Source organism: Ruegeria sp. CDSB022 (assembly GCF_059611145.1).
On record NZ_JBXWOZ010000011.1, the window covers coordinates 56,750 to 112,724 of the forward strand.

At 57.3% G+C, this 55,975-nt stretch carries 56 protein-coding genes and 1 pseudogene (1 of these 57 only partly in view); 26 read left to right on the forward strand and 31 right to left on the reverse strand.

What is annotated here, in order from left to right:
- On the reverse strand, window positions 1-15 hold the start of the coding sequence (locus tag AC2FIZ_RS15250) for a hypothetical protein (RefSeq protein WP_281973390.1). The gene continues 711 nt to the left of window position 1, outside the view; only the first 15 of its 726 coding nucleotides appear in the window; it begins with the start codon at window positions 13-15; its stop codon lies off the left edge, out of view.
- A gap of 177 nt (window positions 16-192) precedes the next feature.
- On the opposite strand from AC2FIZ_RS15250, the gene AC2FIZ_RS15255 reads away from it, so the two are divergent.
- The 3 genes from AC2FIZ_RS15255 to msrA all read left to right on the forward strand — a co-directional run bounded on the left by AC2FIZ_RS15255 (window position 193) and on the right by msrA (window position 2,616).
- Window positions 193-1,419 carry an argininosuccinate synthase gene (locus AC2FIZ_RS15255; protein ID WP_142637390.1) on the forward strand — a complete coding sequence of 409 codons (1,227 nt, stop codon included), beginning with the start codon at window positions 193-195 and terminating at the stop codon, window positions 1,417-1,419.
- 147 nt (window positions 1,420-1,566) lie between these two features.
- A complete protein-coding gene (locus AC2FIZ_RS15260; protein WP_142637392.1) occupies window positions 1,567-1,848 on the forward strand; it encodes an SCP2 sterol-binding domain-containing protein in 282 nt (93 codons plus the stop codon).
- Window positions 1,849-1,944: 96 nt separating this feature from the next.
- A complete protein-coding gene (gene msrA, locus AC2FIZ_RS15265) occupies window positions 1,945-2,616 on the forward strand; it encodes a peptide-methionine (S)-S-oxide reductase MsrA (protein ID WP_142637394.1) in 672 nt (223 codons plus the stop codon).
- On the opposite strand, the gene AC2FIZ_RS15270 is transcribed toward msrA, so the two are convergent.
- Window positions 2,613-3,482 carry a ribokinase gene (locus tag AC2FIZ_RS15270; protein WP_142637396.1) on the reverse strand — a complete coding sequence of 290 codons (870 nt, stop codon included), beginning with the start codon at window positions 3,480-3,482 and terminating at the stop codon, window positions 2,613-2,615. The genes msrA and AC2FIZ_RS15270 overlap by 4 nt on opposite strands.
- Before the next feature lie 3 nt (window positions 3,483-3,485).
- Entirely contained in the window at window positions 3,486-5,741 is a 2,256-nt protein-coding gene (locus AC2FIZ_RS15275; protein WP_281973389.1) for an NADP-dependent malic enzyme, read from the reverse strand.
- A 160-nt stretch (window positions 5,742-5,901) separates the two neighbouring features.
- Here AC2FIZ_RS15275 and mutS point away from each other — a divergent pair, with 160 nt between their 5' ends.
- Window positions 5,902-8,514 (forward strand): DNA mismatch repair protein MutS, encoded by a 2,613-nt coding sequence (gene mutS, locus AC2FIZ_RS15280; RefSeq protein WP_496791303.1) that lies wholly within the window; start codon window positions 5,902-5,904, stop codon window positions 8,512-8,514.
- A 32-nt stretch (window positions 8,515-8,546) separates the two neighbouring features.
- On the opposite strand, the gene AC2FIZ_RS15285 is transcribed toward mutS, so the two are convergent.
- A complete protein-coding gene (locus tag AC2FIZ_RS15285) occupies window positions 8,547-9,110 on the reverse strand; it encodes a nucleotide exchange factor GrpE (RefSeq protein WP_142637400.1) in 564 nt (187 codons plus the stop codon).
- Between the two features lie 10 nt (window positions 9,111-9,120).
- A complete protein-coding gene (gene hrcA / locus AC2FIZ_RS15290) occupies window positions 9,121-10,185 on the reverse strand; it encodes a heat-inducible transcriptional repressor HrcA (RefSeq protein ID WP_281995819.1) in 1,065 nt (354 codons plus the stop codon).
- Between the two features lie 112 nt (window positions 10,186-10,297).
- Between hrcA and rph the strand changes: the two genes are divergently transcribed.
- From rph to AC2FIZ_RS15310, 4 genes are read left to right on the forward strand one after another with little or no spacing between them, the layout of a single operon-like run.
- The gene (rph, locus tag AC2FIZ_RS15295) at window positions 10,298-11,011 is read left to right on the forward strand and encodes a ribonuclease PH (RefSeq protein ID WP_142637403.1); all 714 of its coding nucleotides are present in this window, start codon (window positions 10,298-10,300) and stop codon (window positions 11,009-11,011) included.
- Complete coding sequence (gene rdgB / locus AC2FIZ_RS15300; RefSeq protein ID WP_142637405.1) at window positions 11,008-11,622, forward strand: RdgB/HAM1 family non-canonical purine NTP pyrophosphatase; 615 nt, start codon at window positions 11,008-11,010, stop codon at window positions 11,620-11,622. Before rph ends, rdgB begins: the two co-directional genes overlap by 4 nt.
- Entirely contained in the window at window positions 11,612-12,766 is a 1,155-nt protein-coding gene (gene hemW / locus AC2FIZ_RS15305) for a radical SAM family heme chaperone HemW (protein ID WP_281973388.1), read from the forward strand. Before rdgB ends, hemW begins: the two co-directional genes overlap by 11 nt.
- Before the next feature lie 3 nt (window positions 12,767-12,769).
- Window positions 12,770-13,123, forward strand: coding sequence for a YbaN family protein (locus tag AC2FIZ_RS15310; protein WP_142637410.1), 354 nt, complete (start codon window positions 12,770-12,772; stop codon window positions 13,121-13,123).
- Here the strand turns inward: AC2FIZ_RS15310 and AC2FIZ_RS15315 are convergent.
- The 7 genes from AC2FIZ_RS15315 to AC2FIZ_RS15345 form a co-directional block, all read right to left on the reverse strand.
- Window positions 13,113-14,009, reverse strand: coding sequence for a ParB/RepB/Spo0J family partition protein (locus AC2FIZ_RS15315; protein ID WP_496791284.1), 897 nt, complete (start codon window positions 14,007-14,009; stop codon window positions 13,113-13,115). The genes AC2FIZ_RS15310 and AC2FIZ_RS15315 overlap by 11 nt on opposite strands.
- A 19-nt stretch (window positions 14,010-14,028) precedes the next feature.
- Window positions 14,029-14,832 (reverse strand): ParA family protein, encoded by an 804-nt coding sequence (locus AC2FIZ_RS15320; RefSeq protein WP_142637414.1) that lies wholly within the window; start codon window positions 14,830-14,832, stop codon window positions 14,029-14,031.
- A complete protein-coding gene (gene rsmG, locus AC2FIZ_RS15325) occupies window positions 14,825-15,439 on the reverse strand; it encodes a 16S rRNA (guanine(527)-N(7))-methyltransferase RsmG (RefSeq protein ID WP_496791285.1) in 615 nt (204 codons plus the stop codon). Before rsmG ends, AC2FIZ_RS15320 begins: the two co-directional genes overlap by 8 nt.
- Window positions 15,436-17,304, reverse strand: coding sequence for a tRNA uridine-5-carboxymethylaminomethyl(34) synthesis enzyme MnmG (mnmG, locus tag AC2FIZ_RS15330; RefSeq protein WP_496791286.1), 1,869 nt, complete (start codon window positions 17,302-17,304; stop codon window positions 15,436-15,438). Before mnmG ends, rsmG begins: the two co-directional genes overlap by 4 nt.
- Window positions 17,305-17,316: 12 nt before the next feature.
- Window positions 17,317-18,603: a tRNA uridine-5-carboxymethylaminomethyl(34) synthesis GTPase MnmE gene (gene mnmE, locus AC2FIZ_RS15335; RefSeq protein ID WP_496791288.1), complete on the reverse strand. Its 1,287-nt coding sequence runs from the start codon at window positions 18,601-18,603 to the stop codon at window positions 17,317-17,319.
- Between the two features lie 31 nt (window positions 18,604-18,634).
- Window positions 18,635-19,906: a transcription termination factor Rho gene (gene rho / locus AC2FIZ_RS15340; RefSeq protein ID WP_142637421.1), complete on the reverse strand. Its 1,272-nt coding sequence runs from the start codon at window positions 19,904-19,906 to the stop codon at window positions 18,635-18,637.
- Window positions 19,907-20,030: 124 nt separating this feature from the next.
- Window positions 20,031-20,480 (reverse strand): CopD family protein, encoded by a 450-nt coding sequence (locus AC2FIZ_RS15345; RefSeq protein ID WP_496791289.1) that lies wholly within the window; start codon window positions 20,478-20,480, stop codon window positions 20,031-20,033.
- A gap of 404 nt (window positions 20,481-20,884) precedes the next feature.
- Here AC2FIZ_RS15345 and AC2FIZ_RS15350 point away from each other — a divergent pair, with 404 nt between their 5' ends.
- The 4 genes from AC2FIZ_RS15350 to dnaQ are packed head-to-tail and all read left to right on the forward strand — an operon-like array spanning window position 20,885 to window position 23,619.
- Complete coding sequence (locus tag AC2FIZ_RS15350; protein ID WP_281995845.1) at window positions 20,885-21,484, forward strand: Maf family protein; 600 nt, start codon at window positions 20,885-20,887, stop codon at window positions 21,482-21,484.
- The gene (locus tag AC2FIZ_RS15355) at window positions 21,481-22,314 is read left to right on the forward strand and encodes a shikimate dehydrogenase (RefSeq protein ID WP_281973385.1); all 834 of its coding nucleotides are present in this window, start codon (window positions 21,481-21,483) and stop codon (window positions 22,312-22,314) included. Before AC2FIZ_RS15350 ends, AC2FIZ_RS15355 begins: the two co-directional genes overlap by 4 nt.
- A complete protein-coding gene (coaE, locus tag AC2FIZ_RS15360) occupies window positions 22,311-22,904 on the forward strand; it encodes a dephospho-CoA kinase (RefSeq protein WP_281973384.1) in 594 nt (197 codons plus the stop codon). The genes AC2FIZ_RS15355 and coaE overlap by 4 nt, the downstream gene beginning before the upstream one ends.
- The gene (gene dnaQ, locus AC2FIZ_RS15365; RefSeq protein ID WP_271950625.1) at window positions 22,897-23,619 is read left to right on the forward strand and encodes a DNA polymerase III subunit epsilon; all 723 of its coding nucleotides are present in this window, start codon (window positions 22,897-22,899) and stop codon (window positions 23,617-23,619) included. Before coaE ends, dnaQ begins: the two co-directional genes overlap by 8 nt.
- 26 nt (window positions 23,620-23,645) lie before the next feature.
- Here the strand turns inward: dnaQ and secB are convergent, their stop codons facing one another.
- Window positions 23,646-24,143, reverse strand: a complete 498-nt coding sequence (secB, locus tag AC2FIZ_RS15370; RefSeq protein WP_142637430.1) for a protein-export chaperone SecB — start codon at window positions 24,141-24,143, stop codon at window positions 23,646-23,648.
- Between the two features lie 54 nt (window positions 24,144-24,197).
- The gene (locus tag AC2FIZ_RS15375; RefSeq protein ID WP_142637432.1) at window positions 24,198-24,698 is read right to left on the reverse strand and encodes an FxsA family protein; all 501 of its coding nucleotides are present in this window, start codon (window positions 24,696-24,698) and stop codon (window positions 24,198-24,200) included.
- A 108-nt stretch (window positions 24,699-24,806) separates the two neighbouring features.
- Between AC2FIZ_RS15375 and AC2FIZ_RS15380 the strand changes: the two genes are divergently transcribed.
- The 3 genes from AC2FIZ_RS15380 to AC2FIZ_RS15390 are packed head-to-tail and all read left to right on the forward strand — an operon-like array spanning window position 24,807 to window position 27,084.
- Window positions 24,807-25,466, forward strand: a complete 660-nt coding sequence (locus AC2FIZ_RS15380) for a Tim44/TimA family putative adaptor protein (RefSeq protein ID WP_142637434.1) — start codon at window positions 24,807-24,809, stop codon at window positions 25,464-25,466.
- The gene (gene mltA / locus AC2FIZ_RS15385) at window positions 25,463-26,497 is read left to right on the forward strand and encodes a murein transglycosylase A (RefSeq protein ID WP_496791290.1); all 1,035 of its coding nucleotides are present in this window, start codon (window positions 25,463-25,465) and stop codon (window positions 26,495-26,497) included. The genes AC2FIZ_RS15380 and mltA overlap by 4 nt, the downstream gene beginning before the upstream one ends.
- A complete protein-coding gene (locus AC2FIZ_RS15390) occupies window positions 26,497-27,084 on the forward strand; it encodes a Smr/MutS family protein (protein ID WP_271950630.1) in 588 nt (195 codons plus the stop codon). Before mltA ends, AC2FIZ_RS15390 begins: the two co-directional genes overlap by 1 nt.
- Here AC2FIZ_RS15390 and AC2FIZ_RS15395 read toward each other — a convergent pair.
- The 3 genes from AC2FIZ_RS15395 to hslU all read right to left on the reverse strand — a co-directional run bounded on the left by AC2FIZ_RS15395 (window position 27,081) and on the right by hslU (window position 30,797).
- Window positions 27,081-28,298: an MFS transporter gene (locus tag AC2FIZ_RS15395; RefSeq protein ID WP_496791292.1), complete on the reverse strand. Its 1,218-nt coding sequence runs from the start codon at window positions 28,296-28,298 to the stop codon at window positions 27,081-27,083. The genes AC2FIZ_RS15390 and AC2FIZ_RS15395 overlap by 4 nt on opposite strands.
- Window positions 28,298-29,392 carry an alpha/beta hydrolase gene (locus AC2FIZ_RS15400; RefSeq protein ID WP_142637442.1) on the reverse strand — a complete coding sequence of 365 codons (1,095 nt, stop codon included), beginning with the start codon at window positions 29,390-29,392 and terminating at the stop codon, window positions 28,298-28,300. Before AC2FIZ_RS15400 ends, AC2FIZ_RS15395 begins: the two co-directional genes overlap by 1 nt.
- A gap of 97 nt (window positions 29,393-29,489) precedes the next feature.
- Window positions 29,490-30,797: an ATP-dependent protease ATPase subunit HslU gene (hslU, locus tag AC2FIZ_RS15405; protein WP_281995814.1), complete on the reverse strand. Its 1,308-nt coding sequence runs from the start codon at window positions 30,795-30,797 to the stop codon at window positions 29,490-29,492.
- A 180-nt stretch (window positions 30,798-30,977) separates the two neighbouring features.
- Here hslU and AC2FIZ_RS15410 point away from each other — a divergent pair, with 180 nt between their 5' ends.
- Window positions 30,978-32,219 carry an MFS transporter gene (locus AC2FIZ_RS15410; RefSeq protein WP_496791294.1) on the forward strand — a complete coding sequence of 414 codons (1,242 nt, stop codon included), beginning with the start codon at window positions 30,978-30,980 and terminating at the stop codon, window positions 32,217-32,219.
- A gap of 14 nt (window positions 32,220-32,233) precedes the next feature.
- Here AC2FIZ_RS15410 and hslV read toward each other — a convergent pair whose 3' ends face one another.
- On the reverse strand, window positions 32,234-32,785 hold the full coding sequence (hslV, locus tag AC2FIZ_RS15415) for an ATP-dependent protease subunit HslV (RefSeq protein ID WP_142637447.1): 552 nt from the start codon (window positions 32,783-32,785) through the stop codon (window positions 32,234-32,236).
- A 198-nt stretch (window positions 32,786-32,983) separates the two neighbouring features.
- On the opposite strand from hslV, the gene AC2FIZ_RS15420 reads away from it, so the two are divergent.
- Window positions 32,984-33,178, forward strand: a complete 195-nt coding sequence (locus AC2FIZ_RS15420; protein WP_142637449.1) for a DUF1127 domain-containing protein — start codon at window positions 32,984-32,986, stop codon at window positions 33,176-33,178.
- A 166-nt stretch (window positions 33,179-33,344) separates the two neighbouring features.
- Here AC2FIZ_RS15420 and trxA read toward each other — a convergent pair whose 3' ends face one another.
- The 8 genes from trxA to regB form a co-directional block, all read right to left on the reverse strand.
- Complete coding sequence (gene trxA / locus AC2FIZ_RS15425) at window positions 33,345-33,665, reverse strand: thioredoxin (RefSeq protein WP_271950641.1); 321 nt, start codon at window positions 33,663-33,665, stop codon at window positions 33,345-33,347.
- Between the two features lie 60 nt (window positions 33,666-33,725).
- Window positions 33,726-37,085: a double-strand break repair helicase AddA gene (addA, locus tag AC2FIZ_RS15430; RefSeq protein WP_496791295.1), complete on the reverse strand. Its 3,360-nt coding sequence runs from the start codon at window positions 37,083-37,085 to the stop codon at window positions 33,726-33,728.
- Window positions 37,082-40,009: a double-strand break repair protein AddB gene (gene addB, locus AC2FIZ_RS15435; protein WP_496690241.1), complete on the reverse strand. Its 2,928-nt coding sequence runs from the start codon at window positions 40,007-40,009 to the stop codon at window positions 37,082-37,084. The genes addA and addB overlap by 4 nt, the downstream gene beginning before the upstream one ends.
- Window positions 40,002-40,688 carry a nucleotidyltransferase family protein gene (locus AC2FIZ_RS15440; protein WP_496791296.1) on the reverse strand — a complete coding sequence of 229 codons (687 nt, stop codon included), beginning with the start codon at window positions 40,686-40,688 and terminating at the stop codon, window positions 40,002-40,004. Before AC2FIZ_RS15440 ends, addB begins: the two co-directional genes overlap by 8 nt.
- Window positions 40,685-41,689: an aminoglycoside phosphotransferase family protein gene (locus tag AC2FIZ_RS15445; protein WP_496791297.1), complete on the reverse strand. Its 1,005-nt coding sequence runs from the start codon at window positions 41,687-41,689 to the stop codon at window positions 40,685-40,687. Before AC2FIZ_RS15445 ends, AC2FIZ_RS15440 begins: the two co-directional genes overlap by 4 nt.
- Window positions 41,686-42,159 carry a tRNA (adenosine(37)-N6)-threonylcarbamoyltransferase complex ATPase subunit type 1 TsaE gene (gene tsaE / locus AC2FIZ_RS15450; RefSeq protein WP_496690190.1) on the reverse strand — a complete coding sequence of 158 codons (474 nt, stop codon included), beginning with the start codon at window positions 42,157-42,159 and terminating at the stop codon, window positions 41,686-41,688. The genes AC2FIZ_RS15445 and tsaE overlap by 4 nt, the downstream gene beginning before the upstream one ends.
- 41 nt (window positions 42,160-42,200) lie before the next feature.
- Complete coding sequence (locus AC2FIZ_RS15455) at window positions 42,201-43,706, reverse strand: PAS-domain containing protein (protein ID WP_281995809.1); 1,506 nt, start codon at window positions 43,704-43,706, stop codon at window positions 42,201-42,203.
- A 63-nt stretch (window positions 43,707-43,769) separates the two neighbouring features.
- Window positions 43,770-45,164, reverse strand: a complete 1,395-nt coding sequence (regB, locus tag AC2FIZ_RS15460) for a sensor histidine kinase RegB (protein ID WP_142637465.1) — start codon at window positions 45,162-45,164, stop codon at window positions 43,770-43,772.
- A 92-nt stretch (window positions 45,165-45,256) separates the two neighbouring features.
- Here regB and AC2FIZ_RS15465 point away from each other — a divergent pair, with 92 nt between their 5' ends.
- The 3 genes from AC2FIZ_RS15465 to AC2FIZ_RS15475 all read left to right on the forward strand — a co-directional run bounded on the left by AC2FIZ_RS15465 (window position 45,257) and on the right by AC2FIZ_RS15475 (window position 47,952).
- Window positions 45,257-45,877: an SCO family protein gene (locus AC2FIZ_RS15465; protein WP_142637468.1), complete on the forward strand. Its 621-nt coding sequence runs from the start codon at window positions 45,257-45,259 to the stop codon at window positions 45,875-45,877.
- A gap of 86 nt (window positions 45,878-45,963) precedes the next feature.
- Window positions 45,964-46,518 (forward strand): ActR/PrrA/RegA family redox response regulator transcription factor, encoded by a 555-nt coding sequence (locus tag AC2FIZ_RS15470; protein ID WP_142637470.1) that lies wholly within the window; start codon window positions 45,964-45,966, stop codon window positions 46,516-46,518.
- Window positions 46,519-46,875: 357 nt separating this feature from the next.
- Window positions 46,876-47,952 (forward strand): CapA family protein, encoded by a 1,077-nt coding sequence (locus AC2FIZ_RS15475; RefSeq protein WP_281995808.1) that lies wholly within the window; start codon window positions 46,876-46,878, stop codon window positions 47,950-47,952.
- 6 nt (window positions 47,953-47,958) lie between these two features.
- Here AC2FIZ_RS15475 and AC2FIZ_RS15480 read toward each other — a convergent pair whose 3' ends face one another.
- The gene (locus tag AC2FIZ_RS15480; RefSeq protein ID WP_281995807.1) at window positions 47,959-48,558 is read right to left on the reverse strand and encodes an HD domain-containing protein; all 600 of its coding nucleotides are present in this window, start codon (window positions 48,556-48,558) and stop codon (window positions 47,959-47,961) included.
- Window positions 48,559-48,762: 204 nt separating this feature from the next.
- Between AC2FIZ_RS15480 and AC2FIZ_RS15485 the strand changes: the two genes are divergently transcribed.
- The 4 genes from AC2FIZ_RS15485 (at window position 48,763) to AC2FIZ_RS15500 (ending at window position 51,946) form a co-directional block, all read left to right on the forward strand.
- Window positions 48,763-49,080, forward strand: a complete 318-nt coding sequence (locus tag AC2FIZ_RS15485) for a hypothetical protein (RefSeq protein ID WP_281995806.1) — start codon at window positions 48,763-48,765, stop codon at window positions 49,078-49,080.
- Between the two features lie 101 nt (window positions 49,081-49,181).
- Window positions 49,182-50,570 (forward strand): adenosylhomocysteinase, encoded by a 1,389-nt coding sequence (gene ahcY, locus AC2FIZ_RS15490; protein ID WP_282022174.1) that lies wholly within the window; start codon window positions 49,182-49,184, stop codon window positions 50,568-50,570.
- A 13-nt stretch (window positions 50,571-50,583) separates the two neighbouring features.
- On the forward strand, window positions 50,584-51,333 hold the full coding sequence (locus AC2FIZ_RS15495) for an extensin-like domain-containing protein (protein ID WP_496791300.1): 750 nt from the start codon (window positions 50,584-50,586) through the stop codon (window positions 51,331-51,333).
- A gap of 271 nt (window positions 51,334-51,604) precedes the next feature.
- A complete protein-coding gene (locus tag AC2FIZ_RS15500; protein ID WP_496694381.1) occupies window positions 51,605-51,946 on the forward strand; it encodes a DUF2853 family protein in 342 nt (113 codons plus the stop codon).
- A 204-nt stretch (window positions 51,947-52,150) separates the two neighbouring features.
- Here AC2FIZ_RS15500 and AC2FIZ_RS15505 read toward each other — a convergent pair whose 3' ends face one another.
- The 4 genes from AC2FIZ_RS15505 to tsaD are packed head-to-tail and all read right to left on the reverse strand — an operon-like array spanning window position 52,151 to window position 54,900.
- On the reverse strand, window positions 52,151-52,573 hold the full coding sequence (locus tag AC2FIZ_RS15505) for an EVE domain-containing protein (protein WP_281995804.1): 423 nt from the start codon (window positions 52,571-52,573) through the stop codon (window positions 52,151-52,153).
- On the reverse strand, window positions 52,573-52,842 hold the full coding sequence (locus AC2FIZ_RS15510; RefSeq protein WP_496791301.1) for a YciI family protein: 270 nt from the start codon (window positions 52,840-52,842) through the stop codon (window positions 52,573-52,575). The genes AC2FIZ_RS15505 and AC2FIZ_RS15510 overlap by 1 nt, the downstream gene beginning before the upstream one ends.
- A 1-nt stretch (window position 52,843) precedes the next feature.
- The gene (locus tag AC2FIZ_RS15515) at window positions 52,844-53,806 is read right to left on the reverse strand and encodes an NAD(P)H-dependent glycerol-3-phosphate dehydrogenase (protein WP_496791302.1); all 963 of its coding nucleotides are present in this window, start codon (window positions 53,804-53,806) and stop codon (window positions 52,844-52,846) included.
- The gene (gene tsaD / locus AC2FIZ_RS15520; RefSeq protein WP_281973368.1) at window positions 53,803-54,900 is read right to left on the reverse strand and encodes a tRNA (adenosine(37)-N6)-threonylcarbamoyltransferase complex transferase subunit TsaD; all 1,098 of its coding nucleotides are present in this window, start codon (window positions 54,898-54,900) and stop codon (window positions 53,803-53,805) included. The genes AC2FIZ_RS15515 and tsaD overlap by 4 nt, the downstream gene beginning before the upstream one ends.
- Window positions 54,901-54,997: 97 nt before the next feature.
- Between tsaD and AC2FIZ_RS15525 the strand changes: the two genes are divergently transcribed.
- The gene (locus AC2FIZ_RS15525; RefSeq protein ID WP_142637490.1) at window positions 54,998-55,711 is read left to right on the forward strand and encodes a uroporphyrinogen-III synthase; all 714 of its coding nucleotides are present in this window, start codon (window positions 54,998-55,000) and stop codon (window positions 55,709-55,711) included.
- 54 nt (window positions 55,712-55,765) lie between these two features.
- A pseudogene (locus AC2FIZ_RS15530) lies at window positions 55,766-55,975 on the forward strand (hypothetical protein); the annotation flags it as partial.

The window sequence follows — 55,975 nt, forward strand, 5'->3', positions numbered from 1 at the left end:
ATTCCCAATAACCATCCGCACCGAATGTGCAAAAATCTGCCAACCCAACATCTGAAATCTATCCCTTCAACCAATCCTTGTTTTCTTTCCTTCTGTTTCACCCCAAATCCCGACCTGCGTCAACGCAGATAACTTGCCCCCGCGTTCAAAACCCGCTAGGGGCCAGTCGTTCTACGCATAAAGGGAAGTCAGATGTCCGCGCCCAAGAAAGTTGTTCTGGCCTATTCCGGTGGCCTTGATACCTCGATCATCCTGAAATGGTTGCAGACCGAGTATGGTTGTGAGGTCGTAACCTTCACCGCCGATCTGGGTCAGGGCGAGGAGTTGGAGCCCGCCCGCAAGAAGGCCGAGCTGCTGGGGATCAAGCCCGAAAACATCTATATTGAGGACATCCGCGAGGAATTCGTCCGCGATTTCGTCTTTCCGATGTTCCGCGCCAATGCGCAGTATGAGGGCCTGTACCTGCTGGGCACCTCGATTGCGCGACCGTTGATCTCGAAACGTCTGGTCGAGATTGCCGAGGCGACCGGAGCGGATGCCGTATCTCATGGCGCGACCGGTAAGGGCAACGATCAGGTGCGGTTCGAACTGGCCGCTTACGCGCTGAACCCTGACATCAAGGTGATTGCCCCGTGGCGCGAGTGGGACCTGTCCAGCCGCACCAAGCTGCTGGAATTTGCCGAGGCCAACCAGATTCCGATCGCCAAGGACAAGCGGGGTGAGGCACCGTTCTCGGTTGATGCCAACCTGCTGCACACCTCATCCGAGGGCAAGGTTCTGGAAGACCCCGCCGATATGGCGCCCGATTACGTCTATCAGCGCACGGTCCACCCCGAGGACGCGCCGAATAAACCAGAATTCATCGAGATCGGGTTCGAAAAAGGTGACGCGGTCAGCATCAATGGCGAGGCGATGAGCCCGGCCACCATCCTGACCAAGCTGAACGAATATGGCGGCAAGCACGGCATTGGGCGTCTCGATCTGGTCGAAGGTCGCTTTGTTGGCATGAAATCGCGCGGTATCTATGAAACACCCGGCGGCACAATCCTGTTGGAAGCACACCGTGGCATCGAATCCATCACCATGGATCGGGGCGCGATGCATTTGAAGGACCAGCTGATGCCTCAATATGCAGAGCTGATCTATAACGGCTTCTGGTACTCGCCCGAGCGCGAGATGCTGCAGGCCGCGATCGACAAATCTCAGGATCATGTCACCGGCACCGTGCGCGTGAAGCTGTACAAAGGTCTGGCATCGACCGTTGGCCGCTGGTCGGAACACTCGCTGTATTCCGAGGCGCACGTGACCTTCGAAGAGGATGCTGGTGCCTACGATCAGAAAGACGCTGCGGGATTCATCCAACTGAACGCCCTACGCCTGAAACTGCTGGCAGCACGCGACAAACGGCTGTCAAAGTAAGACAGCTGAGATTTTGACCTGAAGACCCGGCAGCCCCTCAGGATGCCGGGTTTTTTATGCGCCCATTTTTGCCACCTCCCGTCAGGTCACTCTTGCTCCACCGCAGGATATGTCTTTACCCAAGTCACAACACTCAAAGGAGGGGGCATGTTGCAGGATATCGCAGAAGGTATTCAGAGCGGTCTGAATGGCAAAAACTTCGATGGGTCGTTGAAATTCGATTGCGGTGATGCCGGTGTGATTGTTCTGGCCGACAATCAGGCGACGACGCAGGATCGGGACACTGATTGCACCATTCGTATCTCACAAGAGAACCTAACCAAGCTGCTGACCGGCAAGCTGAACCCGATGACCGGTATTGCCATGGGCAAGCTCAAGATCTCAGGCAATATGGGTGTGGCGATGAAACTGGGGCAGTTGCTGGGCTGAGGCGATAAACTCGTCTCACCAGCGCGTGAGAACAGATGTCAGCGCGTTGCGCCTGAAGTTTTCCCAAGGCAGTCTGATCATGGAAGGAGACCCACCATGATCCGAACCACATATCTTGATGCAGTCAAGCCATGGCTTTTATTCGCGTTGATCCTCATCGTCGCAATGCTGCGCGCCGCCCCTGCACCCGCTGCCGGGACCGAAACGCTGACTGTGGCCGGGGGATGTTTCTGGTGCGTTGAATCCGATTTCGAATCCGTGCCAGGGGTGATTCATGCGGTCTCGGGCTATACCGGCGGCGCAACCGCCGACCCAACCTATGGCGAGGTGTCCAAAGGCGGCACAGGCCATTACGAGGCGGTTCAGATTACCTTTGACCCAGCCCGTGTTTCCCGTGAAACCCTGCTGAACCTGTTTTTCCGCTCGGTCGACCCTACGGATGCGGGCGGACAGTTCTGCGACCGGGGAGAGAGTTACCGCACAGCGATTTTCGTCTCTAACACAGGCGAAAAGGCGTTGGCCGAGGCTGCAAAATCCAAAGCGCAGAACGTCCTGCGTCAAACGATTGTCACCCCGATCCTGCAACAGGACCGGTTTTACCCGGCCGAAGCCTATCATCAGGATTACTATAAGGGCGAAAAACTGGTCTTTACGCGGTTTGGTCCCAAACGCCAGCACAACGCCTATAAGGCCTATCGCAAAGCCTGCGGTCGCGACGCCCGCGTCAAACAGCTGTGGGGCAGTGACGCGCCCTTTGCCGGGTCTTAATCAAAGCGCGCTTCGCGCACTTCTTTCAGATCAGGAATGACATCCGCCGTACCGTGCCGTGTCACCATCAACGCGGCAGCCCGGTTTGCCTGCAATATGGCCTGCTCCATCGGCATGCCACGATCCATTCCTGCCAGAACGTAACCTGTGAACGTATCGCCCGCACCAGTTGTGTCCACCGCCTGAACCTTGTAAGCCAAAAAATCCGAGGTCGTCCCCTTATGATGATATCGCGCGCCCTTTGATCCGAGGGTCACAATGACATGCTCTATCCCCAACTCGGACAGGCCCTGTCCGGTTGCCTGCCGCAGCTGCTCGGCCTCGACCTCATTTAGGATCAGGAAATCCAGATACGGAAGAACCGCCCGCACTGCATCGGCTTGAAAAGGGGCCGCCGCGTAACAGACAGTCAGCCCCATTTCGCGGCCCAATTTTGCGGCTTCGACCTGCAAGTTGGTTTCGTTTTGCGTCACAATCAGATCACCCTGATCCGCCGATGACAGCGCCTGGCCTAGTTGATCTGACGTAATTGCATGATTTGCGCCTTGAAACAGGATGATGTTGTTTTCACCCTCGGCGTCTACGGCGATAATGGCATGCCCGGTAGGATCTGAAACCTCGGCAATCCAACGGGTATCGACGCCATATTCGGTCAGCCTGTCACGCGCCCAGCGCCCGTCGGGCCCTATGGCCCCAATATGCGCCACCCGCGCGCCGGCCCGCGCGCCGGCGACGGACATATTCGCGCCCTTGCCGCCCAGAAACCGATCCAAACGGTTGGCCGAAAGCGTCTCACCCGCGCCCGGCAGGTGTGGCACATCATAAATCATGTCTGCGTTGATCGATCCTAGATTCCAGATTGTCATGGCTTAACCAATATCGCAGGAGGCCAGAATGGCCATGTTCAGAATGTCATTGGCCGTCGATATGGTCGAACAGATCTGAATCGGCTTGTCGATGCCCGACAAGATCGGGCCGATCACCGTGGCCCCACCCATTTCCTGCATCAACTTGGTCGAGATCGAGGCCGAATGCCGTGCTGGGACAATCAGGATATTCGCCGGTCCGGTCAGGCGCTGGAACGGATAGTTTGCCTGCTGGTCGACATTCAGCGCCACGTCCACCGTCATTTCACCTTCGTATTCGAAATCTACGCCACGCTGATCCAGAACGGCAGGAGCGCGGTGCATCTTTTCGGCCCGCTCCGACACCGGGTAGCCAAACGTCGAAAAGCTGACAAAGGCAACGCGCGGCTCCAGCCCCATATGGCGGGCAACGGCTGCTGAGCGCTCGGCGATATTGGCCAGATCGTTTTCGTCCGGCCATTCATGGACTAGAGTGTCGCCGATCAGCACGATCCGCCCCTTGTGCAACAGCGCCGTCACACCGGCCGCGCCACGGGCCGCATCTGCATCGAACACATGGTTGATCCGATCCAGCACATGCGCCGATTTACGCGTCGCGCCCGAGACCAAACCGTCGCCATGCCCATGTGCCAGCATCAGCGATGAAAACACATGCCGGTCGCGCGCGGCAAGTCGATGAATATCCTTTCGATCAAAGCCTTTACGCTGCAGGCGATCGTACAAAAAATCAGAATAGGTATCGAGATGCGCAGTGTTGGCGGCATTCACGACCTCCAGCTCACGCACAGCATCGCCCAGCCCGGCCTCTTCCAGCTTTTGCTTGACGTCATCCGGGCGGCCTACGACCAGCGCCTTACCAAAGCCCGAGCGTTGATACATCACCGCAGCCCGCAGCACACGCGGATCGTCGCCCTCGGCAAAGATCATTCGGCTTTGCGCCTGACGGGCCCGCGCGTTCAGGCCGCGCAGAATGCTGGCGGTCGGATCCATGCGGGATTTCAGGCTCAGCTCATACGCGTCCATGTCGATAATCGGGCGCCGCGCCGCGCCGGTATCCATCCCGGCCCGCGCAACGGCGGGCGGAATGCGGTGAATCAGGCGCGGATCGAAAGGTGTCGGGATAATATAATCGCGCCCAAAGGTCAGCGACTTACCATAGGCCATCGCGACCTCATCAGGGACATCTTCGCGCGCGAGGTTGGCCAGGGCGTGGGCACAGGCAATTTTCATCTCGTCATTGATGGCGCGGGCGTGGATATCCAGCGCACCGCGGAACAGGTAGGGAAAGCCCAACACGTTGTTGACCTGGTTCGGATAATCGCTGCGCCCTGTGGCGACGATGGCATCAACGCGCACTTCGTGGGCCTCTTCCGGCGTAATTTCCGGATCGGGGTTTGCCATCGCAAAAATCACCGGGTTATCGGCCATGCTGGCGACCATATCTTGCGTCACAGCCCCTTTGACCGACACGCCCAGAAAGACGTCTGCGCTTTTCATGGCGTCTTCCAGCGTACGCAGATCCGTGGTGATCGCATGTGCCGATTTCCACTGGTTCATGCCCTCGGTTCGGCCCTGATAGATCACGCCTTTGGTGTCACACACGATGCAGTTCTCATGCCGCGCGCCCATCGACTTGAGCAGTTCGATACACGCTATCCCAGCAGCCCCGGCACCGTTCAGAACAATCTTCACATCTTCGATCTTCTTGCCCGAGATACGCAGCGCATTCAGCAGGCCCGCCGCACAGATCACCGCCGTGCCATGCTGATCATCGTGGAAGACGGGGATATCCATTTCTTCCTTCAGGCGCTGTTCGATGATGAAACACTCGGGCGCCTTGATGTCTTCCAGATTGATGCCGCCAAAGGTCGGGCCCATCAGACGCACGGCGCGGCAGAACTCATCCGGGTCTTCGGTGTCCAACTCGATATCGATCGAGTTTACGTCAGCGAAACGCTTGAACAGGACTGACTTGCCCTCCATCACCGGTTTTGAGCCCAGCGCGCCCAGATTACCAAGACCCAAAACCGCCGTCCCATTCGAAATCACGGCGACCAGATTTCCCTTGTTGGTATAGTCATAGGCCGTTTCTGGATTTTCCGCGATTGCTTCACATGGAACAGCCACGCCGGGGCTGTAGGCCAGCGACAGGTCGCGCTGCGTGGTCATGGGAACGGTGGCTTGTACCTCCCACTTGCCAGGAGTTGGGTCCAGGTGAAAGGCCAGCGCCTCTTCGTTGGTGATCTTCGCTTTGGGCATTTGATACGTCGTTTCTCTGCAACTGCGGGGCTTCTGCCTCATAGCGCAGGCACGCGCGCGCCTCAACGAGAATACTTTTGCCTTTCGCACCAGATGGCGGATTTGTAAGGTCGCGACCGAACGCCGTCAAAAGGGATCAGCCTTGTCCACAGTCACGCCGATGATGGCGCAATATCTCGAAATCAAAGAGGCCCATGCCGACGCCCTTCTGTTTTACCGGATGGGCGATTTCTACGAGATGTTTTTCGAGGATGCCGTCAACGCCGCCGAGGCGCTGGACATCGCCCTGACCAAACGCGGCAAGCACAACGGCGCCGACATTCCGATGTGCGGTGTGCCGGTCCATGCCGCCGAAGGGTACCTGCTGACGCTGATCCGAAAAGGCTTTCGCGTGGCCGTTTGCGAACAGATGGAAAGCCCGGTTGAGGCAAAGAAGAGAGGCTCTAAATCAGTTGTAAAGCGCGGTGTTGTCCGGCTGGTGACACCCGGAACACTGACCGAGGACGCGCTGCTAGAGGCGCGCCGCCACAACTTTCTGGCCTGTTATGCCGAGGTGAGGGATGAAGCGGCGCTTGCCTGGGCCGATATCTCAACCGGGGCGTTTCACGTGATGCCTTTGACCTCTGTGCGCCTAAGCCCTGAACTGGCCCGGCTGGCCCCGTCGGAGCTGATCGTGGCGGACGGGGCCGAACAGGTCCTGCACGAACCTGCCCGCGATCTGGGCATCTCGCTGACGCCCATTGGCCGCGCCAGTTTCGACAGCACGGCGGCTGAAAAGCGCATCTGCGCTTTGTTTCACGTGGGCGCGCTGGACGCGTTTGGAAATTTTGGCCGGGCCGAAGTGTCCGCTATGGGCGCATTGATTGACTATTTGGAGATCACGCAAAAAGGCAAATTGCCCCTGCTGCAAACGCCGCTGAAAGAATCCGAGGACCGCGTGGTGCAGATCGACGCCGCAACGCGCCGCAATCTGGAGCTGACCCGGTCGCTGTCTGGCGGGCGCGCCGGATCGCTTTTGTCGGTGGTTGACCGTACAGTCACGCCGGGCGGCGCGCGGTTGTTGGAACAGCGCCTGTCCAGCCCCTCGCGCAATCTGGATGTGATCCACGGGCGGTTGGATGCGGTAAGTTTTGCAGCCGATGACAGCCTGATCGCCCAAGATCTGCGCGATGCCTTGCGCAAAACCCCCGATTTGGACCGCGCCTTGTCGCGCCTGTCGCTGGAACGCGGCGGTCCTCGCGATCTGGCCGCCATCCGCAACGGGCTGGCGCAGGCTGCAACCATAGCCGAACTGTGCAATGCCGGAGATCTGCCGGTATTGCTGGCCACTGCGGTGCAAAACCTGACAGGGTTTGATGATCTGCTGACCCTGCTGGATGAGGCGCTTGTGGCCGAGCCGCCTCTGATGGCGCGCGACGGCGGCTTCATTGCCCCCGGCTATGACGCGGAACTGGATGAGGCGCGCACCCTGCGGGACGAAGGCCGCTCGGTCATCGCCGGGTTTCAGCAGAAATATTCCCAGCACACCGGCATCACCTCGCTGAAGATCAAGCATAACAACGTGCTGGGCTATTTCATCGAAACCACGGCCACACATGCCGAAAAGATGTTGAACCCGCCGTTCTCCGAAACCTATATCCACCGGCAAACCACGGCCAATCAGGTGCGGTTCACGACAGTAGAACTGTCCGAGATCGAAACCCGTATCCTGAACGCCGGAAATCATGCTTTGGAGATCGAAAAGCGGCTCTATCAAAGGCTTTCTGATGAGATTCTTACCCGTGCTGCGCAACTGAACCAAGCCGCGCGCGGGCTGGCAGAACTGGACCTAACCACTGCGCTGGCCGATCTGGCACGGGGCGAGAACTGGTGTCGCCCGCAGGTCGATGCCTCTCGTGCCTTTGATATTCAGGGCGGGCGGCATCCGGTTGTTGAACATGCGCTGCGCCAACAAAGCGGTGACGCGTTTATCGCCAATGATTGTGATCTCAGCGCCGAAGATGGTGCTGCAATCTGGTTGCTGACCGGCCCCAACATGGCGGGTAAATCAACCTTCTTGCGGCAGAATGCGCTGATCGCCCTGCTTGCACAGATGGGCAGCTATGTTCCGGCCGAACAAGCCTATATCGGTGTGGTCAGCCAGCTGTTCAGCCGTGTCGGGGCATCCGACGATCTGGCCAGGGGTCGGTCGACCTTTATGGTTGAAATGGTCGAAACCGCCGCCATCCTCAATCAAGCCGACGATCATGCGCTGGTCATTCTGGATGAAATCGGACGCGGGACGGCCACCTATGACGGGCTTTCCATCGCCTGGGCCACGCTCGAACATCTGCACGCCGCCAATAAATGTCGCGCGCTGTTTGCAACGCATTATCACGAGCTGACCGCGCTGGCCGGAAATCTGGAAGGTGTCGACAACGCCACCGTTGCGGTCAAGGAATGGGAGGGCGAAGTGATCTTTTTGCACGAGGTTCACAAAGGCGCCGCAGACCGGTCCTATGGTGTCCAGGTGGCGCAACTGGCTGGCCTGCCGGCATCCGTTGTCGAACGTGCCCGCGTTGTGCTGGACCAGCTGGAGAAAACCGAACGCGAAGGCGGCAAGCAAAAGGCTTTGATCGACGATCTGCCGCTGTTCTCGGCTGCCCCGCCGCCACCGCCTCCCCCAAAAGCTTCACCCGTTGCGGATATGTTGGGTGAGATCTTGCCGGATGAGCTAAGCCCGCGCGAGGCATTGGACCTGATCTATAAATTGAAAGAGGCGGCCAGATCCTGACCGCCTCAATAATTGATTGATATCTTAGGTGCTTAGCTTGCCGGCGTGGACGACACACCCACCTGCGCGGGGCGCAAGAGCCGGTCGTACAACATAAAGCCTTCTGCAGATACCTGGATGATGTCACCGGCGCGTGTTCCGGGCACGGGGGCCTCGAACATCGCCTCATGCACATTGGGGTCAAACCGATCGCCAACTTCTGGCGTGATCACCTGAATCCCGTGTTTCTGAAACACGTCCTTAAGCGCGCGCATGGTCAGTTCAACACCTTCCAGCAAAGCGCCTGCGACCTCTTTCTGCTCGTCGGTTGCGGCCTCTAGCGCGCGTTTCATATTGTCATAGACCGGCAGCATGTCACGGGCCAGCTTCGAGCCGCCATACTGTTCGGCATCGCGCCGCGCCTTGTCGCCGCGCTTGCGCGCGTTTTCCGCATCGGCCAATGCACGCATGAATTTGTCTTTGTAGTCGTCGCGCTCGGCGCGCAGCTCATCCAGCTCCAGCGCTTCTTCGCTGATCTCAGCAAATTCATCAGCCAGCTCTTCGGCCTCGGCCGTTGCGATATCGTCCAGAAAATCTTCGTTCTTGGGCTCTGCCATCTCTTACCCTCTAGCTCCGGTCGGATATCAGTTTGCCGACCAGTTGCGCCGTATAATCCACGATCGGCACGATCCGTCCATAATTCAGACGTGTGGGCCCGATGACCCCAACCGCACCGATTATCTTACGATCAGCGTTCATATATGGAGACACCACCAAAGAGGAACCCGAAAGTGAGAAAAGTTTGTTCTCAGACCCGATAAAAATGCGCACACCTTCGCCTTCTTCGGTCAATTCCAGAAATTCGGCGATGTCGCGCTTGCGTTCGAGGTCGTCAAACAGGGTGCGAATGCGCTCCAACTCATCTGCTTCGCCGCGTTCACCCAGCAGATTCGCCCGCCCTCGGACGATCAAACGGGCCGAGTCGCCATCATCCCCGTCCCATGCGGCCATGCCGCTGTCGACCATTTCACGGGCCAACACGTCAATTTCCTGCTTGCGCGCATCTATCTGGGTCAGCATCTGACGGCGAACCTCGCTGATTGTGCGGCCCTCGATCAGCGCGTTCAGAAAATTCGCCGCTTCCCGCATCGAGCTGGGCGTTTGCCCGGGTGGCGGCTTGAACAGCCGGTTTTCCACCTGACCGTCGGAAAAGACCAAAACCACCAGGGCTCTGTCATGCCCAAGCGACACAAATTCGATATGTTTGATTTCCGCTTCGTGTTTCGGCGTCAAAACCAGTGAGGCCCCTTGTGTCACGTGTGACAAGGCCGCGCCGACACGGTCCAGCATCCCGCCGACATCCCCCGAGTTAGCGCCCAGTGTGTCGTCCAGCTTCTGCCGGTCATCCGCGCCCAGATCACCGACCTCCAGCAATCCGTCCACGAACATCCGTAACCCGTGTTGCGTCGGAATCCGCCCCGCACTGACATGAGGGCTGTCGAGCAGGCCCAGAAACTCAAGATCCTGCATCACATTGCGAACCGTCGCCGCACTGACTTTTTCCGACAAAGTGCGCGTCAGGGTACGGCTGCCGACAGGCTCACCGCTATCCAGATAGCTTTCGACAATCAGCCGAAACACCTCGCGCGACCGGTCATTCATCTCGTTCAGAATTTTGCTTGCGTCACTCATCGGCAATCCTCTGCTGGATGGCCATTAAATAGCAGGTAGGCGAAAGGTCAATCAGGGTTGCATCCTGACGCTGCGGGGCGGTATCCCCAAACCAGCAAACAAAGGAATTCCCATGCGACCCTCAGGACGTGATCTAAACGAAATGCGCGCCGTTTCAATCGAAACGGGATTTACCAAACATGCCGAAGGTTCTTGCCTGATTAAGATGGGCGATACCCATGTGTTGTGCACTGCCACGATCGAAGATCGCGTGCCACCGTTCATCAAGGGTTCGGGCCTGGGCTGGGTTACCGCTGAATACGGCATGCTGCCCCGTGCGACCAATACACGGATGCGGCGCGAGGCTGCCAGCGGTAAGCAGGGTGGTCGTACCGTGGAAATCCAGCGTTTGATCGGCCGTGCCCTGCGTGCAGGTGTTGATCGGGTTGCCTTGGGTGAACGCCAGATCACCGTCGACTGCGATGTGATCCAGGCCGATGGTGGCACCCGATGTGCCTCGATCACAGGCGGTTGGGTTGCGCTGCGTCTTGCGGTCAACAAGCTGATGAAAACGGGTGACGTGATCTCGGACCCGCTGGTTGACCCGGTTGCGGCCGTGTCCTGCGGTATTTACGCCGGTCAATCGGTGCTGGATCTGGATTACCCCGAAGACAGCGAAGCCGGCGTGGACGGCAACTTTATCATGACCGGGTCCGGCAAATTGATCGAAGTTCAAATGAGCGCGGAGGGCTCGGTCTTTAGCCGCGTTCAGATGGATCAACTAATGGATCTGGCTGAACAGGGCGTTAGTGAACTGGCTGCTGCGCAAAAGGCCGCCACCGCATGACCCGCAAGTTCGACGGCGACAGGTTGCTGGTGGCCACGCATAACAAAGGCAAGCTTGAGGAGATGGCACATCTGCTTGAACCCTTTGGCGTCACTGTTATCGGCGCCGCTGACATGGACCTGCCTGAACCGGAAGAGACCGAGGATACATTCGTCGGCAATGCCCGGATCAAGGCCCATGCCGCGGCCAACGCGACCGGCCTGCCTGCGCTGTCGGACGATTCCGGGATCACCGTCGACGCGCTGAATGGCGCTCCGGGCGTCTATACCGCCGATTGGGCAGAAACCGGCAATGGCCGCGATTTCCTGATGGCGATGACCCGCGCGCATGAAGAGCTGGAGGCCAAGAACGCCCCGCACCCCCGCACCGCGCAATTCCGATGCACTCTGGTGCTGGCCTGGCCCGACGGGCATGACGAGGTGTTCGAAGGCATCGCCCCCGGTCACTTGGTCTGGCCCATTCGTGGTGCGGACGGCTTTGGTTATGATCCAATGTTTGTGCCCGAGGGTCATGGCATTACCTTTGCCGAGATGGATCGCTGGGAAAAGAACAAGATCAGCCATCGCGGTCGCGCGGTTGAGATGTTCGTGAAAGGCTGTTTTGGCGGATGATTGGCGCAATGGGGGCTTTGGCCTGTATGTGCATTGGCCCTTTTGCGAGGCCAAATGCCCCTATTGCGATTTCAACAGCCATGTTTCAAAAAATATTGATCAAAAACAATGGCTTGATGCATATCTGGTCGAGCTGCGCCGTAGCGCTTCCGAAACCCCCAACCGTGTCCTGAACACCATCTTCTTTGGCGGCGGCACCCCGTCTCTGATGGATCCCGAAACCGTCGCCGCAGTGATTGATACCGCCCGCGCCCTTTGGCACCCCGCCAATGACATGGAAATCACACTTGAAGCCAATCCCAGCTCGGTCGAGGCGGGACGGTTCGCAGCCTACCGGGAAGCAGGCGTCAACCGTATCTCAATGGGGGTTCAGGCGCTGAATGATGACGATCTGCGCCGGTTGGGCCGCATTCACAGCGTGGCCGAAGCGCGGGCTGCTTATGACATAGCCCGTCATTGTTTTGAACGGGTCAGCTTTGACCTGATCTATGCGCGGCAACATCAAACCCTTGATGCCTGGCGCGCAGAGTTGACCGAAGCCCTGTCGATGGCGGTCGATCACCTGTCGCTGTACCAACTGACCATAGAAGACGGAACCGCCTTTGGTGATCGCTATGCCGTGGGCAAGCTGCGCGGCCTGCCCTTGGATGATAGCGCCGCCGATATGTATCTGGCCACGCAAGAAATCTGCGAGGCTCATGGTCTGCCCGCCTATGAGGTATCGAACCACGCCCGCCCCGGCGCGGAATCACAGCACAATCTGATCTATTGGCACTATGGTGACTATGTCGGTATTGGCCCCGGCGCCCATGGACGGATCACCCAGAATGGCCAGAAATACGCGACTGAAACCTATCTGAATCCGCAGCGGTGGTTGGACGCGGCTTCCTGTGGTAGCGGAGAGAAAGAACGCGCCGCATTGTCGCGTGAAGACCAGGCAAGTGAATACCTTATGATGGGTCTTAGGGTTACCGGCGGGCTAGATATAGATAGATATATGGGAATATCAGGCCACCCCTTACCACAAGACCCATTGGGCCATCTTCAGGATATCGGCATGGTTCAAATGCTGGATGGTAGACTGATGGCCACAACCGACGGGCGGGCCGTCTTGAACGCGGTGATCCGCGAACTTTTGGGGTAGACCATGCAATATCTGTGGGCAGGGCTTGGATTGTTATGCGTCGGGCTGGCCGCTGTTGGGGTGGTGCTTCCCCTACTACCAACGGTTCCATTTCTGCTACTCGCCGCCTTCTTCTTTGCCCGCTCGTCTTCACGGCTGCATAGCTGGCTGATAACGCACCGACTGTTTGGCCCAATGATCGTCGATTGGCAGAGTTCAGGCGCGATTCGTCCGGCCGCAAAAAAGGCGGCCACCCTGTCGGTCACCGCCGTATTTGGACTATCGGTCATGATGTCTGCGCCGTCTCATGTCCTGATCATCCAGGCGATTGTACTAGGCGGCGTGATGTTCTTTATCTGGACCCGCCCTAGCGGCTGAGCTTGGAACAAAGATCATCCAGTTGATCCAGGTTCTCATAGGTCAGGACCACCTGCCCCGTTTCCGAGCCCGCTTTGTGATTGATCGCCACTTTCATCGCCAGAATCGCGGAAAGATCCTTTTCCAGCGCCCGGGTATCCGCATCTTTACCCGCATTCAGATCCCGAGACCTTGGTGCCGGTCGGGCCGCATCCCCCTGCTGTTGCTTCTTCACCAGCGCTTCCGTTGCCCGCACCGACAGCCCGTCTTTGACAATTTGCTTTGCAAGATCCGAGGCATTCTCGGCCGTGATCAGCGTCCGTGCATGGCCAGCCGATAATTTTCCTTCTATTACAAGGGTTTGTACATCGATTGGCAGGGACAACAGGCGCAGCAAATTGGCAATATGACTGCGGCTTTTGCCCAATGCTTCAGCCAGCTTTTCTTGCGTATGACCAAAGCGGTCCATCAGCTGCTTATAGCCGGCCGCCTCTTCCACCGCATTCAAATCCGCGCGCTGAATGTTTTCGATAATGGCGACTTCCAGAACCTCAGTGTCATCAAAATCGCGAACGATAACGGGGATATCATGCAACTGCGCCATTTGCGCCGCGCGCCAGCGGCGTTCACCCGCGACGATTTCATAATCGCCTTCGGCAATTTCTCGGACGATCAGAGGCTGAATGATCCCCTTCTCTTTGACCGAAGCGGCAAGCTCATCCAGATGTTCCCGGGCAAAGGTGCGGCGCGGCTGATTTGGGTTTGCGTGAAGCTTTTCAATTGGAATCGTCAGGTCCGGCCGCCGTGAATCAGTTGGCACGCGTCCCTGGGGCTCTTGTGTGACATCTGCCATCAACGCCGAAAGCCCGCGACCCAACCCTCTTGGTTTTGATTTTCTGGCTGTCACAGGGTCCTCCTAGTACCGCTCAGACTGCGGTTTTATTGTTCTTATGCATGACTTCCCGGGCCAAATGCCGATAGGCCATCGCGCCCAGAGACCCCGAGTCATATTGCAAAACCGGCAACGCGTATGACGGAGCCTCACTGACCCGCACATTTCTGGGTATTTTGGTTTTAAATACCATCTCACCCAGATTGTCACGTGCGTCTTTTTCGACCTGACGGGACAAGTTGTTGCGGTTGTCATACATAGTCAGCACAACACCTTCGATTCTGAGGTCTGGATTCGCAGTCTGTCGCACCTCGCGAATGGTCAGCATGAGCTGAGACAAACCCTCTAATGCGAAGAACTCGCTTTGCAATGGCACCAGTACGGAATGCGCTGCGACCATCGCGTTTACCGTCAGAAGATTCAGCGATGGCGGACAGTCAATCAGGACGAAATCCAGATCGTACTTATCAATAGCAGTCTGGCGTAACGCGTCATGCAGTAAATAGCTGCGTTTTTCGTTCGAAATCAGTTCGATATCGGCGGAACTGAGGTCTACCGTAGCGGGGACAACGAGAATACCTTCAATCTCCGAGTCCTGAACGACCGCATCCAAAGGCGCATCATCCAGAATCAGATCATAAGTTGTCCAATCTCGATCCTCGACACCTAAACCGGTTGAAGCATTCCCCTGTGGATCCAGATCAACCACTAGAACCCTGCATCCGGCCTCGGCCAGGCCTGCTGCCAAGTTTATGGCTGTTGTCGTCTTCCCAACCCCGCCCTTCTGGTTGGCTACCGCTATGATCCGGGGGCCTGAGGGACGAGATAGATCAACCACGTGATACTCCTTTGACCTTGAGGATGACGGCTTGGGGTTCTGTTAAACTTGTAATCGGATCACAGGTGAAATTCCATTCTTCCTGCGCATCCTGTACCTCTTTTTTCCAGCTTACACCTTTCGGCAACAAAGCGACGCCAGAATCGCCTAAATGTCTGTCACAAAAAGATAATAATACCCCGAGATCTGCCAAGGCGCGGGCAGACAAAACATCTGCATTCAGGGGGTCCACCGCTTCAATGCGTTTCGCCACCACTTTACAGTTTGCGCCACATTCCCGGGATACATTGCGTAAAAACGCAGATTTTCGCTGATCGCTTTCAACAAAGGTGAATTTTGCGTCTGGTGTTTCTTCGATCGCCATGATTGCACAGACCATACCGGGAAACCCACCACCACTTCCAATATCAACCCAATGCGAAAAGTTCTCGGCACATCGAAAAACCTGAACGGAATCCAAAATGTGCCGTGTCCAGATTTCGGACAAGCTTTTGCGCGATACGAGGTTGATTTTCGGGTTCCAACGCTCGACAAGGGCAACATATGTTGCCAGTCGATCAAATGTTTCACGTGAAACATTCAGACCGTCAAACAGCTCTTCCTTCATGCTTTGCGCACCCTCTGATCTCGGCGAAGCTTGGCCAACACCAGAGTCAGCGCAGCCGGCGTCACACCCTCTATCCGGCTTGCCTGCGCTACATTCTCAGGACGGGCGGTGGACAACTTCTGCTTCATCTCTGACGACAGCCCATCCAATGTGAAGAAGTCAAAATCACGCGGAATCTCATAGGCTTCATCGCGTTTCATCGCTTCGACATCACGTCTTTGCCGCTCGATATAATTCGCATACAGCGCATCTCGTTCCACTTGCTGCCGAATACCTGAATCAACGTCCTGCAACTCAGGAATCAAGGGAACAAGGTCCTCAAAGCTCACATCAGGAAAGGCCAAAATCGCCATACCATCGCGGCGATTGCCATCCTGATTGACCTCGATACCAGCTTCTCGCACTTCTTTCGGAGTATAGGTATGATCTGTGAGCTTCTTTTTCGCAGCCCCCAACTTCTCCATCTTTTCAGAGAAGTGCGTGCTGCGTGTCTCGCTTACGCAACCTAGGCGTAGGCCAATAGGTGTCAGTCGTTGGTCGGCATTATCGGCGCGCAGAGACAATCTAAACTCTGCCCGTGAGGTAAACATCCGATATGGTTCTGCCACTCCGCGAGTGGTCAGGTCATCGACCATGACGCCAATATAACTGTCGGAACGCGTGAAATGGATTGGATCCCGACCCAAGACCTGAAGGGCAGCATTGAGGCCAGCCACCATTCCCTGAGCTGCAGCTTCCTCATATCCTGTGGTACCGTTAATCTGACCCGCAAGATATAGTCCTGGCGCCTCAGGCAACGACAGTGATGATGTCAGAACGCGAGGATCTACGTAGTCATATTCGATGGCGTAGCCAGGTTGGAGGATCTCTGCCTTTTCCAGCCCCTTAATGGATCTGACATAATCGACCTGAACATCCTGTGGCAGTGAGGTAGAAATTCCATTCGGATAGATTGTGTGATCATTCACACCTTCTGGCTCGAGGAAAATCTGATGAGATTCCTTATCCGCAAACCGCACAATCTTATCTTCGATCGAAGGGCAATATCTGGGGCCTATACCGTCAATATGCCCCCCATACATCGCCGATCTGGAAAGGTTCTTTTCAATGATCTCATGTGTTCTGGCATTGGTATGCGTAATCCCACAAGAAATCTGCGGCGCCACCACCCCCATCGAGAGGAATGAGAACAGCGTAGGTTCATCATCGCCGTCCTGACTTTCGAGACCTGACCAATCAATCGTCCGACCATCCAGCCGGGGCGGTGTCCCCGTTTTCAAGCGTCCTAGCGGCAGGTTAAGGCTATCCAAACGCTCGGCCAGCTTTACCGAGGGACGATCCCCCATACGTCCGCCAGGGCGCGATACGTCACCAATGTGAATAACGCCTCGCAAAAATGTCCCAGACGTCAGGATCACAGCGCCGGCCCGTATTTCAGACTCATCCGCCAATCGAATTCCGGTAACAGCAGGTCCATTCACCAGGAAATCTGTCACCTCGCCGACTACGACGCTGAGGTCCGGCTGTGCCGTGGTTTCTCGCTGCATCGCAGCTCGGTACAAAGCCCTGTCTGCCTGCGTTCTGGGCCCCTGCACAGCGGGGCCTTTACGGCGATTCAGTAAACGAAACTGAATTCCCGCCTGGTCTGCGACGCGCCCCATCACCCCGTCCAACGCGTCAATTTCGCGAACAAGATGCCCTTTCCCGAGGCCCCCAATAGCCGGGTTACAGGACATTACGCCGATATCAGTGGCCGACAGAGTCACAAGGGCGGTAGTCGCACCCATCCGGGCGGCCGCATGGGCCGCCTCTGTTCCGGCGTGGCCCGCTCCGATAACGACGACGTCAAAATCCGAATGTTTCACGTGAAACACTCCTTACTTTCCCAGGCAGAAGCTTGAGAATATTTCATCCAACAAGTCTTCTACACCAATTCTGCCAACCAGAGCTTCCAAAGCGCGGATCGCGGTCCTCAGTTCCTCGGCTGCAATATCATACAGGTCGGGACCTGATTCCAGAACAGCGATTGCAGCACTAAGTGCGTCGCGCGCTGTGATCAGCGCTATACGATGCCTTTCACGCGTGGCGATACCATGGGTAGTAGTACGATCACCCAAAACACGCGATATGTTGGAAATCAACCGATCCACACCCTGCCCGGTTTTCCCTGAGATTCCTTCATCAGAACTGTTTCTCAGATCGGACTTCGGAAGAACCTGAATATCTCCTTCCAACATCTGAACGCCCAGCTCTTTTGGATCATCAGTCAGAAATACGCGCAGATCGGCGGCCTCGGCGCGCTTTTTGGCCCGCTCAATTCCCAGGCTTTCGACGTGATCGTCGGTTTCCCGCAAGCCCGCTGTATCCAACAAAGTAACGGGAAGTCCCTCAAGGTCCATTCGAACTTCAATCACATCGCGCGTTGTGCCGGCATATTCCGACGTGATCGCTGCATCGCGACCGGCCAGAGCATTCAGCAATGTCGACTTTCCGGCATTTGGCAAGCCAACAATCGCAACCTCGAACCCGGTTCGAATGCGTTCTGCAATACGAACCCCTTCAGCTTCACGTTGTAAATCTGCAATGACATCTGTGATCAACTGGCGTACTTCAGGGGTAACATCGGTTGGCACCTCTTCATCGGCAAAATCAATCACTGCCTCAAGCAGCGATGCGGCGCGGATCAAATCGCGCCGCCAGCGTTCAGCCAAATTCCCAAGCTCTCCGGCCAGAATGATCTGTGCTTGCTTGCGTTGAGCTTCTGTCTCAGCGTCGATCAGATCGGCAAGGCCCTCGACCTGTGTCAAATCCATTTTGCCGTTTTCCAAGGCACGGCGGGTGAATTCCCCGGGATCGGCCAGGCGCAAACCGTCCATGTCCGCAAGGCAGCGCATGACGGCGTTGACAGCCGCTGTACTGCCGTGAATCTGTAGCTCTGCCACGTCTTCGCCAGTAAAGCTGGCCGGGGCCTGGAAGGTCAGAACTACCCCATCATCCACGCGCGATCCGTCTTTGCCATACAGGCTGCGCACCCGCATCCCGCGGGAGGGCAAAGCAGCACCGGAAAGAGCAGCCGCGGCAGGATGCGCCAAGGGGCCCGAGAGACGGATGACCGCCACCCCTGCCTTGCCTTGCGCGCTGGCCAAGGCGAATATCGTATCCATTCGACCGCCTCGCTTGCGTCCAGGACCTGTGTCAGGTGTTCATCGAATCGAAGAACTCGCCATTTGTCTTGGTCTGTTTCAACTTGGACAACAGGAACTCGATCGCATCGGTAGTGCCCATCGGGTTCAGGATACGGCGCAGAACAAAGGTCTTGGCCAGATCACCCTTATCGACCAGCAAATCCTCTTTCCGCGTACCGGATTTGAGGATGTCGATAGCCGGGAACACGCGCTTATCTGCGATCTTACGATCCAGAACAATTTCCGAGTTACCGGTGCCTTTGAATTCTTCGAAGATGACTTCGTCCATCCGGCTGCCGGTATCAATCAGCGCAGTGGCGATGATGGTCAGCGAGCCGCCTTCTTCGATATTCCGTGCCGCACCAAAGAATCGCTTAGGCCGTTGCAGAGCGTTTGCATCCACACCGCCGGTCAGAACCTTACCCGAGGAGGGAACCACGGTATTAAATGCCCTACCAAGTCTTGTGATCGAGTCGAGAAGAATAACAACATCTCGTTTATGCTCGACCAAACGCTTGGCTTTTTCGATAACCATCTCAGATACGGCAACGTGGCGGGTGGCGGGTTCGTCAAAAGTCGACGACACGACCTCGCCCTTCACCGAACGCTGCATGTCAGTCACCTCTTCCGGCCGCTCGTCGATCAGTAGGACGATCAGATAGCACTCAGGGTGGTTCTTTTCGATCGAGTTCGCAATATTCTGCAGGATCACCGTCTTACCGGTCCGTGGCGGTGCCACAATCAACGACCGCTGACCTTTACCGATCGGCGAAACCAGATCGATGACACGGGCGGACTTGTCCTTGATGGTTGGGTCTTCGACCTCCATCTTCAGGCGCTCATCCGGATAAAGCGGTGTCAGGTTGTCGAAAGCAACTTTATGCCTGGCTTTCTCGGGATCTTCGAAATTGATCTTGGTGACCTTGATCAGTGCGAAATACCGTTCGTTCTCGTCCGGCGCCTTGATATCACCTTCGACCGTATCACCGGTGCGCAACGAATGCTGACGGATCATTTCTGGCGAGACATAGATATCATCAGGACCAGGCAAATAGTTCGCCTCGGGCGAACGCAGGAACCCGAACCCATCTTGCAGAACCTCAAGTACGCCATCGCCGCCCACGGTCCAGCCTTCATCTGCGCGTTCGCGCAGAATCTGGAACATCATCTCGCCTTTTCGCATGGTCGAGGCGTTTTCGATCTCAAGCTCTTCGGCCATCGCCAGAAGGTCTTTGGGGCTTTTGGCTTTCAGATCGGCCAGATTGAGGGATTCATTAGACATGATGATAAGAACCTTGGCCGCATGGATGCGGCTCGGACTGGAATTTCAATACGGAAGATACGCCGCCCGGACGGGCGTGTTACGCGATAAATAAGCGCTTACCTACAAAGAGTCAAATAGCTGCTCAGAACTTCAGAACGACCGCCAGAACGATGATAACCATCAAAATGGTAGGCACCTCGTTCATCATGCGATACTGCCACCCAGTGAGCGTATTTCGGCCCTCTAAGAAGTCCTTTCGACGTTCCATCAGCCAGTAGTGGAACCAAGTCATCGCAATCACTGCTGCGCCTTTGACCCAGGGCCAGGCAAAATCCCAGCCGACTATGCCTGGAGTGAGTACCATGATCAGGCCGCAGGCCCAGGCCACGTACATCGCCGGGCGCATGATCACCCGCAGCAGCTTTTCTTCCATTTCAAAGAAGATCTCCTGCGCCCCGTCAACGCCTTGGGCTTTTTCTACGTGATAGACGTACAATCTAGGCAGATAGAACAAACCGGCCATCCAAGAGATTACGGCCATGATGTGCAGGGACTTCGCCCAAGGATAGATGGCGAAAAGAAGATCAGTCATTCCAGCTCCGGGCGTGGTTTGGATCTCTCCCTATAAAAAAAATTGGAAAAGAGAAAGGATGATGGTTTTGTAGGGTGATCAAATTCCGTGGATTACTTATTTACCCATCTGTTTTCCCCAAGTGGATAGTTTCACCCGAGAACTGGGTAATTCTGTTGATTTCATAAAAAACAACAATAAAACAATATGTTATGATTATATAGGACGTAGAATTCAGGGGATAACTTGATGAATAAGCTGGGATATCCCGCTTGTCCCGATGTTCAAAGTTATCCTTGTCCAGACTGGACAGGGTTCGGGCGACTCATAGAAGTTTTTCGCGAAAACACCGGGCTTGCGTGTCAACAGGAAAACCATACAAACCATCCTTGAACGATCAACCATTTGCTCAGGGGGTTTTCCACATTTCTGTCCCCATCATATTGGCCTCGGGGTCATCCATTCGCGCGCAGTTGCTAGAGAATGCGGGCGTGCGGTTTACCGTTCAAACTGCACGCGTGGACGAAGAGACCGCCAAACGGGCTTTGCTGGCCGAAGAGGCATCTCCACGTGATATTGCCGATACTCTGGCAGAGATGAAAGCCCGCAAGGTCAGCGACAAGGTGCCGGGGCCGATGGTTCTGGGATGTGATCAGGTGCTGGATTTCGAAGGTCAGCTTTTGTCCAAACCGCAATCGCCCGAGGATGCGCTGGCGCAGCTCAAAGCGATGCGGGGCAAGCGGCATATGCTGTTATCCGCAGCCGTCATCTATCAGAATGGCGGGCCGATCTGGCGACATGTAGGTCAGGTGCGCTTGCGGATGAGGATGAGTTCGGACGCCTATCTGCGCGATTATGTTGCGCGCAACTGGGACAGCATCCGCCACGCTGTCGGGGCTTATAAGCTTGAGGAAGAAGGCGTGCGGCTGTTCGCAACCATTGACGGTGACTATTTTAACGTTTTGGGTATGCCCCTATTGGAGCTGTTGAATTTTCTGGCGGTCAAAGGGGTGATTGATCAATGAGTGGCAAGCAGATCCCGCTGGCGGGTGTGATCGGGCATCCGATTTCCCATTCGAAATCCCCAATACTGCATGGCCATTGGCTGAAAACTTATGGCCTGGCCGGTCACTATATCCCCATGGATGTCGCACCGGATGATCTTGAGGCTGTTCTACGAACCTTGCCCAAAGCCGGATTTGTCGGGGCCAACATCACAGTGCCCCATAAAGAGGTAGCCTTGGATCTGGCGGATACGGCTTCGAACCGGGCCAGGCAGATCGGGGCTGCTAATACGCTTGTGTTTCAGCCCGACGGTTCGATCCATGCGGATAACACCGATGGGTACGGGTTCATGCAGAACCTGCGCAGCGGCGCCCCAGATTGGATTCCAGCGGATGGTCCCGCGGTTGTCTTTGGTGCCGGAGGTGCCGCGCGTGCTGTTCTTCAAGCGTTGGTCGATGCAGGTGTGCCCGAGATTTTGTTGACCAACCGGACGCGCTCACGTGCAGATCGCCTGAAGGAAGAGTTTGGCACGACCATAACGGTGGTGGATTGGTTGAAAGCGGGCAACGTGGTTGAAGATGCGGAACTTGTGGTCAACACAAGTTCGCTTGGGATGCACGGCCAGCCCGAGCTGCGGGTGCCTCTGGACGGGTTACAGCCCGGTGCCATTGTCACCGATCTGGTCTATGCGCCACTTAAGACACGCTTGCTGGAAACAGCAGAACAGGCGGGATGCACACCCGTAGATGGCCTTGGCATGTTGCTGCATCAGGCCGTACCTGGATTTGAAAGCTGGTTTGGGGTGCGCCCTGAAGTCACTTCTGATTTGCGTGCTGCGGTGCTGGGATGAGCTTTGCACTTGGCCTGACCGGTTCTATCGGCATGGGAAAAAGCACAACTGCCAGCATGTTCGTCGACGAAGGCTGTGCGTTGTGGGACGCAGATGCCGCCGTGCATCGGCTATACGCGCGTGGCGGGACAGCGATCAAGCCGATGCGTAGGGCGTTTCCTGAGGCCATTATCGACGGCGCGGTTAGCCGGGAAGTATTGAAACGGTTCATTTCGGCAGACCCAGCGGCGCTGAAAGCGATTGAGGCCATTGTTCACCCGCTGGTGGCGGCGGATCGAGCGGTGTTCCGGGAACAAGCCACCGCAGATATTCTTGTTTTCGATATTCCGCTGCTTTTTGAAACCGGTGGAGATGCGGCGATGGATGCGGTCGCCTGTGTCTCGGTCCCGGCTGACGAGCAGAAACGCCGCGTGATGGCGCGCGGTACCATGACCGAGGCGCAGTTCGAGCAGATCAAAGCCAAGCAGATGCCGAATGACGAAAAATGCGCGCGGTCTGATTTTGTGATCGTCACGGACAGTCTGGACCACGCCCGCGCGCAAGTGCAGGATGTGGTCAGACAGATACGGGTAGGGCTGACAGATGCGTGAGATCGTACTCGATACAGAAACCACAGGCTTTGATCCTGAAAGCGGCGACCGGATTGTGGAAATCGGTGCGGTTGAGCTTTGGAATCATGTGGCCACGGGCGAGACCTATCACGTCTATATCAACCCCCAACGGTTCATGCCCGAAGAGGCGTTTGGCGTGCATGGCATTGGCCCGGACCTGCTGGAACCGCCCCGGCCGGTGGAAAAAGGTCAGGTCACGCTGAAGGACAAGCCGGTTTTTGCCAAGGTTGGTCAGGGGTTTCGGGATTTTGTCGCTGACTCGAAACTGGTGATCCACAATGCGTCATTCGACATGAAGTTCCTGAATGCCGAGCTGGGCTGGATGGGTCTGCCGCCGATCCCGATGGATCAGGCGCTGGATACGCTGGCGATTGCGCGCAAACGGTTTCCGGGCTCGCCCGCCTCGCTGGATGCGTTGTGCCGGCGGTTCAACATAGACAACTCGAACCGGGTCTTGCACGGGGCGTTGCTCGACTCTGAAATTCTCGCTGAGGTCTATCTTGAGCTGATCGGCGGACGTCAGCCAGATTTCGGGCTGTCGACCTCTGCGTCTTCTTCGGTTGGCGGAGCAGAAGAGTGGCGGCCATCGCCGCGCAAAGATGCCTTGCCGTCCCGGATCACCCAAGACGAACGCGCGGCGCATGAGAAATTTATTGATAAACTGGGCGAAAACGCCCTTTGGTCCCGCGCCTGAGATCACTCCGGCGCGGGGAGGGCTGATTAGGCCTGAGTCTTTTGCGTCTCGGCTTGGCGACGCATCAATTCATTCCGGTACAGGCTGACAAAATCAATATTGTCCAGGTTAACCGGCGGGTATCCTCCATCGCGCGTGATGTCGCTGACGATGCGGCGCAGGAACGGGAACAGCATGCGCGGGCATTCGATCATCAGGAACGGATGCAGCTGGTCTTCGGCGACACCTTCCACATGGAACAGGCCGCAATAATCCAGCTCGCACAGGAACAGGATGTCTTCCATGCCCTTGGCTTTGGATTTGAGGTTCAGCTTGATCGACACCTCGTATTGATGCTCAGCCGGGCGCTTTTTGGCGTCCAGATTGACCTGAACCGCGATCTCGGGCTGGACATCGCCAGACACGCCTTTTTGCGCCATCACGTTTTCAAAGGACATATCGCGAATGAATTGTCCCAGAACGCGCATCTGGATCTGGGGTGCGGTCTGGGCCGCGGTGTTTTCTTGGGCGCCGTCTTCGGCCATGGGTCTACTCCGAAACTGAAATTCGCCACTGCTTAGCAAGTTGGGCGAGGCACCTCAATGCTGGTGCGGCCCTTCGACCCATTTCGATGGCTTTGACGGGTTCTGACGGGGACGAACCTCGGTGTATTCACCGTCGACCACATCGCCCTGGGTCGATGCTTGGGGCCCGGTCCTGAACTGCGTCCCGCCGCCCATCTGAAACTGCGTGATTGTGACCTTCGAGCGGAGATAACGGAATACAGAGACCCGGACGCCAGGGATTAACAGCGCAAATCCAACGGCATCGGTGAAAAACCCCGGTGTCAGCAGCAAGACACCAGACAGCAAGATCATCGCGCCATGGGCCAAAGGTTCGGTCGGGTCGTCAAGCTCTGCAAAGGATCGTTGCAGGTTTTCCAGCGCCATGCGACCTTGTGTCCGCACCAAAGCGGTACCCAGAACGGCCGTTAGAACCACGATCGCAAGGGTTGGCCACAGTCCGATTAGCCCACCAACCTGAATGAACAGGCCGATTTCGATGATCGGAACAAGTAAAAAAGCCAGGAACAGGTACATTTGCATTATCCTTTACTGCAGGTCGGGCGGTAGACTTGTCCCGAACTGTCACCTACATAGTGGCAAGAGGCCGTGTATACAAAGTCGCGGTCTGACCAAGAGGATGAAATGAACGAACCAATGATCCAGTTGCTGGTCCTGGCCGGAATTGCCGTTTTCCTGATCCTGCGCCTGAAAAGCGTACTGGGTACACGTGAGGGTTTTGAGAAACCCCCGCTTCAACAACAGTCCGAAGCCAATAAGTCGCGCCGTGATTTTGAGGTGATTGAGGGTGGGCCAGATCACGACATTACCGATCACGTGCCCGAGGACAGCGAACAGGCGCAGACCCTATCCGCTATGAAACGGATCGAGCCGGGCTTTTCGGTGGGTGAATTTGTTCAGGGCTCTCGCGGCGCTTATGAGATGATCGTCATGGGGTTCGAAAAGGGCAATCTGGATGAAATCCAGCCCTTCCTGTCGGAAGAGGTATTTGAAACCTTTGTTTCGGTCGTTGCCGCGCGCGAGGATCAGGGGCTGACCATCGAGGCCGAATTTATCGGTGTGCGCGAAACCACACTGGCAGATGTGAGCTTTGACAAGGATACCAACCAGGCCGAAATCACCATGAAATTTGTTGGTGAGCTGACTTCGGCCGTGCGGGATCGTGGTGGCGATATCATCGAGGGCAACCCAAACACGGTTAAACGTCAAAAGGACAGCTGGACCTTTGCCCGCGTTATGGGCTCGGACGATCCGAACTGGCTGCTTGTTGCCACGGACGCATGATTGAAGCGTTTCGGTCGCTTTTCCTGGTGGCTGTCATGACCACCTCCGCCAGCGCCGAGGTGACACGATCCATACTGTCCTATGATGACCTGAATGGTTGGGCCGCCGATGATCACGGGGCGGCCCTTTCGGTTTTTCTGAACACGTGCGGTGATCTGGATGATCCGGACTGGCAGGCACTGTGCGGCGTGGCGCGCACCTATAAGCCCGATGCGGCCCGGTCATTTTTTGAGCTGTTCTTCCGTCCCGTTCTGGTCGAAGACGGGAAGGATGGCTTGTTCACAGGCTATTTTGAACCCGAACTGGACGGGTCCAAAACCAGATCGGAGCGGTATAAATACCCGATCTATAAAATGCCTCCTGAGGCGCGCGGAGCCGAAAAATGGTTATCCCGTCGCGATCTGCTGACCGGTGATGTCATGCAGGGCCGCGGTCTTGAAATCGCCTGGGTGGACGACCCAGTCGAGCTGTTCTTTCTGCAGATTCAGGGCTCAGGCCGTATCCGGTTGCCCGATGGGAGGGCGCTGCGGGTCGGTTATGGGGGCGCCAATGGGCATCCTTATCGTTCGATCGGGTCCGAACTGATCCGGCGCGGTGCCCTAGGTGCGCATCAGGTCAGTGCGCAGATGATCAAATCCTGGGTCCGCAAGAATCCCGAGGCGGGTACCGAATTGCTGTTTCACAACCCGTCTTATGTGTTCTTCCGCGAGGTGAATCGTGTTGAACCGGAATTTGGCCCTCTGGGTGCGATGAACCGTTCGGTCACTACCATGCGCAGCATTGCCGCCGATCCGGCATACACACCGCTGGGTGCTCCAGTCTGGGTCGAAAAGGACGGCAAGGACCCTTTGCGCAGGCTGATGATCGCTCAGGATACCGGGTCGGCCATCAAGGGCGCACAACGGGCTGATATTTTCTTTGGAACCGGCGATGCCGCAGGGGCCGCAGCGGGGCGCCTGAAAGATCCGGGTCGCATGGTGGTTCTGCTGCCGATTCAGCGCGCATATGCTCTTTTACCGGACGAGTTCTGATGTCGCGCCGCAAATTGACCCCTGACGAAATGGATCTGTGGCGCAAGGTGACCAAACAGGCAGATCGCCTGCATCCCGAACTGCCGCAGTCGGTGCACCCCACCTCATTGCCCAAGCCGAAACCGACAAAGACATTTAAGCCCCGGATCGAGGCGTTTGAAGTCGGGCAGAACGCGGCTGGCAGGGGTGTACGGCATGTGTTGAAACCATCCGTTACCGAAGGGTTACGCGCCAACCCGGTGCAAATGGACAGCAAGGCTTTTGCCCGGATGAAACGTGGCAAGCTCCGGCCCGAGGGCAAGTTGGACTTGCATGGCTTGCGGATGGACACGGCCTATCCGGCGCTGGTGCGCTTTGTGCTAACCGCGCAGGCTTCGGGCAAGCGTCTGGTTCTGGTGGTGACCGGAAAGGGCAAGGATCGGGATGAGCCCGGCCCCATCCCCACTCCGCGCGGCGTCTTGCGCAATCAGGTACCGCAATGGCTGTCACTGCCGCCCTTGGCACAGGCTGTGATGCAGGTGACGCCCGCGCATATCAGCCATGGTGGCGACGGGGCCTATTACGTCTATCTGCGCCGCAGTCGCTAAAGCGTGCGTGCGGCGCGGCTGATGCCAATCCAGGTCAGCAGACATACCAGCAAAAAGAAGACGCCGATCCACAGGAACTGCGTGTCCAGCGGAACCCCCTGATCAATCAACACGCCGGTCAGTCCGGGGCCAATCGCCGACCCAAGGACCATGACCGCAGTGGCCATGGCCTTGATCGCGCCAATATGACGGGTTCCATAGAATTCCGCCCAGAACGCGCTGGGCAAGGTGCTGTTTGCGCCGACGGTAAGCCCCAGAAAGACCAATGCAGCAACCGCACCCCCAATGGAGGTGCTTGCAGACGCCAACATGAACCCGATAGCTATCGGTACCTGATAAAAGGGCATCATCCGGGCGGTTCCCCATTTATCCAGCGCCCATCCCGCGACAAACATCGAGATCAGGGAAACACCTGTGTAGACGGGAAACAGCGCCACCAACTCGATATGTTGCCAGCCTTTAACCTCGGCCAGGTGGACCTGATGAAAGAAGAAGGCGGTAATAAAGGCAGAAGGACCCAGCAAAGCGGGGGCCATGAACCAGAACAACGGGTTCAGCAAAGCGTCGGTGCGTGTCCAGTGCCGCCCCTGCATACCTGCCGCCGAGTACTCGCTGGCCAGACTTTGCGGTGTGCGCTCTTGCCGAAGCAAGCGCAGCAGAATCGGAATGCCGGCCACACAAATACCTGCCGAGATGATCCAGAGCAGGCGCCAATCCAAAAACACCATCGCAGCGACAAAGATTACCGGCAAAAGCGCTTCGCCAACCGCAAATCCGACCGAGGCGATCGACAAGGCCCTGCCACGCGTTGCGGTGAACCAGCGGGCCATCGCGACCAAGGCCAGATGGGTGCTCATCCCCTGCCCGAACAGGCGCAACAGGAAGATCACCAGCGGTAGCAGGATCAGCCAGCGGTTCAACGCCATCGCTAGCGCCGCCACGGCTAGCCCAGCCAGAACTGCGGGGCCGAGCACACGCACCCGGAAGATATCCGTAAGTCCACCCGCCCAGATCATGATGATGGCGGATGCGGTTGTACCCAGCGAATAGATCCCACCCCAGGCCCCATGGCTCAGCCCGAACGCCGCACGAATTTCGCCGGAAAAGATCGAGATGAAGAACGTTTGCCCAAAACAGGACAGAAAAGTCAGCAGAACTCCGGCGCCAAGCCATGAGGCATTTGCTTTCAGATAATGCCCCAGGTGAAAGGACATTACGGAGAGCTGACCTTGGCCTGCCCGGTCTCGGTCAGCTCAATCTCGGTCGCCCCGGTCGGGTTGCGGACCTCGGCGGGGGCGATCACGTCAATCCCGCGTTGCCTGCCAAAGGTACTGCTGACCCGGCGGGCGGAATTGATAATCGCCAAAAGCGCCGGAGAGGTAGCAGCCACGAAATGAGACGACCCGGCATCGCTGTTGAAGGCGGTCGTATCCAGAATACTGATCTTATATTCGGACAGCGCATCGGCCGAGCTGATATTTCCCAGACGTTCGCTTTTGGCGGTACCGCGCAGGCGTGCGGATATACTCAGCAGCCTGTCTTTGCGTGAGATCATCACAATGAACGGGTCAGGCAGCGTTTTGATGCTGTCCATCTGCGACCGGAACAGATCGACATCCAGATCCGGTGCGATCAGAACAACCCCTTCGATATTCCGATGCGACCAGCCCGGTTCGCGCAGCTCGGCCTGCCGCATCATCTCCATCGTCAGGGCGGTGCCCATGGAATGCGCCACAAGGATAACCCGATCGACCCCCATTGATTTCAGCTGGCGAACAGTTTGTTCCAGACCATCACGGGCGAACAGCATGCTGTCGATGTCATAGGCATAGCCATAACCCGTTGCCTGGCTTGGCCAGGAATAGACCATGGTTTCACCCGGTATTTCCAGATCATGTTCCAACTGCGCGGCGCGGAACACTGTTTCCGACTGGGTCGTGTTATAGCCGTGGATAAAGATCGAAACCTCGTCCACACCTCTTAGTCGCGAGGCAAGGCCCTGGGGTCCGGCAAGCTCGTCTTCATCAGCCATCACGAACTGATTTTCCGGGTCCGGGTCGGCATAGGAAAAATCCAATGTCCCGGGTGTGTGATTGGGTGGAATCGAGACCGTCATCTCGAGAAATTGCAGCTGATCGCTGCGGCGGTACCCATAGGATCCGTCCGCTTCGCGCGCGCGGGTGGTTGCTGCGTAAATGGTTTTGGGCGTGCCAATGTCCAGTGCCGAGGGCACGGTTTGAGATACGGTCCGGTCGACACATGCGGCAAGCGTTGCCGCAGTCAGGACAAAAATAATATAGCGCAGCACCTGTCGCCCCCTAAGGAATTTGCGCACACGCTACTCTATTCTGATCCCAGGTCCAGCGGGGTCAATGACGCGGACCGGCAAAAACCGGCTGGAGATATTACAGAACGTAACGGCTGAGGTCCGTAGACTTTGTCAGCTCACCAAGATTGTCGTCAACGAACTGTGCATTCACGGTGATTTCCAAACCGGCCTGATCGGGGGCTGTGAAAGACAATTCCTCGAATACGCGCTCCATCACGGTGTAAAGCCGACGTGCGCCGATATTCTCGACGCTTTGGTTCACATCCGCTGCGATTTTCGCCAGGGCCGCGATGCCGTCCTCGGTAAAGCTGATCGTGACATCCTCGGTGCCCATCAAGGCAGTGTACTGGCGGGTCAGCGCGTTGTCTGTCTCGGTCAGGATGCGGACGAAATCCTCTTCGGTCAGTGCGCGCAGCTCGACACGGATCGGCAGGCGCCCCTGCAGTTCCGGCAACAGGTCGGACGGTTTGGCAATATGAAACGCGCCAGAGGCAATGAAAAGAATGTGGTCGGTTTTGACCGGCCCATGCTTGGTGGAGACGGTTGTGCCTTCGATCAGAGGCAACAGGTCACGCTGCACCCCCTCGCGGCTGACATCACCGCCGCGTGCGTCCGAACGGGCGCAAACCTTGTCGATCTCGTCAAGAAACACGATGCCGTTCTGTTCAACCGATTCCAGCGCCGCGCGGTTTACGGTTTCGTCATCCAACAGTTTGTCGGCCTCTTCCCCGATCAGCATGTCATAGCTTTCGGCGACGGTCAGGCGTTTCTTGACGGTGCGCCCGCCAAAGGCCTTGCCGAAAATATCGCCCAGATTCATCATCCCCATCTGACTGCCCGGTTGGCCAGGGATATCGAACATCGGCATCTGGCTTGAGGTATCCGTCAGTTCCAGCTCGATCACTGTGTCGTCCAGCTCTCCGGATTTGAGCTTTTTGCGGAACATCTCGCGGGTGCCCTCACGTGCGTCTTCCCCGGCAATGGCAGTAATCACCCGGTCTTCGGCGGCCTGATGGGCCTTGGCTTTGACGTCCTCACGCATGAATTCACGGGTCTGCAGGATCGCGGCATCGGCCAGATCACGCACGATCTGTTCCACATCGCGGCCAACATATCCAACCTCGGTGAATTTGGTGGCCTCGACCTTGATGAAGGGTGCGCGGGCCAACTTGGCCAAACGCCGGCTGATCTCAGTCTTGCCAACGCCGGTGGGGCCGATCATCAGGATATTCTTGGGATAAACCTCATCCCGGATGTCATCAGCCAGTTGCTTGCGCCGCCAGCGATTACGCAGCGCCACGGCGACCGCGCGCTTGGCATCCTTCTGCCCGATGATAAAGCGATCCAGTTCCGAGACAATCTCGCGCGGGGTCAGGTCGGTCACGGGGGCAGTCCTTTCGGTCGGCATAAGTTGGCTGCGGTCTAGGTAATCACCGCAACGGCGAAAACAACAGCGGCAGCGTTGGTTAGCAACGCCCCACCCGGTTTGCAAATGCTTTCCATAGGTAAAGCGCCCGGCCTCTGGTACAGTGATTTCAAAGCGTTGAGGGCCTGGAGCGCGGAAATGACCAAGATTGCCAAGATCACCCTGCTGTTTGTCGTGTTTGTCGACCTGATCGGGCAAGGGTTGGTCTTTCCGATCATCAACTCATTGATCATGGAGACGAAATCGGGGTTCCTGCCTGAAAACACGGCCATGGGCACCCGGCATTTCTACTACGGCTTGGTGATTGGCTGTTTCTTTCTGTCCTGGTTTCTGGGCGTGGTCTATGTCTCTAAGGTTTCAGATTCCATTGGTCGCAAGAACGCGCTGCTAGTGTGTCTGGGAGGGGCATTGATAGGTTATGCGCTGACCATCGCCGCGCTGTATTTCAACAGCCTGCTGCTGTTGATTGTCGGCCGGTCGATCACCGGGTTTACGGCTGGCAACCAGCCTATCGCGCAGGCGGCAATGATTGACGGCAGCACCGATGCCGCTGACCGCGACCGCAACATGGGCTATATCGTGACAGGTGTCAGCTTTGGCCTGGTTGGCGGTCCCATTATTGGCGCGGTCCTGTCGGAATCGGCCCTGCTGGGCAGCGCGGCGACGCTGAAAACGCCATTCTACGGCGCCTTTGTTCTGGTATTGATCGCCATTTTCCTTGTCGCCGCGTATTTCAAGGATACCCGGACCGAGCGTGAGCCCTTTGTCTTTCGCCCCCGCGATATCACCGACAGCCTGATAGCGGTGCGCGAACATCCGATGGTTCTGAAAATCATGCCGGTCTATGGCCTGTTCATGATCGCCAATGTGACCTTCTATGTGTTTGTCGACAACTTCCTGACCAGCGCATTTGGATACGGGGTCATCGGCGGCAGCATGGCCATGGTCGTCATTGGGGTTGCGCTGGCCTTTTCCAGCACCTTCCTGGTCAAACCTGCGCAGGAACGGTTCAGCAAACACCAGATCATCTATGTCTCACTGGTTGTGATGGTGATCAGCGGCCTAGGTTTCGCCTTCAGCCCCAGCGGTGTGCTGAGCTATGTCCCGGTCTTTTTCTTCTATTTCTTCTTTGGCGTCTCATACCCGACACTGCTGGGCCTGTTTTCCTCCAGTGTCAGCGACACCGATCAAGGCTGGGTCATGGGGGTGACCACGGCTGTCTTCTGTTTGGCCGGGGGCGTCATGTCCCTGATCGGCGGCGGGTTGATGAGTATCGACATCCGCCTGCCCTATTACATCGTGATCCTGACCGCCCTGTTGGGGCTGGTCGGGATGCATAAGCGGTGGAAAGGCAAAGAGATCCGAGAGCTGTTGGCCTGAGACAGTTCAGCGTCTTAGATCGTCTCAACCGTGAGATTGCCATTGGTATAGACGCAGATATCGGCGGCGATGGCCATGGCTTCGCGGGCGACTTGTTCCGCCGGTTTGTCGCCATCCATCATCGCGCGCGCCGCTGCCAGGGCAAAATTGCCACCCGATCCGATGGCAGCCACGTTGTGTTCCGGCTCCAGCACATCCCCTGCCCCGGTAATCACCAGCAGATCCTTGCCATCAGTGACGATCAGCATCGCCTCAAGCTTTTGCAGGTATTTGTCGGTGCGCCAGTCCTTGGCCAGCTCGACCGAGGCGCGGGCCAGTTGGCCGGGTGTGGCCTCAAGCTTGGTTTCCAGACGTTCCAGCAGGGTAAAGGCATCGGCGGTTGATCCGGCGAAGCCTGCGACAACCTCGAACCCGCCGGGTGACAGGCGGCGTACCTTGCGCGCGGTCCCTTTGATCACGGTCTGGCCCAAGCTGACTTGCCCGTCCCCGGCAATGACCACCTGCCCGCCTTTTTTGACGCCAATAATGGTTGTGCCGTGCCAACCGGGAAAGTCGCTGTCTGCCATGGGGGCCTCCGTTTTCGCCTGCTGTTCTATATGGGCTGGTCTCATCCGCAGCGCAACAGTTCACAACTTGCTTATAAGATATGCAAAAAACGCAAATCGGGGCTGTAAAACCAGCAATTGTGGGACTCAGTTGAAAATCCTACATGAGGCTCACAACCGACAACGGGTCGGCTGTTTCTGTTTATAAGGAATGCGCAAATGGCAACTACCGCAAATATCCATGCGCCGCTCGGAGCAGCTACCATCCTGCATGTAGTGGACGCGTTTTTTGGCGCTTTTGAAAAAGCCGCCGATTGGAATGAATCCCGCAAAACCCGCAATGCCCTGTCGGCTCTCAGTGATGAACAGCTGGACGATATCGGCCTGTGCCGCGCGGATATCACCACCCTCTGATCCACGAGAATTCGTGAATTCAAGATAAGCCGCCCGGGTCTGGGCGGCTTTTTCTTTTTCTGCGCAGCTTTTTCCAGTCAGACAATTCAGGCGGAAGCGCTTTGCCCCAGATACGAAAAAAGGCGCCCCGAATAAGGCGCCTTCAAACGTTGTTTCCCGAACCGGATCAGAGCGCTTCTTCGATCCAGCTTTGCAGCGCGGCTTTCGGCGCGGCGCCTGCGCGGTTCGAAACGACCTGACCATCCTTGAAGATGAACAGCGCCGGGATGCCACGTACGCCCATGGCGGCGGCAGAGTTCGGGTTGCTGTCTACATCGACCTTGGCGATCTTGACCTTGTCGCCATATTCAGCCGCCAACTCTTCCAGAGCGGGTCCGATCTGTTTACAGGGGCCACACCATTCGGCCCAGAAATCGACAACTACGGGGATGTCGGAATTCTTGACTTCGGCGTCAAAAGTATCGTCGGTAACAGCTACGGTCGACATATTCTGTCTCCTGAATGGGGAATGCTTGGTCACTGAAACTAGGTGTCGGGTATGCCAAGGTCAAGGCGTCAGCGCACGGGTTAGCGCAGCTTTCACCAGATCGTGTGGCAGCCACATCAGCTGGGCTGTTCGGGTCCACAGAATTGCAGTTCTGACTTCGCGGTCCGGATAGATCTGCGACAATGAATCAGCATAGGCACCCATCTGCCGCAGCAGTCCTTCGGGGCAGGATGCTGCATTGTCTGGCACTGTCATATTCGATTTAAAATCAATTACCTGGACGTCCGTTTTGGTGACGATCACCCGATCAATGACACCATGGATACGCCGCCCTCCCAGATCGGCCGTTACCGGGACTTCGGCCAAGGTATCGGGGGCGAACACGGCCTTCAGGTGATCCGCCGTCAACACATTTTGCGCCTCGGCCAGCAATCCTTGCCGCTCGGCCTCACGCATATCGGGAAGAACCCGTGCGCAAAGCTGCGGCCAGTTCTCAGGAAGGACCCGCGGCAAATGCTCCAGCAGCAGGTGCAGGCGGGTGCCGCGCAGCTTGGCGGCCTCTTCATCCTGGCCCATATCCCCGGGCAAGGCCTTGGCCCCGCCCAGATCAGACGGGCTGAGGGTTTCCGGCGCCGCATCAATGGCGGGGGCGGAATTCAGGAAGGTCGGCGGCAATTCGCTGTGGGCATGAACAGCGCCTGTGTGTTCGATAAATTCCGGACCATGCCAATCTCCGTGCGACAAGCGCAGGATCTCACTGTTGGGCAGAGCTGTTGCCCCTGCCCGCGCCATAGCCGCCTGAACCAGTTGATACCAACTGGTTCCGTCCTTGCCGACATCCCCTGCCGCACTTACGATTAGCCACTTCTCTGCACGGGTCAGCGCCACGTATAACAGGCGCAACCGTTCATTCTCTTCCCGTTCGCGCGCTTCGGCTCGCGCCTGCGCGATCAGCGCCGGGGACGCGTCTGCCGGTACTTTCCATAGTGGCTTAGCATCCGTCACCATGATCTCGGCATCGCGCGGTGCTTGCCGTTTTCCGGTATCGGGCAGGATCACGATGGGCGCCTCCAGCCCTTTTGATCCATGCACGGTCATCACGCGGATCATGTTTCCGACACCGCTCATCTGCCGTTTGATTTCCAGATCGTCGGTCTGCATCCAGACCAAAAATCCGGTCAGGCTGGGAATGTCGGTACGTTCATAGGCCAGCGCCTGCGACAACAGCGCGTTGATGCCGTCTTCGGCCTCGGGGCCCAGCCGACCCAACAGCAGGCGCCGCCCGTGATGACGGGTCAGAATCCGCTCGATCAGGTCATATGGGCGCAGAAAGTCGATTTGGCTGCGTAGGTCATTCAGAATGGCTAGCGTCTCGGGAAACTCCTCGGCCCGATTTCGCAGCGCTGCCCAAAGGAATTGCTCTTGTCGCCGATGTGCCAGATCAAAAAGCCGCTGTTCGGACCAGCCAAACAGAGGCGATTTCAGTACCGTGGCCAGCGACAAGCTGTCCTCGGGCGTGGCCAAAAAGCTCAGCAGAGCCGCCAGGTCCTTGACCGCAAGCTCGGCTCCGACCTTCAACCGGTCAGCCCCTGCAATCGGCAGTTCGGCAGCCTTGCAGGCGCGGATGATCTCAGCAAACAGGTCCGAGCGGCGCTGGACGAGGATCAGAAAATCCCCCGGCTGTACCTTTCGCCGGACGAAACTGCCCGGTACCTCGCCATCTTCGGGGATGGTTTCCCCCTGTTCGATCATATCCCTGATCGACTGTGCAACCTGCTCGGCCAGAACAACGGTATGGTGGCGCGCACCAGGGCGGTCCACCGGGTCGGTCCATTCGGTATCTTCCTCGTCTTTGACTTTTTCGACCACCGGCCATAGGTCGACGCGCCCTGGCAGATCGGACTTGAAGGCGCGGTGCTGGCTTTCTTTGTGAAACCCGGCCTCGGCATGGTTTTCGAACAGAATATCGACCAGAGACAGAATGGCGCTGGAGGAGCGGAACGAGTACTCCAGCGTAGAATCCCACAGTTTAGAGCCTGATTCTTCCAGTTTCCGCCCAAATTCGGCCTGCATCCTGTCAAAGGCCTGAGGGTCGGCCCCCTGGAAGGAATAGATCGATTGTTTCTTGTCACCCACCACGAAAATAGTGCGCTCAATCCCGGACCGGGCCCCCTCCCCGCTGGTGAATTCCTGCGCCAACTTTTCGACGACGTCCCATTGGTCCGGGCTGGTATCCTGGGCCTCATCCACAAGAATGTGGTCAATCCCGCCATCCAGCCGGTACAATACCCAAGACGCTACCGCCGGGTCGTTCAGTACGTTTCGGGCGCGCAAGATCAGGTCGTCAAAGTCCAGCCAGCCGCGCAGTTGCTTGCGCCGCTCATATTCTGGCAGAAAGGCCAATGCGAACCGATGAAGCGCCAGCGTTTTGCGGGCTGCAACCAGTGCAAGCCGCTGTTCACGCGCGGCTTCGATGCGCAGCATCAACGCCTCTAGCTGTGGCATCTGACCCGCCAGAACACCTTCGCGCAGGGGTTTGGTCGGGAAAGCGTTAATCTTGGCGATAAATGGGTCCTTGGCCGCCTTTCCGGTCAGAAATACATCTTCAAGCACCGGCAGCGCACCGATTTCGGCGCGGGTGAAGGCCGCAAGCCTGGTGGCTGCCTTGGCGTTGTTCCCGCCGCTTTCGGTCAGTGCGGGCAGGACGCTGCGAATAAGATCGACCTCACCCCCCAAAAACACCTGACCCAGCAAGAGCTGTTCGTCAAAGCCGGCGGGCAGATTGAATTGCTGCAAAACCTGCGACCAATCGACGGCCTGCGCAAACAGATTGCGCTTTTGCGTGATGGCGGCGGTCAGTTTGTCGAACCCTGTGTCAGTCACAAAACGGGCGACATCGCCGATCAGATTGGCCATCGGCCCTTGGGCAAAATCCTCAACGATTTCTTCGCGCAACAAGGCGGCGGCCCGATCTTCCATCTCGGTGAATTGCGGGCTGACCCCGGCCTCAAGTGGGAAACGGCGCAGCAGCGAGGCGCAGAAAGAGTGGATGGTCTGAATCTTCAGTCCGCCGGGCGTTTCGATCGCGCGGGCAAACAATGTGCGGGCCTGTGCCAGACGGTCCGGGTCAATCGCACCCTGAACACCCAAATCGGTCAGCTGGGCCAAAAGTGGAGCATCCCCCAGCATGGCCCACTCACCGAGGCGTTTGAACAACCGGTTTTGCATCTCGCTGGCGGCGGCCTTGGTGTAGGTCAGGCACAGGATGTGTTGCGGCTGCACCCCGTCCAGCAACAGCCGTGCCACCCGGTCGGTCAGAACCCGCGTTTTGCCAGATCCTGCATTGGCCGCCAGCCAAGTCGAGGCATCGGGTCGTGCGGCCTGCACCTGTCGTTCGGTTGCGTCGTTGCGGGCGCTCATTTCAGGTCCTCGGGGGCGCTGTTGCTGGTTCGGTCCCACTCTCCGAAACGTGCCAGATGATCATAGTCCCCGATATCGGTATCCTTGTGCAGCATGCGGCGCGAGGTGAAGCCTTGATCAGGCTCTAAATAAGAGGAAAGCAGCTGTTTCAGCTCAGCCAGGACCTTGTCGACCGGCTCTTTGGTCAGAGGCGCGGGCACCTCTTTATAGGTGCCGCCCATGCCGATAAAAATTGCTTCGGCCACAGGCAGCGGGTCAAACCCTTCGATCCCGCCCTGCTCGGCTATTGCGGCTTCGATCAGCAACTGTTTGTCAAACTTGGCCTGCTGACTTTCGGTCGGAGGCGCACCGGTTTTATAATCGACCAGCCGCAGCGCTCCGCGGCTGTTCAGGTCAATCCGGTCGGCGCGCCCGACTATGGTGAAATCCAGCGGACTGAGCGCCAGCTTCATCGCGGCCTCAAAAGCCACAGGCCCACCATCGCTGCGCCTGGTGGTCTCGGCCCGCAGGAAATCATCCGCAATCCGTTCCAGCCGCGCGAGCCATAATTTGCGCGCTGTGGGCCATGGGACATGCTGGACCAGCAGGCTTTCGGCGCGTTTCAAAAAGCTTTCGCGCGTCAGCAAGGCCGTGTCCAGCACGCTGTCCTTGACGAATTGCTCCAAAATCTCGTGGATCACGATCCCGCGCAGCAGCGCATCCGGGGCCTGAACCAAAGGGTCCAGTGGTTTCAACCGCAGCACATGTTTGGCGTAGATCGCATAAGGATCACGGATCAGGCGCTTGATCTCTGTGACGCTCAGGCGGCGCGGGCGCGACCCGACCGGAGGGCGCGGAGATGGGCGCGGTGCCGCCTTGATTTCTGGAGCGTATTCTAGTTGTTCGGACCACCCCAGATATTGCCGCCCTCGGCCGCGCATTTCTGCCAGGGCGGTTTGGCCACCCTGTTCTGCCAGGCCACTCAACAGGTTGGTTAACCGATTCAACCAGCGGGAAGGAACGGTTTCGGCATCGTCGGACCGGGTCGACCGGGTCAGCCAGACCTCGGGCGCGCCGATAGCCTGCTGAAAGTCATGTGCCGACAGGCCAATGCGCCGCTCTGGCAGTAACAGCCCGGCCTTATCGCGCATCTGCCTGTTCAACCAGGGATCAGGCGCGGGCGCCTCGGGCCAGCTGCCCTCGTTCAAACCGCCAAGGATTAGCAAATCGGCGCCCTGCACCCGGGCCTCGAGCGTGCCCCAGATCATGATCCGGGGGTGTGGCGCGTCGCGGTCGCGGACCTCTTCTCCGGCCAGCAAAGCACCCAGCAGATCGGCAAAGTCATGGGCGGTCATGGTGCCGCCATGCTGAGCCTCATTTCGCAGCTCGGTCACAACCGCCAGGGCCTTTTGACCGGCGTTCTTGTCCCACAAAGTACCGGGATCGTCAGTGTGACCGGCGGCAATGGCCTGAGCCAACCCGCAGAGGCGATCAACCCAATCCGCCAGTGGCAACTCATCAGCAATTTGCTGGTCGCAGAAATGCTGCACCAACCAATGGACCCAACCTTCGGGCATCTCTTTGCGGATGGCAAATGCCGTCAGGCTGGCGGCATCCGGAAATGGCGGCCCGTGGCGGCGCAGGTCCAGTTCCAGATCGCGGGCGTGCAACAGATGAGAGCCACGCTCGCCCCCGTCATGGCAGAGCGGATGTTTCAGCAGGGTCAACAGCGCTTCGCCGTCCAATCGACGCGCGAACAGGGCCGCGACATGGCGCAGGAACCGTCCGGGCGGGGACAGTTGCAGCGGCAGGCCAGCACTGTCATCGGGCAGGATGTCCCACCGGTCCAGCGCAGCGCTGACCTGACGGGTCAGCATGCGGTCGGGGGTGATCAGAGCGGCGGTCTGGCCGGTTTCAGCCGCCTCTCGCAAGCGGAGCGCTATGGCCAAGGCCTCGGCCCGAGGGGACTGCGCCTCGACCAGGGTCAGGTCCTTGGTTGCACCATGCAGATCGGTCAGTTGCGGGCCTTCGGACATCCACGCATCCGTGATAGGGGCAGGGCGTAACGCAAGCGATATCAGCCTGTTACGGGCGGGTGAGGGTGGATTGTCCTGGGTCCAGGCTGTGATTTGATCCGGGCTCTGCCCAAGCTGGTTCATGAGTTTTCGGAACCGGTATTGCGGGTGATCCTCAGAGGTTAACGCCGCATCCAGCTGAGCCCAGACCTGATCGGGCTGGTCAAAGTCAAAACCCGGCAGGATCAAAGCGCCCTGCGGCAGGCAGGCAACGGCTTGCATCAGCATCAGTGTCGTTCCCCGTGACCCCGTCGAGCCGGCAAGAATGACCGGGTGCTGAGGTGGATCCACTCGCCAATGTTTGATTAGGTTCTCGACCACGCGGCGCTGCCGGGCCTGCGTGTCCAGGATGTCGTCTTCTGTGTCGATGAACTGATCCGCAATCCCGATAAACGCCTGCGCGCGGGCCCAATGCCCGGACATGTCGGTGACATCCAGCCGCCGGATCGCTTCGGGTGAAACGCCTTCGCCCTGCATCTCATCTATCAATGCGGCCAGACTGTCTGACAGGTCAAACAAAGACGAGCGCGCCGCCAGATCCGGTTGTTGATCCAGCAGCTTCGAGACCAGCTGCGTCAATTCCAGCCGCCGTCGCAGGGGCGGTATTGCGGGTGGTATCTGCGCCAGATTCACGCTTTCACCCAGATCAGTCACCAGTGAAAGGCGCGGCAACAAACAGGCAGGGCCCTGGTCGAATAGCTCACGCACCCTGCGAGCCATACGCCGCGTGTTAACAACCAGCTCCACTCGGGCCAAAGCCTCGGGCGGAAGAGCGGCACAGCGATTTCTCAACCCCCGGACCAGCGTCTTTGGAAAATCCACACCCGGAGGTACGGCAAAGACGCGGGGCAGGGGTGAGGGGTCAAACATCCGCCAACAGACCTTCAGCAAGGGCGATCCCTTCCGGATGGCCAACATCGCACCAGCGGCCGGGATAGGTTAGGGCAAACAGCCGGTCTTTCTTTTGCATCCGATCCCAAAGCAGGTTCAGCGAAAACACCTTGTCTGGAATTTCGACCAGCCCTTCCGTCTTCATGATCTGCGCGCCTCCGTAGATCAATCCGGGGCCGCGGGTAATCCGGCCCGTTTCATCAGCAGTAAAGTCTCCGGCGCCGGCATGACCAATCGCCTGCGCGGTCGGGATGCACATTAGCAATGCGTCCATCAAATCAGGGTTCCAGGCGGCCCGCAGCATTGTCAGCGGGTTCAGGCCGGACCAAATGGCATCTGAATTCAACGTGAACACTGAATCAGACCCTAATAAGGGCAAAGCTGCCCGTAATCCGCCCCCAGTATCCAGAATGTCGGGCTGTTCGTGTGAAACAAGTACGCCTTTCGGTGCCAAATGCGCCTCAAGCTGATCCGGCAGATAGTGCAGGTTGGCCACTTTGCGAACCGACCCAAGCGCGTCAACCAAATCAAGCGCGTGGTCGATCAACGGGCGCCCGGCTACCTCGATCAGCGGCTTGGGGCGGTTCAGGGTCAGGGTGCCCATGCGGGTGCCGAACCCGGCTGCGAACAGCATGACGGCATTGGGGGGCTGGGTCATCTCTTTCTGAGCCTGTTCAGGTTTTCGGGTGTCGGCGCGGGTAGAGCCGCGCGCAGCAGGTCGGCAACATTCACCAGCGCCGGGTGATCCAGATCCCGCATCAGATGGCCCCACGCGGCGGGGATAAAATCGACATAATGGGGTTTGCCATACTCGGTCGCAAGCCGGGTAAACACACCAAGAATCCGCAGATTTCGCTGGGCACCCAGCACGGCATAGGCACTGCGGAAATCATGATCGTTGACGCCCGTAGCCGAGATATAGTGGCTGACCATCCGCATTTCCGTACCCGGCGTCACATTGCGGCGCACATCCTGGAGCAAAGACACCAGATCATAGGCAGGATGGCCCAGCATGGCGGTCTGAAAATCCAGCAATCCAACGCGCTCAACCCCTTGGCGGTCAGGGAGCCAGATCAGGTTTTCCGCGTGGTAATCCCTTTGGACAACAACTTTGGTGCCGGATGTTTCTTGATGCAGGATATCAGCAAATCGGTGTTCGAACCGATCCTGCGCATCCTGGTCATAATCGTCAAGAACCCCTTGGGCGTATTTGGTGAAGGATAAGGCCGCCAGTTCGGTCATCAGTGCCGGGCCGTAAGATTGCAGCGACAGGGTCGGGGCCTCGTGCAACGTGATCAGAACATCTGTCGCCGCCTCGTATAATTCCCGCTCCATATCGGGATGTTTGACCAGAACCCGCGCGAACAGGTCATCGCCAAGGTCTTCCAAAAGAAGAAACCCATATTGCGTGTCTTCGGCGTAGATCTGTGGGGCGCTTAGCCCGATAGATTGTAAATGCCGGGCCATCCGTACGAAGGCTTCGACCGGTTCCGCCTGGCCCGGGGGCGAATCCATCAGAACAGCGGACTTGCCCGTGACCGGGTCGGTCAGGCGCTCGTACCGGCGGTTCGAGGCATCCCCCGCCAAAGGCTCTCGGCGGGCCTTGGACCACGGCGTGTGTGAAATCAGAGCTTCGGCAAGGACGGCGCGGTTTGTCATTCGCTGACCTCCAGTTTTTGAGCCCATTTTTCGTCGGTCCATGTGAGGGTGATGTGGCGCATATCCAGCATGTCCGGGTCTGTTTCAAATGTCATCGTCAGGGCAGAACCGGGTGTCAGCGGGCCCAGTTTCTCGGGCCACTCAATCAGGCAGATCGCTTGCTCCATCGCTTCGGCCAGCCCAAGCTCTTCGACTTCCTCCACCGCGCTCAGCCGGTATAGATCGCAGTGCCAAATCTCACCTTTACGGGTGTCATAGACCTGAACCAGCGTGAATGTGGGCGAGGGCACATCCTCGGGCCGGGTCATCAGCGATTGGATCAGACTGCGCGCGAAATGGGTCTTACCGGTTCCGATCTCACCCTGCAGCAGCAGGATGTCGCCCGGATGCAGAATCGCGCCCAGCCGACTGGCAAAATTTGTCGTATCTTCGGGCGAATTCAGGGTGATCCTGAGGGGTGGTAACGTCATGGCGCCACAATGGCCCCACGCTGGATTGGCTGCAACCCGGTTCAGGCGCTGATTTGCTGTATCTCGTGCTGTGGCAACGCATTGTGCGTGGCAAAGCGAATGATGGTGGCCCCGTTTTGCAATGGGCAGATGGTGCAGTTCAGATCGGTTCCGTTACGCATTTGGATTCTGGCTGACCACTCAGCCCGGCTGTCCCGCATTTCCACGAAATCCCGGATTTCACCCAAAATTGGAGTGGCCGTGCAATGTTTCTGCCAGTTGCGGGTCACGTCCAGAACCGTGTCGGGTTCAAATCCGGCACCATCGGCTTCACCCCATAATTTCTGATAGGCATAATTGGTGAAGGCCAAGGTACCGTCATCACCGAAAACGGCAACCGCGTCGGCCAGCTTATCCAGGATGGATTGCATCAAATCCATTTCCGCCCGAAAGCGGCGGGTCAACGTGATCTCGGCCGTGATATCTTCGAACAGAAAGGCCACCGCACCATCTGGGTGCGGGCGGCCGCTGACGGAATAGACCGAGCCGGATGGCAGCGACCATGTTTCCTGGTAATTTCCGTCTTCTGCGGCCTCTAGCAGATCGTTCATCTGATTGCGCCAGCTGCGATAGTTCTTGGGTTCCGGCATCATGTGCTGATCGCGCAGGCGGTCAAAGAAACTGGACAGGTTGGGGCGGCAGCTCAGGAAATCCGGGGGCAGGGTGGTCAGGTCAATCAAGGCGGGGTTGAACAGGGCAAGCTGGCGATTTCTGTCAAAAATGGCCAAGCCGATGGACAGCTGTGCAAAGGTTTTGGTCATCGTCTGTACGAATTTTCGCTGTGCTGTCTCGGCGGCGACGATGGCGTTGATGTCCACAGCGTAGCATAGGCTGCCTTCCGGGTGGTCCACCATCGTCAGGTCAAACCAAAGCTTGTTTGCACTGTCTTCGGACGAAATGAATACACGGGTCTTGGCGCTGATACGCGCGCCATTTTCGGGCCCGGGAAAAAGAGGTGCAGTCAGGTCGGTATCGCCACCGCGCACTTTGCGGACAAGCGAGACATAGGCGGCGTTGCACCAGCGGATCTTGTTTTGATAATCCAGATGCCAGACCGGGTAGGGCGCCAGTTCCATCGCCAGGCGGATCGGATCGCTATTCTCGCGCAATACGGTTCTGGGGTAATCAGAGCTTTCCCGCAGCTGTACGCGTACGACCCCGTCGATCCATTCGCACAAAACGTCCCGCTCGACCGAACAATCAATGGCGGGGATGATAAGATTCCCTTCGTGCCTGACGCGTTCAGGGGTTTCAGGAAAGCCCGGAAAATCTCGCTGCAGCAGCCGACGCAGATCTGACCAGTCGCGCACAGCCTCAAACCCTTCCAGAGCGATGTCTGTGTGGCTGATCAGGCGGTCACCGTCGAACAGAAACACGACATTGAACAACGAGGCCGGCTCGGACAGGCCGAAATTGTCACTTGTCTGCTGACGACGGGGCAAAAGCCATTGAACCGCCAGACTGGCAGACACCACACTGATGACGGCCAATATGATCCAGTCGACCATGTGCTCTCCCGCGGTGAATTCACGGGTATAGCTATGGGTGGAAATGGTTAACGGGGTCTTAACTCAGACTTGGATATGCTGATTTACACCTGAAGGAACGGGGGTGTCGCCGGTCTGTGCATCCACAAGTTTTCGCGGCCAAGATACCCGGACGATGGCCCCTATACGTTCGGGATTGTCCGACAAGGTCTGATATGGATCAGAGCCATTGGCGAAATCCAAATGCGCACCGCTGCGTTCCAGCAGGGTTTTTGCGATGAACAGGCCCAGGCCCATACCTTCATATTCCGGCCGGGCCCGCTTTTCCGATTCTGCCCGCCGTCGGCGCATGAACGGATCCCCGATCCGGCCAATCATTTGCGAAGGATACCCGCGGCCGTCATCCATGATGTTGATCGTAATCCTTTCGGCTGTCCATTCCGCTTCGACCCAGACGTTGCTGCGCGCGAAATCCACAGCATTCTGGATGAGGTTGCGCATTCCGTGGATGATCTCAGGTTTTCGCAGGATCGAAGGCTGTTGAACATCGCCATCCCCGACCGGACCTTCGGCAAAGTGTACCTGCTTGCCGCGGTTGATATGTGGCTCGGCGGCCTCATGGATGACAGTGGACAGGGGGGCCTGTCTCAGGTGGAGGTCGTCTTTGCCAGCCCGCCCCATGTCGCGCAGAATGTCGCGGCAACGATTGGCCTGTTCGCGGATCAAGGCGGCGTCTTCTTTCAGGTCAGGGCGGTCGTCCAGCTCTTCGATCAGTTCGGCACTGGTCAGTTTGATTGTTGCCAGAGGTGTTCCAAGTTCGTGCGCGGCGGCGGCGACAACTCCACCAAGATCGGTCAGTTTCTGTTCACGTGCGAGGGCCATATGCGTGGCCGACAGCGCCTGAGACATCGACTGCACCTCAGAGCTTACGCGGTGGGAATAGGCCCCCAGGAAAACGATCGCGATAACGATGGCAGCCCAGTTTCCGAACAGAAGGATATCGGGGATCTCAAGATCTACACCGCCATCCGTGTGCAGGGGAAGGTGAAATTCGGCTAGCAGCGTGGTCAGAATGATGGCCACCGTACCGATGATCAGCGTTGACCGGGTGCTCATGACATTGGCAGAGATCGTCACAGGACCCACCAACAGCAAGGCGAACGGATTATTGAGGCCTCCGGTAAGGTACAGCAGGATGGTCAGCTGCAACAAATCGAACAACACCATCAGAAAGTTTTCGAACTCGGACAGGCGTTTGTTGCGTGGAAAGACAAGAATAGCCGTCAAGTTGCCCATGACCGAAATGCCGATGGCCAGATAGCACAGCGTCACATCCAACTGCACATCATAGGTCTGTTGCGCCACGGTGATTGCGGTGATCTGGCCAAAGATGGCCACCCAGCGCAGCAGGATCAGCGTCCGCAGGCGAATCCAGCTGCGTTCCTGACCAGGCCAAAAAGTGATGTTGGAATCTGCCATTGGTCCATTATGTCCTGTTGCATCGGCTGTTCATCTTGATAGGTGTCCCGGCCGGAACGATCAACAACTCCTCTATCGTCAGGTAAGATGCCATGGTCCGTCTATACGCTATCCTTGCAACAGTTGTTTTGGCCGTAGGTCTGGGGGCCATGTGGCTGCTGACGCGCGGCGCAGGCTCGGACGACAAATTCGCGCAGTGCCGGTCCAGCCAGATCGCAGGGGGTACGGCCACCATTGGCGGGCCCTTCGAACTGATCAACGGCAAGGGCGAGACTGTGACCGACAAACAGGTGATAACCGAACCTACGCTGGTCTACTTCGGCTATACCTTCTGTCCGGATGTTTGCCCCTTTGACATGTCCCGCAATGCCGAAGCGGTGGATATTCTGGCCGAACGCGGGCAATCGGTGACGCCGCTGTTTATCTCGATCGACCCGGATCGCGACACACCCGAAGTTATGGCCGATTACGCCTTTAACCTTGGTGGTAAGACCATCGCCCTGACCGGCACGCCCGAGCAGGTCAAGGCCGCCAGCAAGGCCTATAAGACCTATTATAAGGCCCATGACAAAAGTGATGAGTACTATCTGGTTGATCACTCGACCTTTACTTATCTGGTCACACCCCAGGACGGGTTTATCGAATTTTTCGATCGCAATGACACAGCCGAGCAGATGGCTGACAAGGTGGGCTGCTTTCTGGACAAGATCTAGAACGCAACGGTCTGTTTGACCTTTGCAATGGCGCTGCTATTACTCATGTTTAAGCCAACGGCGTGAATTAGCGGAAAGAATAGAATATGGCGGACAGCTCTGACCTCGACATCGGCCCGGATAAATCGCTGTTATTGGTGGATGATGACGAACCGTTTCTGAGACGTCTGGCCAAGGCCATGGAGAAACGCGGGTTCGAGGTTGAAACCGCGGGCTCTGTCGCCGCTGGCCGCGCCATTTCCACAGCCCGTCCACCTGCATATGCGGTTGTTGACCTGCGGTTGGAGGATGGCAACGGCCTGGATGTGGTCGAAGTGCTGCGCGAAAAGCGCCCCGACAGCCGGGTTGTGGTTCTGACCGGGTACGGCGCTATTGCCACCGCTGTGGCCGCAGTCAAGATTGGTGCCACCGACTATTTGTCGAAGCCCGCCGACGCCACCGACATCACCAACGCATTGCTGGCCAAGGGCGACGAACTGCCCCCGCCGCCGGAAAACCCAATGAGCGCGGATCGCGTGCGCTGGGAGCATATCCAGCGGGTCTATGAGCTGTGTGATCGCAACGTCAGTGAAACCGCGCGACGCCTGAACATGCACCGCCGGACATTGCAACGGATCTTGGCGAAGCGTAGCCCGCGATGAGGTCGTGGGTTTAGCTTGCGCATAACAGACCAGAACTCATGAAGCCGAAAAGCCGAATTGAGTCTCGACATGCGGCCACCAAACATATGCTTTGTCGCGGCTGATGGACCGCCACCCCTGAAGACTTTAATTTAGTGTCTGTTAACCAGTTTGTGTTGTCGTTAAGTTCAATAATTATATTTTCCGAACAAATAGTTGAGATGTATCGAAGTGTCGCCGCTCCCTAATACGCCATACGAAAGCCTCCGTATTTCCAACCCTGCCCTTAAAGTCATTGTCTCTGTTGTCACCTGGGCAGCAGAGAGATTTGGGTTTTGGGCGCGACCACGAAAGGGCGCTGCAGGTGAGCTTTCCGAAATGAACATTTTGGACAACCTGTACTGGGTCTATAAAAGTAAGAACCCCATTCAGCAGCCTGAAGCGGAGCTGGATCAGTCCGGCTTTATGACTAAAACGGCCGTACGACTTTCAACCGCTGACATCAGTGACACATCAAATTCGGTCACTCTGAGCTTTGCCGGGGACATTCTAAGAACCCACAGGGCCAGTGTCGCAAAAGACCAGGTATATGCTGAGATTGAAGATCTTTTGTTTCAGGATGATATTTTGGTCGCCAACTACGAGTCACCTGTAACGACACAGCCTTTGATTGACGAAGTGATCGGGGACGCCGGCCCGCCGATCGAATGTGCGTCGGAAGAACAGTTCGATGCTTTGACCAGCCATAACGAGAGGTTCATTGATGTTTTGAACCTTGCAAACAACCATATTCTTGACATGGGTGTTGAGGGGCTTGAGACGACTCTAAACGTCTTAAGTGACAGAAATATCATGCAAATCGGCGTGAATGAGAGTTTGACAGAAGCCACAGCCGTCAAAACGATCGAACGAAAAGGGATAAAGTTCGGATTTGCGTCCTGCGCTTTTGGTACCAACGGCCACGCGCTTCCTGAAGGTCAAAAGCAGAGCATCAATATCGCCAAGCTGACTTCAAAGCATCAAGCGCCGGACACCACCCTTCTAAAGACACAGATTTCGAACGCAAAAGCGGATGGCTGTGATCTGGTTATTGCGATTATTCATTGGGGTCATGAGTTCGAGCTGTTCCCGCGCCGAGCGCAGCAAGAAGCCGCACAGGACTTGGCCGAATTCGGAGTTGATCTTATCGTCTGCCACCACCCCCATGTCCCTCAGCCGATTCAGCTGTATCGCACGCAGACCGGAGATCGGACGGTGCCAATCGCCTATTCCCTAGGAAGTCTGCTGTGGGGTTTCGCCGATAGAGACATTGCCAGCAGCACGATTATGCAGATTGAAGTACAGAAGACTGAGGGCAAGGCCGAAATAACAAATCTGAAGGCGACGTCAGTGCGTTGGCATGCCCATGAGATTGACGGCAAAGTCTTTCAGAAGGTGGCGCGATCAGAAAGCTGAAAGTGGTCAGGGCCCAATCTCGGCCATCAATGCCGAATGTCTATGCGTATAGGCACATCTTACTTCAACAGGTGGCCGCAATTTGATCTGCAGCCCTTCCATAATAACCCTGTCCGGGCGGCCGAAGAATTTTGTCGCCTCGGTCTCGGAAAAGCCCGCGATCTGGGTGGCTTCCATCCAGGCGCTGATCTTGTCGGCCTTTTTGATTTGCCGTTTTACTGTTTTAGGCACCGCAGCGGGTAGGCCGAACCGGATGTGGATCGCCGCAGCCAGCCGGTCATCCAGTGCGCCATAGTCGGGACCGACAGCGGATTTGACCGGAGAGATCATATCTCCGATCACGTATTCCGGCGCATCGTGTAACAGGGCCGCCAGCCGCCATTTGACCGGTGCCTTGGGGGCAATACGACCAAAAAGCTCTTCGACCAACAGCGAATGCTCGGCCACCGAATAGGCGAAATCGCCATGTGTCTGCCCGTTCCAGCGGGCCACAAAGGCCAGCCCATGCGCGATATCCTCAATCTCGATATCCACCGGTGTTGGGTCCAGCAGGTCCAGCCTGCGCCCGGACAGCATTCTTTGCCATGCGCGGGGTTGTGTTGCCATTCTGCCATGCCTTGTGAAGTGGGACACACTAAATTCGCATTTTTGTGGTAAGCTGTACCTGTCAAGATCACCAGCTGCCAACTTTTTCTTGAGCAATCGTGCTTTGAACAAGCACGCGGTGATACCGACATTTGTACCGAGGGGGGCGCATGCTCCTCCCGGTGTGCCCCTCTCGGACGTAACTCGTATCGAAAGGAGCTTGCTATGTTCAAGCGTTTGTTAGGAATTGCTCTGGCCTTTGGTATGGCCGCCACTGCACCGCCTGCCTTTGCCCAGCAAAGCTGTGCGTTGCGTGATCAACTGATTTCAACGCTACAGGACAATTATTCCGAGGAACTGGCCTTTGGCGGATTGCAAAAATCCCGTGGCTCGCAATCGGTGATGGAGGTCTGGACCTCAGAGGAAACGGGTAGCTATACCGTTTTGGTGACACGTCCGAACGGCATCAGTTGCATTGTCGCCGTTGGGACCGACTTTTTCCAAGCGATCCCCAAAATCAAGGTAGAGGGTATACCAAGTTGATTTTGGCGGCCTAAAACCCCGTTTCCGGCCATCTGCGTTGCCACGTCCCGAAAGGGATGCTAGGGCAACCCGGATTGAATTATACCGGAATGGAGCACCTGATGGCCGGGGACTATATCGTCAAAGACATTTCGCTGGCCGGGTTTGGCCGCAAAGAACTGGATATTGCAGAGACCGAGATGCCGGGCCTGATGGCCCTGCGCGCGGAATACGGTAACGCAAAGCCCCTGAAGGGCGCGCGTATTGTCGGGTCGCTGCACATGACCATCCAGACAGCCGTTCTGATCGAAACACTTGTGGCGCTGGGCGCGGATGTGCGTTGGGCGTCGTGCAACATCTTCTCAACCCAGGACCACGCGGCGGCGGCGATTGCCGAGGCCGGTATCCCGGTGTTCGCCATCAAGGGCCAGACGCTGGAAGAGCATTGGGATTATCTGGACAAATCCTTCCTGTTCACGGACGGCCCCAACATGATCCTGGACGATGGTGGCGACGCGACGCTGTACATCCTGCTGGGTGCACGTGCCGAAGCGGGCGAAGACATTATCCCCGTACCGGGCTCGGAAGAGGAAGAGGCCATCAAGGCGCAGATCGCCAAACGTATGGCCGCGTCCCCCGGCTGGTTCACCAAAATGCGCGACCAGATTCAGGGCGTGTCCGAGGAAACCACGACCGGCGTGAACCGTCTGTACCAGCTGGTCAGGGAAGGCCAACTGCCGTTCCCCGCGATCAACGTCAACGACAGTGTCACCAAGTCGAAGTTCGACAACAAATATGGCTGTAAGGAATCGCTGGTCGACGGTATCCGCCGCGCCACCGACACTATGATGGCTGGTAAAGTTGCCGTGGTCTGTGGCTATGGTGACGTGGGCAAAGGCTCGGCCGCGTCGCTGCGCGGTGCCGGTGCCCGTGTGAAAGTGACCGAAGTTGATCCGATCTGCGCCCTGCAGGCCGCGATGGACGGGTTCGAGGTTACGCTGCTGGAAGACGAAGTTGACAGCGCGGATATCTTCATCACCACGACCGGCAACAAGGACGTGATCCGCATCGAGCATATGCGCGCGATGAAGGACATGGCCATCGTCGGCAACATTGGTCACTTTGACAACGAAATTCAGGTGGCTAGCCTGAAGAACCACAAATGGACCAACATCAAGGAACAGGTCGACATGATAGAGATGCCCTCGGGCAATCGTCTGATCCTGCTGTCCGAAGGCCGCCTGCTGAACCTGGGCAACGCCACCGGTCATCCGTCTTTTGTGATGTCGGCTTCGTTCACCAATCAGGTGTTGGCCCAGATTGAGCTGTTCACCAAAGGCGATCAGTACGAAAACAAGGTCTACATCCTGCCTAAACATCTGGACGAGAAGGTTGCACGCCTGCATCTGGACCGTATCGGCGTGAAGCTGACGCAGATGGACAGCGAACAGGCATCGTATATCGGTGTGAATCCGGAAGGCCCCTATAAGCCTGAACATTACCGCTATTGATTGCGGGTCAGGCATGACCAAACCTTCTGGACGCCGTCGGATATTGCATCTGGCGGCGTCTTTCGTTTTCTCAGCACTCGCCTTGGTGGTTTTGATGGGTGGGGGTGGCTACTGGCTTTTGTCCCACCCGCAATCACCGGTTCCGGACCACTGGAACCCTTTGCGAGATCTGACCATTACGGCTCGGGTCACGCCGGTCACACCTGTGCAAATGCGACGAGCTTTGGCCGATGAAACGCAGTGCAGGGCCGCATTGGCCGGGGCGGGGGTAAGCTTTTCCCTGGTCGAGGATCTGATTGTCGACGAGAAATGCGGAATAGCCGGGCGCGGGGTTCTCTCGGGCTTAACCACGGCCAGCGTCAATGGCGTCGAGACCCGTTGTGCCACGGCTCTGCGATTGGCCATGTGGGAACACCATGTGGTCCAACCCGCCGCGCGCGAGATGTTGGGCAGCAGGGTGCGCAGCTTGCGCCACCTGGGCAGCTATAGCTGCCGGCGAATGCGCACCGCGCAGGGAAAGGACAGCGGTTGGAGCAGTCATGCCACCGCTGATGCCATCGATATTGTCGGGGTCGAGTTGGCAGATGGGCGAAGCCTGAACCTGCTATCGGACTGGACAACACCCGGACCCGAAGCAGATTTTCTACACCGGATTGGCCGGGGTGCATGCGAATGGTTTCGGGTGGTACTTGGGCCAAACTACAACCGGCTGCATGCGGACCACTTCCATCTTCAGGGACCGGGTTGGGGATATTGCAGATAACCACCGGTCGGTTAGTAGGTGCCATGTCGGCACGCTGCACTGGTTTCAACATTTTCCCGCTGCGCCCTGAATCCAAACCACCTGACCCTTACAGAAGGCCAGAATCAGGCATTGTGGTACGCGGAGTCTATCTGTGCTGCCATAATTTCGCTTACGGGGAATGACCTGAAATTTTCCCTTTGTGTAAACAGAACAACTGACTAACCTTCCGACACCTGTTCATAGGCGCATTGAAAATCGCAGCCAAAGCTGCTCAACGGGAGAAATATTCATGGGAAAACGCGACGAACTGATCGCCAAATACGCAGATGATCTGAAAAACAAATGCGGGATGGACCCCGACATGGACCTCTTGACCAAGGTCACAATCGGATGTGGTCCGGCGATTTATGACGCCGACGCGTCGACCGTGGCAGCAACTCAGTCAGGTGAAATTGAGACCGTCAAAAACAACTTCCTGATCAAGAAGCTGGGGCTTTCCGACGGCCCCGAGCTGATGGAAGCGATCAACAAAGCGCTGGAAACCTATGGCATGTCCGAGCGCAACAAGTATCGTGCTGTCGTTTACTATATGCTGACCAAGCATTTCGGCAAAGAGTCGGTCTATAGCTAAATCCGGGTTTCGACCAATCAGCGCCCGCCCGATCTGTGGCGGGCGTTTCCAATTTTAAGTACTTGTTGTTTGTGCCAAACCGGCCAAATGGGCTAGTGTCAGTTTGTGACCAGGACGGTCAGAACCGAAATTCTATACGCGTGTGGTGAGTCGGGAGCACGCGGGGTAGGGAAGGTTCTGCATCTGTCAGGACCTTCCCTTTAATCAATCCGATTTCGTCTGCCCCAGATCGCAGATCACTTGCCACTCGGCATCGCTAACCGGTTGTACGGACAGGCGGGAATTCTTGACCAGAACCATCTCATCCAGACGTTCATCCACTTTGATCTGATCCAGCGTGACCGGGATGGTGAACGGGCGCACGGCTTTGATATCCACACATTCCCAACGCTCATCCTCGGTGGTGCTGTCTGGATGGGCTTCGGCGCAAACCTCAACAATGCCGACAATCGCCTTGTCTTTTTGCGAATGATAGAAAAAACCACGGTCGCCCACGGCCATCTGCCGCATGAAATTGCGTGCCTGATAGTTGCGCACCCCATCCCATTCTTCGCCCTCTGCGCCCTTGGCGACTTGCTGGTCCCAACTCCAGGTCGAGGGTTCGGATTTGAACAGCCAATACGCCATCAGCCGACCAACTTTTTCCAGACGATCAGATCAACTGACTGGAACAGACCTGCCTTGGCATAGGGATCATTGTCGGCCCAGTTTTGCGCCGCCGTCATATCCTCGACCTCGAGGATGATCAGTGATCCGATCATCGCATCGCCTTCCAGAAGGGGTCCGGCCTGGGCAACAACACCGGTTTCTTCGATATAGGCAAGATGGGCGGAACGGTTATCCAGCCGGGTTTGCAGCGCGTCGGGTTTATCCTTGGCGACAAGGGCGATCAGCATGTTATTCCTCCTTCAGGGGTCGGTTCAGCAGCCAGCGCATGGCTTCACCAACGCTGCATTCTCCGGTGCTTATTTCTGACACGATGGTGCTAATGGGCATGTCCAAATCTTCTGCTTTGGCAATTTTGGCCAAAGCCTTGGCCGTGGCAACACCTTCGACGGTTGTGTTTGCGTCGAATTCATCTTGACGCCCAAGCGACAGGCCAAAGCGATAGTTTCTGGACAGCTCGGAACAGCAGGTCAGCACCAGATCACCCATACCTGACAGGCCCATCAGGGTGTCAGGGCGGGCCCCGCGCATCAGCGCAAAACGCTGCATCTCGGCAAAGCCTCGCGTCATCAAAGCGGCCCGGGCGCTTTCACCCATTCCCTCGCCAATACAGGCGCCACATCCGATGGCCATGACGTTTTTCAAGGCCCCGCCAAGCTCGGCACCGACAGTATCCGTCGTGCGATAGAGGCGTAGATTTGCGGTGCTCAATTCATGCTGCAGGTCACGGCCAATCGCATCATCCGCACAAGCGAGGGTCAATGCGGTGGGAAGGCCGCGCGCGATGTCGTCCGCAAAGCTTGGCCCGGTCAACAACGCAGCGCGCGCCTCTGGGACGGTTTCACGGATAACGGAAACCGGCCCAAGGCCCGAGGTCAGCTCTATCCCTTTGCAGCAGGCGACCAGCGTTTTATCTCTGAGGGTAGCAGAATGCGCACACAGCGCGCTCCGCAATTTCTGCATCGGTACGGACAGGAGGATGATTTCGCTTTCTGACGCCAGATCAGCGTCCGAAGTAATCGTAATCGCTTTGGGCAGAGGTGCATTCGGCAGACGCGCGCTGTTTACGCGATGGTTCTGCATCATCTGGGCCTGATCCGGATCCCGAGCCCATAGCGTGACGGGGCCTTTTCCGGCCAGCGAAATCGCCAGAGCTGTTCCAAACGCTCCGGACCCCAGAACCGACACGCTCATGCTTTGGCTCCTTTTTTGCCGCTGCCCAACATGGCCGGGCTAGTTTGATCCAGAGGCCAACGCGGACGCGCGGTCAGGGTCAGATCATCGCGGGCACCCGTGCGGAAACGTTCAATTCCGGCATAGGCGATCATGGCGGCATTGTCGGTGCACAGGGCCAACGGAGGGGCGGTAAATCTGGCACCTTTTTCGGCGCAGATAGACTCTAACGCGGTACGAATGGCCGTATTTGCCGCAACGCCGCCCGCAACAGACACAACCGCCTCCGCAGGGCCTTCCAATAGGTAAAGGTCGATTGCGCGGCGGGTTTTCTCGGCCAAAGTGTCCACGATGGCCTGTTGGAACCCGGCGCAAAGATCGGCGCGGTCCTGTCGCGTCAGGCCACCTTTTTCAGCCACGATCTGGTCGCGCATTCGCATCAGCGCGGTCTTGAGCCCGGAAAAGGACAAATCGCAGCCCGGACGGTCCAGCAGTGGCCGCGGAAACCGGAACCGCTTGGGATCGCCCGTGCGGGCTTCGACCTCGACCGAGGGGCCACCGGGTTGCGGTAGGCCCAGCAGGCGGGCTGTCTTGTCAAAGGCCTCTCCCGGGGCATCGTCGATGGTGCCGCCGAGACGGGTGAACTGCTCGGGCCCATGGGCAATCAGATATTGGCAGTGCCCGCCCGAGACCAGCAGCATCAGGTAGGGAAACGCGATCCCGTCCGTCAGGCGTGGCGTCAGTGCGTGACCGGCCAGATGGTTGACTCCGATCAATGGCAGGCCCGTGGCGGCACTGATCCCTTTGGCGCACATGACGCCTGACATAACTCCCCCAATCAGGCCGGGACCGGCGGTTACGGCAATAGCGTCCATGTCGGCAAGGCCCAAACCTGCGGCCTCTAAAGCCTGCATCACACAGGTATCCAGCTTTTCCGCATGGGCGCGGGCGGCAATCTCAGGCACCACGCCACCAAATGCGCTGTGCAATTCGGTCTGGCCATAGACAACCGAGGACAGCACCTCGGCGGCTGTATCATCGGATTGGCGCACGACTGCGGCGGCCGTGTCATCACAGCTGCTTTCCAACCCGAGGACAGTAAGTGTTTGCACCATTGGCCTGATCCGTTACACCTTGGTTGCCAAGCGGGGTATCACCCTGCGCGGATGCAAACAATCCCAAGGCCGAAGGCGCCAACTGTTGTATTTGTTGATGACCCGCCCGCGCGCTGCGTCTGAAAGGTTCGTCGCGCAGTTGCCAACCCGCATCAGAAGCCGGGTAGAGGTTATCCATTCGCCGATCCTGGAAATAAAACCTTTGGCGGTGCAAGTGCATGCGGATGAAGCAAAGGGGCTGATCTTTACTTCGGCCAACGCCGTTAATGCGGCGATGTCTTTAGATGTATCTCGAAAGATGCCGGCCTTTTGTGTGGGTCCTGTTACCACCGGAACGGCCAAAGGCGCTGGCTGGGATGCCCGGATGGTGGGTGCTACCGCCGAAGAGCTGATTGCAAACCTGCTAAAGCACCGGCCCCAAAGCCCGCTGCTTCATCTTCGGGGGGAGCACAGCCGGGGTAACATTGCTGAACGGTTGACCGAATCCGGTCTGGCTGTGCGTGAACAACCTGTCTATAAACAGCACTTGTTACCGCTCACAGATCGGGCAGGCGCCGTTGCTGAGGGCAATGAACCGGTGATTGCCCCCATATTTTCACCCAGAACAGCGCGACAATTTGCCGACATCTGGGTGGGTTCGGCACCACTTTGGCTGGCTGCAATCAGCGAGGCCACGGCTGAACCCCTTTATTCCTTGGATTATGTCCGCCTGAAGATTGCCAAAGAGCCGACACCGAAGAAAATGCGGAAAGCCGTTAAAAAGCTTGTGAAACATGCGATGCGGGTTGAGGGCGGCGAGGCCACAGATTAACTTAGTCTGGTTAGTTGTTCAGGTTGTTTTGGATTCGAAAAGGGGAACATTGCGGTGGCTGGTAAGAAGAAAACCGATCAAAAGCCGGAAGATGACCCCAAGGCTGACGCAGTCGAGGACATTGTCCAGACCCCGGATGAGGCACCTGTTGACGATGCTGACCCCGTAGACGAAACGCCTTCCGAAGCCGAAGCCGAAGCCGAAGCCGAAGCCGAAGCCGAAGCCGAAGCCGAAGCCGAAGCCGAAGCCGAAGCCGAAGCCGAA

Coding starts and splice junctions, on each gene's coding strand:
- AC2FIZ_RS15255 (WP_142637390.1), top strand. CDS start 193: ATGTCCGCGCCCAAGAAAGTTGTTCTGGCCTATTCCGGTGGCCTTGAT.
- AC2FIZ_RS15260 (WP_142637392.1), top strand. CDS start 1,567: ATGTTGCAGGATATCGCAGAAGGTATTCAGAGCGGTCTGAATGGCAAA.
- msrA (WP_142637394.1), top strand. CDS start 1,945: ATGATCCGAACCACATATCTTGATGCAGTCAAGCCATGGCTTTTATTC.
- AC2FIZ_RS15270 (WP_142637396.1), bottom strand. CDS start 3,482: ATGACAATCTGGAATCTAGGATCGATCAACGCAGACATGATTTATGAT.
- AC2FIZ_RS15275 (WP_281973389.1), bottom strand. CDS start 5,741: ATGCCCAAAGCGAAGATCACCAACGAAGAGGCGCTGGCCTTTCACCTG.
- mutS (WP_496791303.1), top strand. CDS start 5,902: ATGATGGCGCAATATCTCGAAATCAAAGAGGCCCATGCCGACGCCCTT.
- AC2FIZ_RS15285 (WP_142637400.1), bottom strand. CDS start 9,110: ATGGCAGAGCCCAAGAACGAAGATTTTCTGGACGATATCGCAACGGCC.
- hrcA (WP_281995819.1), bottom strand. CDS start 10,185: ATGAGTGACGCAAGCAAAATTCTGAACGAGATGAATGACCGGTCGCGC.
- rph (WP_142637403.1), top strand. CDS start 10,298: ATGCGACCCTCAGGACGTGATCTAAACGAAATGCGCGCCGTTTCAATC.
- rdgB (WP_142637405.1), top strand. CDS start 11,008: ATGACCCGCAAGTTCGACGGCGACAGGTTGCTGGTGGCCACGCATAAC.
- AC2FIZ_RS15310 (WP_142637410.1), top strand. CDS start 12,770: ATGCAATATCTGTGGGCAGGGCTTGGATTGTTATGCGTCGGGCTGGCC.
- rsmG (WP_496791285.1), bottom strand. CDS start 15,439: ATGAAGGAAGAGCTGTTTGACGGTCTGAATGTTTCACGTGAAACATTT.
- mnmE (WP_496791288.1), bottom strand. CDS start 18,603: ATGGATACGATATTCGCCTTGGCCAGCGCGCAAGGCAAGGCAGGGGTG.
- rho (WP_142637421.1), bottom strand. CDS start 19,906: ATGTCTAATGAATCCCTCAATCTGGCCGATCTGAAAGCCAAAAGCCCC.
- AC2FIZ_RS15345 (WP_496791289.1), bottom strand. CDS start 20,480: ATGACTGATCTTCTTTTCGCCATCTATCCTTGGGCGAAGTCCCTGCAC.
- AC2FIZ_RS15355 (WP_281973385.1), top strand. CDS start 21,481: ATGAGTGGCAAGCAGATCCCGCTGGCGGGTGTGATCGGGCATCCGATT.
- coaE (WP_281973384.1), top strand. CDS start 22,311: ATGAGCTTTGCACTTGGCCTGACCGGTTCTATCGGCATGGGAAAAAGC.
- dnaQ (WP_271950625.1), top strand. CDS start 22,897: ATGCGTGAGATCGTACTCGATACAGAAACCACAGGCTTTGATCCTGAA.
- secB (WP_142637430.1), bottom strand. CDS start 24,143: ATGGCCGAAGACGGCGCCCAAGAAAACACCGCGGCCCAGACCGCACCC.
- AC2FIZ_RS15375 (WP_142637432.1), bottom strand. CDS start 24,698: ATGTACCTGTTCCTGGCTTTTTTACTTGTTCCGATCATCGAAATCGGC.
- AC2FIZ_RS15380 (WP_142637434.1), top strand. CDS start 24,807: ATGAACGAACCAATGATCCAGTTGCTGGTCCTGGCCGGAATTGCCGTT.
- mltA (WP_496791290.1), top strand. CDS start 25,463: ATGATTGAAGCGTTTCGGTCGCTTTTCCTGGTGGCTGTCATGACCACC.
- AC2FIZ_RS15390 (WP_271950630.1), top strand. CDS start 26,497: ATGTCGCGCCGCAAATTGACCCCTGACGAAATGGATCTGTGGCGCAAG.
- AC2FIZ_RS15395 (WP_496791292.1), bottom strand. CDS start 28,298: ATGTCCTTTCACCTGGGGCATTATCTGAAAGCAAATGCCTCATGGCTT.
- AC2FIZ_RS15410 (WP_496791294.1), top strand. CDS start 30,978: ATGACCAAGATTGCCAAGATCACCCTGCTGTTTGTCGTGTTTGTCGAC.
- hslV (WP_142637447.1), bottom strand. CDS start 32,785: ATGGCAGACAGCGACTTTCCCGGTTGGCACGGCACAACCATTATTGGC.
- AC2FIZ_RS15420 (WP_142637449.1), top strand. CDS start 32,984: ATGGCAACTACCGCAAATATCCATGCGCCGCTCGGAGCAGCTACCATC.
- trxA (WP_271950641.1), bottom strand. CDS start 33,665: ATGTCGACCGTAGCTGTTACCGACGATACTTTTGACGCCGAAGTCAAG.
- addA (WP_496791295.1), bottom strand. CDS start 37,085: ATGAGCGCCCGCAACGACGCAACCGAACGACAGGTGCAGGCCGCACGA.
- addB (WP_496690241.1), bottom strand. CDS start 40,009: ATGTTTGACCCCTCACCCCTGCCCCGCGTCTTTGCCGTACCTCCGGGT.
- AC2FIZ_RS15440 (WP_496791296.1), bottom strand. CDS start 40,688: ATGACCCAGCCCCCCAATGCCGTCATGCTGTTCGCAGCCGGGTTCGGC.
- AC2FIZ_RS15445 (WP_496791297.1), bottom strand. CDS start 41,689: ATGACAAACCGCGCCGTCCTTGCCGAAGCTCTGATTTCACACACGCCG.
- tsaE (WP_496690190.1), bottom strand. CDS start 42,159: ATGACGTTACCACCCCTCAGGATCACCCTGAATTCGCCCGAAGATACG.
- AC2FIZ_RS15455 (WP_281995809.1), bottom strand. CDS start 43,706: ATGGTCGACTGGATCATATTGGCCGTCATCAGTGTGGTGTCTGCCAGT.
- regB (WP_142637465.1), bottom strand. CDS start 45,164: ATGGCAGATTCCAACATCACTTTTTGGCCTGGTCAGGAACGCAGCTGG.
- AC2FIZ_RS15465 (WP_142637468.1), top strand. CDS start 45,257: ATGGTCCGTCTATACGCTATCCTTGCAACAGTTGTTTTGGCCGTAGGT.
- AC2FIZ_RS15470 (WP_142637470.1), top strand. CDS start 45,964: ATGGCGGACAGCTCTGACCTCGACATCGGCCCGGATAAATCGCTGTTA.
- AC2FIZ_RS15475 (WP_281995808.1), top strand. CDS start 46,876: ATGAACATTTTGGACAACCTGTACTGGGTCTATAAAAGTAAGAACCCC.
- AC2FIZ_RS15480 (WP_281995807.1), bottom strand. CDS start 48,558: ATGGCAACACAACCCCGCGCATGGCAAAGAATGCTGTCCGGGCGCAGG.
- AC2FIZ_RS15485 (WP_281995806.1), top strand. CDS start 48,763: ATGTTCAAGCGTTTGTTAGGAATTGCTCTGGCCTTTGGTATGGCCGCC.
- ahcY (WP_282022174.1), top strand. CDS start 49,182: ATGGCCGGGGACTATATCGTCAAAGACATTTCGCTGGCCGGGTTTGGC.
- AC2FIZ_RS15495 (WP_496791300.1), top strand. CDS start 50,584: ATGACCAAACCTTCTGGACGCCGTCGGATATTGCATCTGGCGGCGTCT.
- AC2FIZ_RS15500 (WP_496694381.1), top strand. CDS start 51,605: ATGGGAAAACGCGACGAACTGATCGCCAAATACGCAGATGATCTGAAA.
- AC2FIZ_RS15505 (WP_281995804.1), bottom strand. CDS start 52,573: ATGGCGTATTGGCTGTTCAAATCCGAACCCTCGACCTGGAGTTGGGAC.
- AC2FIZ_RS15510 (WP_496791301.1), bottom strand. CDS start 52,842: ATGCTGATCGCCCTTGTCGCCAAGGATAAACCCGACGCGCTGCAAACC.
- AC2FIZ_RS15515 (WP_496791302.1), bottom strand. CDS start 53,806: ATGAGCGTGTCGGTTCTGGGGTCCGGAGCGTTTGGAACAGCTCTGGCG.
- tsaD (WP_281973368.1), bottom strand. CDS start 54,900: ATGGTGCAAACACTTACTGTCCTCGGGTTGGAAAGCAGCTGTGATGAC.
- AC2FIZ_RS15525 (WP_142637490.1), top strand. CDS start 54,998: ATGACCCGCCCGCGCGCTGCGTCTGAAAGGTTCGTCGCGCAGTTGCCA.